The 41,298-nt window shown below is 72.5% G+C and carries 37 protein-coding genes and 1 pseudogene; 20 read left to right on the top strand and 18 right to left on the bottom strand.

Annotated features, from left to right (window positions below):
• Positions 1-700, top strand: a pseudogene (locus tag PV341_RS16120) (transcriptional regulator); the annotation flags it as partial.
• A 29-nt stretch (positions 701-729) separates the two neighbouring features.
• Here PV341_RS16120 and PV341_RS16115 read toward each other — a convergent pair.
• Complete coding sequence (locus PV341_RS16115; protein ID WP_500327015.1) at positions 730-1,842, bottom strand: VanZ family protein; 1,113 nt, start codon at positions 1,840-1,842, stop codon at positions 730-732.
• Between the two features lie 229 nt (positions 1,843-2,071).
• Positions 2,072-2,662, bottom strand: a complete 591-nt coding sequence (locus PV341_RS16110; RefSeq protein WP_500358155.1) for a hypothetical protein — start codon at positions 2,660-2,662, stop codon at positions 2,072-2,074.
• A 150-nt stretch (positions 2,663-2,812) separates the two neighbouring features.
• Between PV341_RS16110 and PV341_RS16105 the strand changes: the two genes are divergently transcribed.
• Together PV341_RS16105 and PV341_RS16100 are read left to right on the top strand one after the other, a co-directional pair.
• Positions 2,813-2,959 carry a hypothetical protein gene (locus PV341_RS16105; protein ID WP_500327012.1) on the top strand — a complete coding sequence of 49 codons (147 nt, stop codon included), beginning with the start codon at positions 2,813-2,815 and terminating at the stop codon, positions 2,957-2,959.
• A 133-nt stretch (positions 2,960-3,092) separates the two neighbouring features.
• Entirely contained in the window at positions 3,093-3,482 is a 390-nt protein-coding gene (locus tag PV341_RS16100; protein WP_500327011.1) for a hypothetical protein, read from the top strand.
• 16 nt (positions 3,483-3,498) lie between these two features.
• Here PV341_RS16100 and PV341_RS16095 read toward each other — a convergent pair whose 3' ends face one another.
• Positions 3,499-3,699: a hypothetical protein gene (locus tag PV341_RS16095; protein ID WP_499510265.1), complete on the bottom strand. Its 201-nt coding sequence runs from the start codon at positions 3,697-3,699 to the stop codon at positions 3,499-3,501.
• 133 nt (positions 3,700-3,832) lie between these two features.
• On the opposite strand from PV341_RS16095, the gene PV341_RS16090 reads away from it, so the two are divergent.
• From PV341_RS16090 to PV341_RS16080, 3 genes are read left to right on the top strand one after another with little or no spacing between them, the layout of a single operon-like run.
• On the top strand, positions 3,833-4,042 hold the full coding sequence (locus PV341_RS16090; RefSeq protein ID WP_500327009.1) for a ferredoxin: 210 nt from the start codon (positions 3,833-3,835) through the stop codon (positions 4,040-4,042).
• Entirely contained in the window at positions 4,032-5,399 is a 1,368-nt protein-coding gene (locus PV341_RS16085) for an NAD(P)/FAD-dependent oxidoreductase (protein ID WP_500327007.1), read from the top strand. The genes PV341_RS16090 and PV341_RS16085 overlap by 11 nt, the downstream gene beginning before the upstream one ends.
• Positions 5,400-5,433: 34 nt before the next feature.
• Positions 5,434-6,639, top strand: coding sequence for a cytochrome P450 (locus PV341_RS16080; RefSeq protein WP_500327005.1), 1,206 nt, complete (start codon positions 5,434-5,436; stop codon positions 6,637-6,639).
• Positions 6,640-6,654: 15 nt separating this feature from the next.
• Here PV341_RS16080 and PV341_RS16075 read toward each other — a convergent pair whose 3' ends face one another.
• Complete coding sequence (locus tag PV341_RS16075) at positions 6,655-7,203, bottom strand: CGNR zinc finger domain-containing protein (RefSeq protein ID WP_500327004.1); 549 nt, start codon at positions 7,201-7,203, stop codon at positions 6,655-6,657.
• A 113-nt stretch (positions 7,204-7,316) separates the two neighbouring features.
• Between PV341_RS16075 and PV341_RS16070 the strand changes: the two genes are divergently transcribed.
• Together PV341_RS16070 and PV341_RS16065 are read left to right on the top strand one after the other, a co-directional pair.
• Complete coding sequence (locus PV341_RS16070; RefSeq protein ID WP_500327002.1) at positions 7,317-7,742, top strand: hypothetical protein; 426 nt, start codon at positions 7,317-7,319, stop codon at positions 7,740-7,742.
• 159 nt (positions 7,743-7,901) lie between these two features.
• Entirely contained in the window at positions 7,902-9,473 is a 1,572-nt protein-coding gene (locus PV341_RS16065; protein WP_500327000.1) for a hypothetical protein, read from the top strand.
• Positions 9,474-9,499: 26 nt separating this feature from the next.
• On the opposite strand, the gene PV341_RS16060 is transcribed toward PV341_RS16065, so the two are convergent.
• Positions 9,500-10,180, bottom strand: a complete 681-nt coding sequence (locus PV341_RS16060; protein ID WP_500326999.1) for a TIGR04222 domain-containing membrane protein — start codon at positions 10,178-10,180, stop codon at positions 9,500-9,502.
• 389 nt (positions 10,181-10,569) lie between these two features.
• On the opposite strand from PV341_RS16060, the gene PV341_RS16055 reads away from it, so the two are divergent.
• The 3 genes from PV341_RS16055 to PV341_RS16045 all read left to right on the top strand — a co-directional run bounded on the left by PV341_RS16055 (position 10,570) and on the right by PV341_RS16045 (position 12,665).
• Positions 10,570-11,226, top strand: coding sequence for an aggregation-promoting factor C-terminal-like domain-containing protein (locus PV341_RS16055; RefSeq protein WP_500326997.1), 657 nt, complete (start codon positions 10,570-10,572; stop codon positions 11,224-11,226).
• Between the two features lie 834 nt (positions 11,227-12,060).
• Positions 12,061-12,318, top strand: coding sequence for a hypothetical protein (locus PV341_RS16050; RefSeq protein WP_500326995.1), 258 nt, complete (start codon positions 12,061-12,063; stop codon positions 12,316-12,318).
• 137 nt (positions 12,319-12,455) lie between these two features.
• The gene (locus tag PV341_RS16045) at positions 12,456-12,665 is read left to right on the top strand and encodes a cupin domain-containing protein (RefSeq protein WP_500358153.1); all 210 of its coding nucleotides are present in this window, start codon (positions 12,456-12,458) and stop codon (positions 12,663-12,665) included.
• 403 nt (positions 12,666-13,068) lie between these two features.
• On the opposite strand, the gene PV341_RS16040 is transcribed toward PV341_RS16045, so the two are convergent.
• Both PV341_RS16040 and PV341_RS16035 read right to left on the bottom strand, forming a co-directional pair.
• Entirely contained in the window at positions 13,069-13,809 is a 741-nt protein-coding gene (locus PV341_RS16040) for a DUF6193 family natural product biosynthesis protein (protein WP_500358151.1), read from the bottom strand.
• Between the two features lie 118 nt (positions 13,810-13,927).
• Positions 13,928-16,138 carry a HelD family protein gene (locus PV341_RS16035; protein WP_500358157.1) on the bottom strand — a complete coding sequence of 737 codons (2,211 nt, stop codon included), beginning with the start codon at positions 16,136-16,138 and terminating at the stop codon, positions 13,928-13,930.
• Positions 16,139-16,649: 511 nt separating this feature from the next.
• On the opposite strand from PV341_RS16035, the gene PV341_RS16030 reads away from it, so the two are divergent.
• Both PV341_RS16030 and PV341_RS16025 read left to right on the top strand, forming a co-directional pair.
• Complete coding sequence (locus tag PV341_RS16030) at positions 16,650-17,753, top strand: hypothetical protein (RefSeq protein ID WP_500326990.1); 1,104 nt, start codon at positions 16,650-16,652, stop codon at positions 17,751-17,753.
• A 4-nt stretch (positions 17,754-17,757) separates the two neighbouring features.
• On the top strand, positions 17,758-19,137 hold the full coding sequence (locus tag PV341_RS16025; RefSeq protein WP_500326988.1) for a hypothetical protein: 1,380 nt from the start codon (positions 17,758-17,760) through the stop codon (positions 19,135-19,137).
• Positions 19,138-19,215: 78 nt separating this feature from the next.
• Here PV341_RS16025 and PV341_RS16020 read toward each other — a convergent pair whose 3' ends face one another.
• The 3 genes from PV341_RS16020 to PV341_RS16010 all read right to left on the bottom strand — a co-directional run bounded on the left by PV341_RS16020 (position 19,216) and on the right by PV341_RS16010 (position 22,993).
• A complete protein-coding gene (locus tag PV341_RS16020; protein WP_500358150.1) occupies positions 19,216-21,282 on the bottom strand; it encodes a DUF1996 domain-containing protein in 2,067 nt (688 codons plus the stop codon).
• 248 nt (positions 21,283-21,530) lie between these two features.
• A complete protein-coding gene (locus PV341_RS16015) occupies positions 21,531-22,091 on the bottom strand; it encodes an AMIN-like domain-containing (lipo)protein (RefSeq protein ID WP_500326985.1) in 561 nt (186 codons plus the stop codon).
• 125 nt (positions 22,092-22,216) lie between these two features.
• Positions 22,217-22,993 carry a hypothetical protein gene (locus PV341_RS16010; RefSeq protein ID WP_500326983.1) on the bottom strand — a complete coding sequence of 259 codons (777 nt, stop codon included), beginning with the start codon at positions 22,991-22,993 and terminating at the stop codon, positions 22,217-22,219.
• A 293-nt stretch (positions 22,994-23,286) separates the two neighbouring features.
• Here PV341_RS16010 and PV341_RS16005 point away from each other — a divergent pair, with 293 nt between their 5' ends.
• The 6 genes from PV341_RS16005 to PV341_RS15980 all read left to right on the top strand — a co-directional run bounded on the left by PV341_RS16005 (position 23,287) and on the right by PV341_RS15980 (position 28,658).
• The gene (locus tag PV341_RS16005) at positions 23,287-24,240 is read left to right on the top strand and encodes a hypothetical protein (protein WP_500326981.1); all 954 of its coding nucleotides are present in this window, start codon (positions 23,287-23,289) and stop codon (positions 24,238-24,240) included.
• Positions 24,237-25,721: a peptidoglycan-binding protein gene (locus PV341_RS16000; protein ID WP_500326979.1), complete on the top strand. Its 1,485-nt coding sequence runs from the start codon at positions 24,237-24,239 to the stop codon at positions 25,719-25,721. Before PV341_RS16005 ends, PV341_RS16000 begins: the two co-directional genes overlap by 4 nt.
• Complete coding sequence (locus PV341_RS15995; RefSeq protein WP_500326977.1) at positions 25,718-26,458, top strand: ABC transporter ATP-binding protein; 741 nt, start codon at positions 25,718-25,720, stop codon at positions 26,456-26,458. Before PV341_RS16000 ends, PV341_RS15995 begins: the two co-directional genes overlap by 4 nt.
• Complete coding sequence (locus PV341_RS15990) at positions 26,455-27,714, top strand: ABC transporter permease (protein WP_500326975.1); 1,260 nt, start codon at positions 26,455-26,457, stop codon at positions 27,712-27,714. Before PV341_RS15995 ends, PV341_RS15990 begins: the two co-directional genes overlap by 4 nt.
• An 83-nt stretch (positions 27,715-27,797) precedes the next feature.
• Positions 27,798-28,172 (top strand): iron chaperone, encoded by a 375-nt coding sequence (locus PV341_RS15985; RefSeq protein WP_500326973.1) that lies wholly within the window; start codon positions 27,798-27,800, stop codon positions 28,170-28,172.
• Positions 28,173-28,322: 150 nt separating this feature from the next.
• Positions 28,323-28,658 carry a hypothetical protein gene (locus tag PV341_RS15980; RefSeq protein WP_500326971.1) on the top strand — a complete coding sequence of 112 codons (336 nt, stop codon included), beginning with the start codon at positions 28,323-28,325 and terminating at the stop codon, positions 28,656-28,658.
• A gap of 381 nt (positions 28,659-29,039) precedes the next feature.
• On the opposite strand, the gene PV341_RS15975 is transcribed toward PV341_RS15980, so the two are convergent.
• The 7 genes from PV341_RS15975 to PV341_RS15945 form a co-directional block, all read right to left on the bottom strand.
• On the bottom strand, positions 29,040-29,219 hold the full coding sequence (locus PV341_RS15975; protein WP_500326969.1) for a hypothetical protein: 180 nt from the start codon (positions 29,217-29,219) through the stop codon (positions 29,040-29,042).
• 366 nt (positions 29,220-29,585) lie between these two features.
• Positions 29,586-31,334 (bottom strand): glycoside hydrolase family 35 protein, encoded by a 1,749-nt coding sequence (locus tag PV341_RS15970; RefSeq protein ID WP_500326967.1) that lies wholly within the window; start codon positions 31,332-31,334, stop codon positions 29,586-29,588.
• A gap of 168 nt (positions 31,335-31,502) precedes the next feature.
• A complete protein-coding gene (locus PV341_RS15965; RefSeq protein ID WP_500326966.1) occupies positions 31,503-32,555 on the bottom strand; it encodes a LacI family DNA-binding transcriptional regulator in 1,053 nt (350 codons plus the stop codon).
• 153 nt (positions 32,556-32,708) lie between these two features.
• The gene (locus PV341_RS15960) at positions 32,709-34,052 is read right to left on the bottom strand and encodes an ABC transporter substrate-binding protein (protein ID WP_500326964.1); all 1,344 of its coding nucleotides are present in this window, start codon (positions 34,050-34,052) and stop codon (positions 32,709-32,711) included.
• A 112-nt stretch (positions 34,053-34,164) separates the two neighbouring features.
• The gene (locus PV341_RS15955; protein ID WP_500326963.1) at positions 34,165-35,109 is read right to left on the bottom strand and encodes a carbohydrate ABC transporter permease; all 945 of its coding nucleotides are present in this window, start codon (positions 35,107-35,109) and stop codon (positions 34,165-34,167) included.
• 2 nt (positions 35,110-35,111) lie between these two features.
• On the bottom strand, positions 35,112-36,032 hold the full coding sequence (locus PV341_RS15950) for a carbohydrate ABC transporter permease (RefSeq protein WP_500326961.1): 921 nt from the start codon (positions 36,030-36,032) through the stop codon (positions 35,112-35,114).
• 268 nt (positions 36,033-36,300) lie between these two features.
• Positions 36,301-38,718: an ABC transporter permease gene (locus PV341_RS15945; protein ID WP_500358156.1), complete on the bottom strand. Its 2,418-nt coding sequence runs from the start codon at positions 38,716-38,718 to the stop codon at positions 36,301-36,303.
• Between the two features lie 588 nt (positions 38,719-39,306).
• Between PV341_RS15945 and PV341_RS15940 the strand changes: the two genes are divergently transcribed.
• Positions 39,307-40,047: a DUF4328 domain-containing protein gene (locus PV341_RS15940; protein WP_500326959.1), complete on the top strand. Its 741-nt coding sequence runs from the start codon at positions 39,307-39,309 to the stop codon at positions 40,045-40,047.
• A 483-nt stretch (positions 40,048-40,530) separates the two neighbouring features.
• On the opposite strand, the gene PV341_RS15935 is transcribed toward PV341_RS15940, so the two are convergent.
• Positions 40,531-41,298: glucose-6-phosphate dehydrogenase assembly protein OpcA (locus tag PV341_RS15935; RefSeq protein ID WP_500358147.1), on the bottom strand; the 768-nt coding region annotated here is incomplete at its 5' end.

Here is a 41,298-nt window from a genome sequence, read left to right as displayed (position 1 = left end):
CTCCCCTTCCCGGAGCTCCTCCCCGCCCGCCACCGGCAGCGGTCCCACCGCGGCCGCGAAGCAGACCACCGGCCTGCCCCTCGCGTGGAGCGCCGACTCCCTGGTCTGGGACAAGGGCTGCGGCCACGACTACGTCATCGCCAAGCCGCCCGCACAGGTACCTGCACCGCCGGTGGAGCAGGATGCCCGGGCGTGGGCGGCGACGCAGGGCGCGGTGCACGGGCGGCAGACGAGGGTGCAGATCTCGGTGCAGGGGCGGTCGTCGGCGGCCGTGGTCCTCGAGGCGCTCCACGTCCGGATCGTCAGCCGCGGCAACCCGGCCGCCGGGAGTGCGTACGCCATGGGCCAGGGCTGCGGGAGCGACCTCACGCCCCGCCGCTTCACCGTGAACCTCGACGTCGACCGCCCCATCACCCGCCCGGAGGACGGCGCCGACAGCGAACACGTCATCCCGGCCGCGCATTTCCCGTACCGCGTCTCCGCCGAGGACCCGGAGGTGCTGCTGGTCGACGCGATGACACGGACCCACGACGCCCGCTGGTACCTCGAACTCGACTGGTCCTCCCAGGGCCGCACCGGCACGATCCGCATCGACGACCACGGCCGCCCGTTCCGCACCAGCGGCATCACGGCACTGCCGCACTACTGGTACGGCACGAACGACGCAGGCCGGCGTGCCTGGGTCCCCTACGACAGCTAGCGCTGTGACCGCATGGGTCCGCCGGGTCGTCAGCCGCAGTAGTCGCCGGACTTGGTGTCCGGGCCGGTGCCGGCGGTCGCGGCGAGGCGGACGCCGAGGAGACGCCCGGCGGAGTTCACCGTCACCTGAAGCGACGTCACGGAACGCATGCTGGCGTCACGGTAGGGGTACGTCACGGTCCACATCCCGCCCGCGCCGTCGTCGACGCGGTCCACCGCGGGCCGCTTCGTGTCGGCAGTGGGGTAGTGCAGGGCCACGTACCGGTCCGCGGACCGCTCGGCGGCCGCCGCGTCGTGCACCGACCAGGAAGAGCCCGGGATGGGCTTCCCGACCGCCGCGGCCCCGGTCCGGGGGCCCGTCGACACGTCGACGCGGAACCCGTCCGGGTCGGGCCAACTCATGAAGGCGACCCCGCTCGGGTCCAGCTCCGCCCACACCTCCTCGTTCACGCCGTCGATCCCGCACGGCGTGTTGTCCTGGACCCGGACGATCCTGACGTCGTCGCCCAGCGCCTTGCGCACCGCCTGCCCGATCACCGCCTGCTGCTCCGCGGACGCCTGCCTGCTCGGCTCGGCGTGGTCGACGACCCGCACGTCGACGACGGTCGTCAGCACGAGGGCCACGGCCAGGAACCCCGCACCGGTCGCGGCCTGGAGCCCGCGGTGGCGCGTAGGCCAGGGCGGGACCCTCGTACCGGCGAGGCGCAGTGACAGGACCCCGATGCCCGCGCCCACGACGGCGCCCGCCACGTTGGTGGTGAAGTCACTGGTGTCGCAGTAACGGCCGATGACCGGAAGGCAGGCCTGGACGGTCTCGATCCCGCACGCCAGGAGGACCGACAGCAGCACAGGAGGCACCGGACGCCGGGCCGCCCGCACACCGAAGAAGCCGATCGGCACGAACAGGGCGACGTTCATCCAGCCCTGGGTCGTCCCGAACGCCTCCCACACGTCCTTGCTCACCGTGCACTTCACCGCGCCTGTACCGACGGGTCTGAGCCAAAGCGTCAGGAACAAGGCGGCCGTCGTCGTGGCCGCCCACGCCCCGTAGGTCCAGGGCCGGTCGGAACGGCCACGCAGGGCGACCGAGACGACCCCCAGCACGGCCGCGGAGACGAGGGCGACGAGGAGGAGGTACAACATGTGCCCTCCGAAGACGAGAGCGAACAATGCCGTACCTTTCGAGCGCGAGGAGATCAGCCGACGGCGCGCGAATCGCGGCGCGTCGGCGATCACCCTGGCGCCCACACGTCATGGGCCCTGGTTCAACTCATGACCAAGCTGTAACAGCCCACCCCTGCCGGTTCGGAAGATCACCAGTACAGGCTCCGGATCGGCGCTCGGCCCTCCGGTTGAACGCCGTTTCCTGCGGCTACGGCGTGGGCTCGGTCCCCTCCGGAAAACCCAACGCATCCAGCAGTACGGCGAAGAGGTCCTCCACGAAGGTCTCCTCCGAACGCAGTATCTCCTCGATCCGGGACTGCGGTTCCACGGCCGGGATGCCTGCCGCTGCGGCCCAGGCGAGAGCGCCTTCGGCGTCGGAAGGAATCTCCGCGTCGAGTTCCGCGCGTGTGCGGCTCACAGCCTCGTCGAACTCGGGGGTGTCCACCCACAGGAGCTGATCTTCCAGGTCCTCCGGTTCCTCGGTGACGAGTGCCGCGGCAATGTGCAGGTTGAGCCACGCCTGCCAACGTCGCCCGTCGGTTCCCAGCCCCGTCACCAGGGCGACACTGCTGTCGGATACGGACCCGACGCAGGCCGGTGCGCCGGTCCACTCGACGAGGGCGGGCAGATCGTCGTCCTCCCAGATCTCATTGTCGAACTGGAGGGTCTGCCAACCACCCGCTCGCGGCCACCACTCGTGCACCCCGTCCTTCAGCTCCTGGTCGATGCCGTCGAACACGGGCGCTTCCAGCAGCGGATGCTTGCTGCGGGCAAAGAGCAGGTGCCCGGAAAACCCCACGGGAACTCCTTCTTGGAGACGTTGCCCGCACCTTATGGGCCGCCACCGACACGGCAGGCTCGGGCCGGCTCGCGCCCCGTCCACCGCCGCTGCGACCCTTTGTGTGCGCAAGCCTCACCCGAACCGTCCGCGGCGTGGAACCCTGCGGTCGTGAACGACGACGAACCCCCGGTCGAAACGCTGGACGCCGACATGCGCCCCTGCGTCTTCTGCGGGCATCCGGTTCCTGGAAAATCGCTTGACGAGTACGACTGCCCCGTGTGCGGCGACCCGGAAGGGCGCGACGTACTGCTGTGAGTGAGTCACCTGACCGCGCTCACCGTTGGCGCGGCCTCGCTCTTCCGATGCGACGACAACGCGCGCATCGAGGTGCGCGCCTCGTCACATGCCGGAAACATACGCGGCGACGATCCGCCAGTAGGGTCCCGGCATGCTCCTTTTCCACTTCACGCGGCCGGGGCTGTGGCCGCTGATTTTGGCAGACGCGGAGATCAGGGCGACCTGGCCGGAGGAGCTGGAGGACGTACCGGAACTGGCGCGGTCCGTGCACCTGACCGCCGATCCGAGTCCGGGGTCGCTGCCGGGGGCCTTCCGGGACCGCACCGTGCGGTTCACGGTGGAGGTTCCCGCGCCGGAGGCGCAGCGGTGGCACGCGTGGGCGGGTACGAGGCTGCCCGCGGGGTCCGCGGAGGCGCTCGCGGCGTCCCGGTTCGACGGTCGTCCGGACGAGTGGTTCGTGCTCGAGCGGGCCATCCCGTCGGCGGAGTGGGTGTCGGTGATCGACCTCGGTGTGATGGCGCCGCTCTGGCCGCGTCCGTAGCCGCGTCGGCGGGCCGTCACCAGGTCGTGGGGCCGGCGCCGCGCCACTCGACGAGGTCGCTGTCGTACAGGTCGCCCAGGCGCATGCGGAGCCCGGCGCGGCGGGCCAGCGCGAGGACGTCCCGGGGTCCGTAGGCGAGGCCGAGGATCCTGCCGTCGCACCGCACGCGGCGGCCGCCGGTGCCCGAGGGCGGGTACACGATCACTCGGCATCGCACCGGCTCAGCGTGGACCCGCAGGGGCGGGAACGCATCCTGGCGGAATGTCCGGTCGGAGTATCCGGGCGAGCGCCGCGGCCCCGCAGGGCTTACGAATGGAGGGACATCAAAGCGCCGGAGAGAGTGGCTGGGCATGCGCGTTGTCGTGGACCTCACCCGTTGCCAAGGCTATGCGCAGTGCGTGTTCCTTGCGCCGGACGTGTTCGAACTGCACGGCGAGGAGGCACTGCTGTACGACCCGGCGGTCCCGGGCGACCAGTACGAACGCGTGCGCCAGGCCGCCGCGGCGTGCCCGGTGCAGGCGATCCTGGTGGGCGAGGAGGTGAGCGCCGGTGTCCGCTGACCTCCTGGAGGGCCGGATCGTCATCGTCGGGGCGTCGCTGGCGGGCCTGCGGGCCGCGGAGACGCTGCGCGAGAAGGGCTTCACCGGTTCGCTGACCGTCGTCGGGGACGAACCCCACCCGCCGTACGACCGGCCGCCGCTGTCCAAGGGGGTGCTGCTCGGCAAGGTGTCGGCGGACGCCACCGGGCTGCCGATGCGCCGTGATCCGGAGGCGGAGTGGCGGTTGGGGGTGCGCGCCACCGGGCTGGACCCGGTGGGGAAGCGAGTCCTGCTGGGCGACGGCTCGTCGCTGCCGTTCGACCGGCTGCTGATCACGACCGGGACGCGGGCGCGGCCCTGGCCCGTTCCGGAGGAGGCCGCCCTCGACGGGGTGTTCACCCTGCGCACCAGCGACGACGCCGCGCGCCTGGCCGAGCGGCTGGCCGCCGGGCCGCGCCGGGTGCTGGTGATCGGCGCGGGCTTCACCGGTTCGGAGATCGCGTCGGTCTGCCGCGAGCGCGGTCTGGAGGTCACGGTCACCGAACGCGGCCCGGCGCCGCTGGTGGGGGCGCTCGGCGGGACCTTGTCGAAGCTCGCCGCCGCCATGCAGCGGGCCCACGGTGTGGACCTGCGCTGCGGCGTGACCGTCACCTCGCTGCGCGGCAACGGCAGGTTCACCGGTGCGGACCTGTCGGACGGCACCCGTGTCGACGCGGACGTGTGCGTCGTCGCGATGGGCGCGGTCCGCAACGTCGAGTGGCTGGCGGAGTCCGGGCTGGCCGCGGGCCCGCGCGGGATCGCCTGCGACGCCGGCTGCCGGGCGTTCACCATGTACGGGATCGTCACGGACGACGTCTTCGTGGCCGGTGACGTCTCGCGCTTCCCGCACCCGCTGTACGAGTACCAGCTGCTCTCCCTCGAGCACTGGCGCAACGCGGTGGACCAGGCCGAGGTCGCCGCCCACAACATGGTCAGTCCGGGGCCGCTGCGGCGTCCGCACCTCGCGGTGCCGACGTTCTGGTCGAGCCAGTTCGGCTACAACATCAAGTCGGTGGGCGTCCCCACCTTCTCCGACCACGTGGTCATCGCGCAGGGCTCACTGGAGGAGCGCCGCCTGGTCATGGCGTACGGCTACCGCGGCCGGTTGACCGCCGCGGTCACGGTCAACATGGCCAAGTCGCTGGAGTACTACGAGCGCCTCATCGAGACGGCCGCCCCGTTCCCGCCCCCGCTGGGCGCGTCGGACCGCCGTACGGCGGCCGAGGTCGTGCTCCCTTCCGATGTGCCGGACCCGAGCCGGCTCTCGCACGGTCCCACGGTCGCGCTCACCGGGTACCTGCCGGACCGGCGGCTGGTCCTGGCGAGGCCCGCCGGGTGACCCACCCCCGCCCATCCACGAGGAGCCACCACGCATGACCGCCGAGACCCTGCTGGAACGGATCACCGATTACGCCAGCCGCCCCGACCCGTACCCGCTGTACGCGGAGCTCCGCGAGGCCGGGCCCGTGGTGCGGCAGACGGACGGCAGCTACCTGGTCGGCACGTACCACGAGATCGTCGGCCTGCTCCACGACCCGAGGCTCAGCGCCGACCCCCGCAACCGCACCACACCGGCTGCCCCGGCGGCGGAGGAGACGCAGCACCTGCCGTTCCTGCGGCTGGACGACCCCGAGCACCACCGGTTGCGCACGCTGGCCATGCGGCCGTTCGGCCCGCCCCACAACCCCGGCCGGGTCGACGCGATGCGCGGGCAGATCACCCGGATCACCGGGGAACTGGTCGAGGGGCTCCGGGGCCGCGACCACATCGACATCGTCGACGACCTCGCCTACCCCCTGCCGGTCACGGTCATCTGCCGGGTGCTCGGTGTGCCGCGCGAGGACGAGCCGCGGTTCCGGGAGTGGACCGACCTGCTCGTCGCCTCCGCCGACATCGGCCCCGGCGAGGACACCGCCGCGCGGGCCGAGGCGGGCCGCAAGGCCCAGATGGAGATGGGCGCGTACCTGCTCGGCCTCGCGGAGCAGCGCCGCGGCCGGCCCACCGGCGACCTGCTCTCGGACTTCGTCAACGAACCGGATCCGGAGCTGCGGCTCACCGACGAGGAACTGGCGCAGACCGCGATCCTGCTCCTCATCGCGGGGCACGAGACCACGGTCAACCTGATCACCAACGGTGTGCTCACGCTGTTGCGCCACCCCGACCAGCTGGAGCGGCTGCGCCGGGAGCCGGAACTGCTGCCGGAGACGGTGGAGGAACTGCTGCGGTACGAGCCGCCGGTGCACCTGCGCGAGCGCATCCCCCTCGCCGACGTGGACATCGCGGGCACCGTCGTGCCGAAGGGCACGTCCGTGATCCTCGCGCTCGCCTCGGGCAACCGTGACCCCCTGCGGTTCCAGGACCCCGAACGGTTCGACCCCGCCCGCAAGGACAACGAGCACTTCGGCTTCGGCAGCGGCGTCCACCTCTGCTTCGGCGCACCGCTCGCGCGCATCGAGGCCCAGGCGGCGCTCGGCGCGCTGCTGCCCGGTCTGGGTACGGCGACCCTGCTGCATGACCCGCCTCCCTACCGGCGCAACGCCATGCTGCGCGGGCCCCGTCACCTCACCGTCAGGTTCTGATGCCCCTCGCTCGCCTCAGGCTTCGGTGGTGCGGTGCCGGGCCCGGAAGGCCGCTGCCTTGACGCGGTTCCCGCAGGTCCTCATCGCGCACCATTCACGCCGGCGGCCCCGGGAGCGGTCGAGGTAGACCTGGGTGCACTCCGGGCGGGCGCACTCGCGCAGCAGCGCCCCCTCCTCGCCGCCGATGATCTCGACGGCCTCGCGGGCGACGGCGGCGAGGCCTTGTGACGCCGAACCGGAACGGCTCGTACCGTCGGGGCCGAGCTGCGTCACCACGGGTGCCTGGGCCGCGTGGCGGTTCACCGCGGCGACCGCTCCGGCGGGCAGCGGTTCGCCGTCGAGCCGCGCCACGACCAGGGCGTAGATCGACTCCCGCAGGTCCACGGCCGCCGCGAGGTCCGACGCGTCGGAGCCGGGCTCGCGGTCGAGCATCCGGGACTCGACGAACCAGGAGTCGAGGAGCTCGGGCGAGGCGAGCTTCTCCGTGGGCACCGCATTGCGTCGTGCGCGCAGCGTGCCCAGGAAGTCGAGGGCGAGCGTCCCACAGGGGAAGGCATGGTTCACATCACCATCCTAACCGGTGACCCGCGATTCGTCACTGGCTTGACAGGTGACTTCGCCCCGTGACACGGTCGTCACCGTTCAGAACGGTTACTCATGATGTGGGGGACGCCACAATGGCTGTCGTACGTTTCCACCTGCTCTCCTCGCTCAGCCCGTCCGAGGCACTGGCGGTGCTCACCGACTTCGGTCCCGCACGGGCCCGGACCTGGCCCACCATCGACGCCGAACACCTCACGGTGCACGCGATCGGCGACACCTGGGCCGAGGTGACCGAGGGCACCGCGTCCGCCTGGGAGCGGGCGCGCTACGACTGGGACGCCGGGACGGGAAGGGTCGCCATCACCACGCACGACTCGAAGGTGTTCGGCCCCGGCGGCGGATGGATCTTCCAGCTGACCCCCGAGGGGAACGGCACACGGGTCGACGTCGAGCTCACCCGCACCCCCGGCACGCTCAAGGGCAAGGTGCTCGCCACCCTGCTCCCCGTCGCCGCCGCATCCCTGCGCAAGTCCTACCGGGAGCCCTTCAAGGCGGTGTGATCACGCCGGCTCCGGCGCGGCGGCGGCTCCGGCCCGGACCGACCCCATTGCGGGCGGTTGGCCCGATTCCACCCCTCGAACTCACTGTCGAGATCCGGCTACCGTCCGTACACTGACAAGTTGCAGGCATGCGGGCAGTGCTGACCGGGGGGAGCCGCCATGTCCGAGCAACCGCACGGCACCGCGCACGGATACGGATACGGATTCGTCATCCCGCCCATGCCGTCCACCCCGCCGCCCGCGCCGCCGGACGGGCTGCGCGCGGCGGCGGTGGGGCTGCTCAACCTCAGTGGTCTCGGCCTCGGTTACGCCCTTACCCGGCGCTGGGTGCTCATGGCCGTGTGCTGGTTCGCGACCGGCATCCTGCTGCTGGTGGCGCTGCCCGCGGACCCCGACGGCGTGCCCGTGGGCCTGGTGGCCGTCTACCTGGTCCTCCTCCTGGCCGCGGCCGTCCACGGCGCCGTGGTCGGCCTGCGCACCCGGCTGGTGCGGCCCGCGGGCGCTCCCCTGGCGATCGCCCTCGGACTGGTGCTGCTGGCCGTACCGGCCGGCGGCGTCGTGCTGTACGACATGGCCCGCGACGAGGCCAACGAGCAGGCGCTCCTGGACCGGCTCGACCAGGCCGACCGGCTCGTGCGGGCCGGGGGGAGCAGACCCTTCGACGCGGCCCGGTCCGACTACCGCAAGGCCCTGGGCGAGTACCGGGACATCAGATCCGGCCACCCCGGCTCGCGGGCCGCGGCCCGGGTACCCGACCGCCTGAAGACCTACTACACGACCGTCGGCGCCGCCTACGAGCAGCAGGACTACTGCGCGGCGATACCGGCACTGACGTACCTGCGCACGGTCCCGGACACCATGGGCAAGCAGACGCTCGGCGCGCTCGCCCAGTGGCCCGACGACCGCCTGGCCGCCTCCCTCTACGAGTGCGGGGCGCAGCGACTGGGCAACGAGGACGCCGGCTGGACGGATAACTTCGGCGACCTCCTGGGCACCTTCCCCGACTCCGAGCAGGCCGCGAAGGTCGCACCCGCCGTCGACTCGGCCGTGGACAAGGCCGCGAAGGACGTGAGCGGCTCCGACCCCTGCCCCGCCGTCGACCGGCTGCGCACCCTCGGCACCCAGGCCGGGGGGCTGAACGCCGGCGCCGGGGACGTCGGCGACGCCGTCGCCGCCTCCGCCGCCCGGGCCGGGAGGAGCGCCGACTCGGGGGTGTACGCCTGTGGGGTCGACCAGTACAAGGACGGCGACTTCGGTGAGGCGCGGGAGACGATGAACACGTTCGTCGCCGACAACAAGAGCGCGAAGAACCGGGCGCTGGCCAAGAAGTTCGCCATCGCGGCGGAGGTCGCGGACGAGATCCCCGCGGCGGGCAAGCGCCTGCCCACGCTGGCCTCCGGCGGCAGCATCTCGGTCACGATCAAGAACGACAGCCCCAACCCGATCACGGTGCTCTACACCGGGCCGGTGACCGGCAGCCTCACGCTCAAGGCCTGCCGCAGCTGCACCTCGTACTCACTCCTGACGCCCTCCCTCGCGGGGTTCAAGCCCTGCCAGGACAGCGGCACGAACTACCCCCAGCGCACCATCCGCCTGCCCGTCGGCACCACGTACTTCCTGCACAAGTCGACGTCGTCCGACGGATCGAGCCCGGCGTCCGACAAGGCCACGCTCAAGCCCGGCTACATCTACACCGAGTGCGCCTACACGACGAAGTCCTTCGGCTTCTGACCGTCCGGCCACCCTCGTCCGCCTCGTCAGTCCGAACCGCCGCCTCCGCCGCCGCAACCGAAGCCGCCGGAGTGGTCGGTGTAGCCGGAATGGCCGGCACCGCCGTCGGCGCCGTGGCCCGTGTCGCCGTCGGGGTAGTCGGCGCGCCAGCGCAGGAACTCGTGCCTGCCGAACGGGAACAGGCCCTCGTCCGCGACCGCTCCGCGGCCGATCAGCCCCGCCTCACCGGTGAAGGCCGGGACGAGCGCGGTCAGCGCCGGGTCGCCGTAGAGGGCGACCGCGAGCAGGATGTCCTCCTCCGCGAGCCCTGCGGGACCCTGCGGCATCGGCGTACCCCGCCGCAGGTCCGCCAGGTACCGGCGGGCGGCCCGGGTCGGGCTGACCCGCACCAGGCGCAGCAGCCCCGCCCCGGCAAGTTCCGCCCGCATCCGGGACAGCGCCGTGCGCACGACCGCGCGCCCGAGCAGTTCCCTGATCCCCGCGGGGCGGTACAGCCCGACCCGTATCGCCTTCTCCAGCGGGTGGCGGTGCGGCGGCGGGTCCGCCTGTTCCGGGGAGACCTCCCGGCGCAGGGTGCCCGGCCGGCCGGACTCCACGGCGCCGCGCAGGTGCAGCGCCACCACGGCGACCGTCACGGCGGCCCTCGGGCCCCCGCGCAGCAGCGCGATCTCGTGCGGTTCCAGCCGGACCGCCGTTCCCTCGTCCATGGCACCACCCCCCGTGCGTGTGCCCGGTACGTGCCCATCGGCGGGGGTGGTCGAAGCCTGCCGGGGCGGGGTTCAGAGGGCGATTTGAGGGTGCCGTAGCGGACGTACGGCCGGTGGTGTAGGTGCGGCCGGCGGTCCTTCACCGGTACGGGGCGGGACTGCCGGGGCTGATGATGCGTGTGTAAGGAAATGTGCCGGGGGAATTGCCTTGGGGTGCTCCCCTACGGCAGGCTGTCGCTCCAGTCAGGCCCTGTCATCCGCACACCCGTACGTACACGCGTACGGGGCAACGGAGTTGGCCGGTGGTCGCCGGGGGCGGTCCGAGCCGGTGGGAGGGGCACGATCGCGTCCGGGAGATCACCGAACGGGCCGCGCTGGAAGGAAACCGTGTGAGCCGGATCTCGGTCCGGGGGATCGCGGTGGCTTCGGCCACGGCGGTCACCTCCGTGGGCGCCGTCGTCGGTGTCGCCTCGAGCAGCCAGGCGAGTGAGCAGCCCTTCGCCGCCTCCGAAGTCGACACCGTCCTGTCGGACATACCCGCCGGCCAGCGGGTCCAGCAGGCGTCGCTGACGCAGCAGGTGCAGGCGCAGTCCGACGCCGCCGACGTCGGCACCAGGAAGACCGCGGAACAGGCCGCCCGCAAGCAGGCCGCCAAGGACGCCACCGCCCGCAAGGCGGCGGAGGAGAAGGCGGAGGCCGACCGCAAGGCCAAGGCCGCCGCCCGCGCGGCGCTGGTCGTGAAGGCCTCGTACACCGTCGCCGAGGTCAAGGCCATGGCCCAGGCGATCATCGGTGACGCCTCGCAGTACCAGTGCTTCTCCAACATCGTCACCCACGAGAGCGGCTGGAACTACACCGCGACCAACTCCTCCTCCGGCGCCTACGGCCTCGTCCAGGCCCTGCCCGGCTCCAAGATGGCCTCCGCGGGCGCCGACTGGCGCACCAACCCGGGCACCCAGATCAAATGGGGCCTCAAATACATGGACAGCCGTTACGGCAGCCCCTGCGGCGCCTGGTCGTTCTGGCAGGCCAACAACTGGTACTAGCGTCCGTCGAGGTCGGCGGCGGCCGCCGAAGTGGCGAGCGCAGCGGAAGGTTGACGGTATCTGTCTGCGCGGGCTTGCGAACGTCGCCCGGCACCGCTCCTCCGCGGCCGACCCCCACACCATCAACGCGGTGACGCCGTTGACGGACCTCACCACCGTGCAGTCCCCCACCAGGGTCTCGGTGAACACCCATGCGTTGAACCTCGCGCCGGGCGCCACCGGCACCGTCACCGGCCTCGCGGAGATCCAGACGCCCGCCGGCTGGCGGCCGCTGCCCGGCGCGTGGCTCTCGTACACGAACGCCCAGGGCGGGAACAAAGTCGGCGGCGCGCTCACCGACAGCCAGGGCCGGTACACCCTGAAGGTGCCCCCGAGCAGCCCTGTCGCCGCCGGCGAGGTCGTCCTCGGGGGTGTCGACGACCCGTTCGCGGCGGAGTCGGCGCAGCCCCTGACCGTCCACGTGGCGTTCGCGACCGTGCTCAACGTCAAGACCAGCCTCGACGACCGGTCCCGGCTGCGCGTGGACGGCTCGGTGAAGTTCCAGGACAGCCGTGGGCACTGGCCCGCCAAGCCGGCCGTCACGCTCGAGTACTCCAAGGACGGCAAGACCGGCTGGAAGGCCGTGGCCACCCTCCCGGTGACGGTCCGCCACAACGAGCCCGGCGTCGCCGAGACCTTCAGCCACACCTGTATGGCTACTGGCGTACCCGTTTCCAGGGCAACCCCGATCTCGCCACCGCGGTCACCAAGAGCGTCCACCTCTCCCGGCGGGCCACCCGGATCACGGGGTTCAACGCCTCTCCCGAGCCTGTGCGGAAGGGTGCCCTCACGAAGGTGGGGGGCACCGTCCAGTACCGGAGCGGCACCACCTGGAAGGCCCTTCGCGACACCCGGGTGTCCTTGTACTTCCGGCCCCGCGGCGCCAAGAGCTACCGGTACGTGCACGCCTTGGGCGTCGACGGCAAGGGCCGTTTCTTCAATCTGGAGCGGGCGACCCAGGACGGCACCTGGGCGGTGACCTTCGACGACGCGACCGGGACCGGCTACTTCGTCCGCAAGAGGGCCTCGGACTACGTCGACGTCAGCCCGTAGCCACGGGGTCCGGTTCCCGCGGGTTGCTGCCGGGTTCCGGCCGGGCCTGGTGGTGCGGGGGTGATGGCCTCCTCGATGCCGCTTGAGCGCCAACAGGCCCCTCGGAGGCGGTCTCCAGGGGCCTGTTCGATGCCCGCGTGCCGTATCCGGCGGCTTCCCTGGCCTTCCAGCGGGAGGCCGTCTGGGTGCTCGACGGCAGGCTCACCTTCCACGAGGGCGATGTGGTGCACGAACTCGGCCCGGGCGACTCGATCGAAGTCGACGCACCCGTCCCGTGCGTGTTCGCCAACACCAGCAATGCCGAGTGCCGCTACGCGATCGTCCTCACCCGGGTCGAAAGGCCGTGAACCTTTCCCCGTGCCGCGGACCAGCAGCGGCCCGTGATCAGGAAGAACGTCTCGGCCGTGGCCATCCAACCGAGGTTGCGGTCGCGTGGCAGGCCCGTGAGGACGGCGCCGGGGCCGTCCGGTACCGCTCGTGCGGCGGCGGCAGTGACGCCACGTACCGGCGCAGGACGGGAGGGCGACGGCGTGCCGGACGAGATCCGGTACGCGACGTCCGGGCTTCGGGTCGGCGGGAGCGAGATCGCCGGGTACGTCGACGCCTACGATGACGAAGAGGTCCGGCGTGTGCAGCCCGAGCGTGGGCGCGAGCCGCCGGAGCGTGGACGCGGTGGGCGGTCCGGACTCGCCGACGGCGCCCGCCGGCTACCGGTGCACCGTCAGCCGTTCCAGCAGCACCTCGAAGGGCTCACCTGCCGTCATCGGGTGCGGAGGTGCCGGCGACGGCCGGTCCGAGCCCGGCGGGGAGGTGGGCGACCGCCAGCGCGACCGCCTCTTCCGCGGTGGCCGCCTCGCCGATCACACCGTCCCCGAGGTGGAGGTGGTCCTTCACGCGATACGGATGGCCGTCGTGCGCGGGGACGATGGCCACCTCCAACCGGGACGGGTGCCCGGTGCGGGCGCTGAAGCCCAGTACCCAGTGGCTGGAGAACGCGAAGAGCTGCCGCAGCCGCGGCTCGGCATGGGCCGCCTGCACGAGGAGCCGGAAGCCGTCGAAGTCAGGCGCCTCCGCCGCCTGTTCGTGCAGCCTTCGCCACTGCAGCTCGACCTCGGCGGCCGGTCCGCGTTCATGGGCTTCGGCGCGCTCGCTGGGGTGGAGGAACGAGAACCGTTGGTGCAGGTCGCGGAATCCGGTGCCGTCCCCCCAGGCCGCCCCCACCCGCACCACGTCCCCGAGGTCGGCCGTGCTCCCCGAGATCAGCTCGACCCCCCGGCTCCATCCGGAGAACGTGAAACCGCGCTCCTTGGCGTACGTGTGGACGACCAGCGGATCACGGTCGGGCACGGCGGTGGCGACACGCGCCTGGAGGACTGCGTCACCGCCGTCACGCACGATCACGAGATCGGCGCCGAGGCCGGCCGCTGCCTGCTCCAGGGCGGCGGACAGGCCAGCTGCGGCGATCAGGTCGGGATAGAGGTCGGGGTCCACGCGCCCAGTGTGGCGTCACCGCGCCGCGCGGGGAACACCGGCACGGCCCGTACGGCTCCGGACGACCCCGGCCGGTGAGCGCCGGGCCGGGGTCGTGAGGTGGCGGTGGGGGTGGCGGTCAGCGCAGCGACGCGGGCAGGTCCTCGCGGTGGACGATGCCCATGCGCTGAGTGGCGCGGGTCAGGGCCACGTACAGGTCGCTGGTGCCGAACCGTGCCGGTTCCACGACCAGGACGTGGTCGAACTCCAGCCCCTTGGCCTCCCGGGGGCCGAGCAGCACCACGGGCAGGGTGAGGTCGGGCTCGGCGCCGGCCGTGACCCCGTCGAGCGGGGCGGCGATCTCCGCGTGCAGCGCGCGCGGCGCGATCACCGCGAGGCGCCCCTCGTGGGGGGTCAGTTCCGCGACGGCCCGCGCCACCGCGCCGGCCAGGTCCGCGCCGGCGTGCCGCGTCCACGGCTTCTCGCCGGTGGAACGGACCGACCGGGGCGGCTCGAAGGCGGGGTCCTCGATGCGTACGACCTGCGCGGCCAGGTCCATGATCTCCGCGGGCGTACGGTAGTTGACGCCCAGCCGCACGTGCTCGAAGCGGTCGCCGACGTACGGCTCGAGGATCTTCTCCCAGGAGCCGACGCCCGCCTCCTCCGAGGTCTGCGCCGGATCGCCGACCAGGGTCAGCGAGCGGGTCGGGGACCGTCGCATCAGCAGGCGCCACGCCATCGGCGACAGCTCCTGCGCCTCGTCGACGATGATGTGCCCGAACGCCCACGTACGGTCGGCGGCGGCCCGCTCGGCGGCGCTGCGGTGGTCGGCCTCCTCCTGCCGGTCGGCCATCCGCTCGGCGTCGATGATGTCGTGGGCGGCCAGGACCTCGGACTCCGCGTCCTCGAACTCGAACGACTCCGAACCGCGCGACACCTCCAGGACGCCCTGGGCGTAGGCGATCTGCTCCTGGCGTTCGGCCTCGGCGGCGGCCCGCGCGGCGCTGTCGTCGACGCCGAGCAGTTCGGCCGCCTCGTCCAGGAGCGGCACGTCGGCCGGGGTCCACTCGCCGTCGTCCGGGGCGCGGCGGATCGCCCGGGCGTCCTCGTCCGGCAGGTACGCCGGCTCGGCGAGGTAGCCGGCGAGGAACTCCTGCGGGGTGAGCAGCGGCCACAGCTCCGCCACGGCGGCCCGCACCCCCGCGCTGGCGGCGACGCCCTTGCCGAGCTGTGCGAGGTCGTCCGGGCCGAGGAAGTTGGGGCCGCCGTACGGGTCCGCGCCGATGCGGTCGGCGAGCTGCGCGGTGAGGGCGTCGATGACGTGGAACGCGAAGTACGGCCGGGCGAGGTTGTGCGGCTGGCGCGTCTCGCGGGCGGCGTCCCGGGCCTGGTAGGCCATCTCCCAGTCCAGGACGAGTTCGCCGTCGTCGTGCGGGATGACGATCGGCGCACCGGGCTCGGGCAGTACCTGGCGGTCGCGCAGGGCGAGAGCGAGCGCCTCGGCCATCTCCGCGCTGCCCTTGACGGCCGCCGCGCGCGGGGTGTCGGTGCCGCGGGCGTGGACGCCGGGGAAGAGTTCGGCCTGCGTGGCGAGCATGACGCCGGTCTCGCCGAGGGCGGGCAGCACCTCGCCGATGTAGCGGAGGAAGGCCGGGTTGGGACCCACGATCAGGACCGCGCGCTTGGCCAGCAGCTCACGGTGCTCGTACAGCAGGAAGGCCGCCCGGTGCAGCGCGACCGCGGTCTTGCCGGTGCCGGGGCCGCCCTCGACGACGAGGACGCCGCGGTGCGGAGCGCGGATGATGCGGTCCTGGTCGGCCTGGATGGTCCGCACGATGTCGGCCATGCGGCCGGTGCGGGCCGAGTTGAGGGCGGCGAGCAGCACCGCGTCGCCGGTGCGGTCCTCGAAGCCGCTGCGGTCGTCGTCCTCGAGGTCGAGGATCTCGTCGTGCAGCTCGGTGACCCGGCGGCCGTCGGTGGTGATGTGCCGGCGCCGGCGCAGTCCCATGGGCGTGTGCCCGGTGGCGACGTAGAACGGCCGGGCGACCGGTGCGCGCCAGTCGATCAGGAGCGGGGTGTGGTCGGTGTCGTCCTCACGGATCCCGATGCGGCCGATGTGGTGCGCGGCACCGTCCTGGAGGTCGATCCGGCCGAAGCACAGCGAGCCGTCGACCGCGTTGAGGGCCGCCAGCAGACCGGAACGCTCGGCGACGAGGACGTCGCGTTCGAGACGGGCCTGCATGCCGTTGCCCACCGGGGTCAGCGCGTCCTCGACGCGCCGGGTGGCGACCCCGCGCAGCGTGTCGACCCGCTCGTAGAGCCGGTCGATGAATTCCTGCTCCTTCTGCAGTTCGACTCTTTCGCGAGTTGACACATTCGCTCCCTGTCCGATATGGTGATTCCAGTGGCCCCCGGTGAGGGGCCGTTTCTGTGCGCGCACAGAAACACTCAATATACGTGAGGAAATCCCCGTACCGCAATTGCGGTACGGGGATTTCCTGCGTTCGGGGGCGGGGCCTGGGCCTCGGTGCTGCGAAGGTGCCGGGACGGTACCGGGACGCCCCTCCGGCGGGCTCCGGCGCGCGCAAAAAAGAAAGGGAAAGGAGCTCGTCCGCTCCAATCCGTTCCCAACGTACAGCGCACCGGGGGGCTTGCGGCAAGCCCCTGGGGGTGCCGCAGAATCGCCCGCCGTAACCGGAATTCGGGGCGTGGGAAGGCATGAAGTGCATGCGCTGTCGTCGGCGTACGGGGCACATCGAACCGCCGGTGGCGGCCGGCACCCGGGAGCTGCGGGATCCGGAGGGGCCGGGTGCCCCTATGATCAACGCCCGCTGGACGAACGATCGAAGCGGGGGCGGACGATGACCTACCGGCGTGCGGCGATACCGGTCCTGACCGGGGGATTGCTGCTCACGGCGCTGTTGTGGTGGGCGGGGTCGAGCGCGCACGCGCTGAACCTGCCGGGCACCGTCGACGTGATCGGCGGCCGGGCGGCCACGGAACTCGGCACGTGGCTGACCCCCTGGTCGTACGACCCGCCGGGCTGGGGGCAGCCCTTCGGCGCGCCGACCGGCGGCACCGACTACCTCACGCTGTACAGGACCGGGCTGCAGATCCGGTTCGCCGCGGTCTTCGCGTCCTTCGTGCCCGGGGCGCTGCTCCTGCTGCGCAGGCTGCCCCCGGTGCACGGCCGGTGGCCCGCCACGCTGCTCGCGGTGTGGGCGTGGGGCCTGGTGGCCGGAACGCTGGCGGTCACCGTCTCCGCGCCGTGGCTGATCGCCTCGCACGGGCACGGCAGCTACCGCTTCCTGCCCCAGCTGGCCGCGGTGATCACCACCGGGCGGGAGGCCGTCGCGGTGGCCGCGCTGCTCGCGGCGGCGGTGACGGTGCTCACGGCGCGCATCACGGCCAAGGGCGCGGACCCGCTCCCCCAGGCGGTCGTCCCGGCGCGTGCGGGCCGGCTGGCCGCGACCGTCGGGACGGCGGTGGTCGCGGTGTCCCTCGTGGTGCTCTCGTACCAGTCGGTCGCCGCCGCCCTCCAGACCTACTCCCCCGGCATCGGCCTGCTCTCCGAACCGGGCGACCTGCTGCGCCAGTGGCTGCTCCTCGGTGCCTGGACGACCCCGTCAGGCGGCCCGCTGACCGACTGGCTCCTGGCCCGCGCCGCCGACCTGCTGCTGCTCGCCGTGGTGTGGTGGATGCTGCGGCGGCTGCCCGTACTGCTGACACGGGCCACGTTCCCCGCGATGGCGGTCGGCGCGGTCTGCGCGACCGTCCTCGGGCTGATCGCCTCGCAGTTGCTGCGGGTCACCGTGGACGGTGCCGGTCTGCACTGGGGGCTGCTGTCCCTCTCCGCCAGTCTGGGCATCGGGGTCCCGGCCGCGCTGACCTTCGGCCTTGCGGCGGGCGTGGCGGCCGCCACCACGCTCCGGGTCGCCGAGCGCCGCGCGGTGGGGGGTTCCTGACACCATGGCCGACCACCACGTCGCCGCCCTGGCGTATCTGTCCTGGAATCCCTCCGCGCCCGCGGACGTCCTGCTGCGACTGCTCAGGCACGACGACCGGGTCATCAGACGGAACGTCGCCCAGCGAAGAGGTCTGCCATTGGAAGTGGTCGACGCGATCCTGACGGACCCGGACCCGGCGCTACGGGCATGCTTCGCCGAGAGCGAGAACGCGGACCCGGCCCAGCGGGCCCGCCTCCTTGACGATCCGTCGCCGCGGGTCATCCTGGGCCTGGCCATCGGCCCGACGCCGTACAGGACACGCGTGGACCCGCTGCCCGACTGGGCGTACGAACGTCTCCTCGCCCACCCGGACGGGCGGATCCGCTGCGAGACCGTCATCTCGCGCCTCGTGCCCGGCCACCTCCTGGCGCGACTTGCGGACCATGCGGACGGCCCCCTGCGCCAGGCGGCCTGCCGCGCGTGGGACTCCCTCACCGACGACGCCAAGGAAGCGCTGCTCCACGACGACGACCTCGATGTGCGACGCGCCGCCGCAATGCGCGTCTGCCATCAGGACGCAGAACGCACGGCCTGGCTCGTGGAGAGCCTCACGAACCCCTGGGACCTGGCCAGGGTGCTCCGCGGCGGGCTGCTCAGCCGCGAGCTCGCCGAACGCCTGGTCACCGGCGACCGCCCGGGGGCCGTCGCCGCCAACCCCTCCCTCCCACCGGACCTCGTCGCGCGGTTGGCCACCCACCCGGATCCGCACGTGCGGCTGGTCGTCTCCGCCAGGCCGGAGCTGACGGAGCGGGAACGCGCGGCCGTCGACTACACCGTGGGCCCCGAGGACCGCCTGGACGCGCTGGACTGGGTTCGGGAGGCCCAGGACGACCCGGAGGTCCTGCGGCGATGTGCGACCTCCGCGCACACGTGGCTGCGCCGCAGCGCCGCCGTGTGCCCCGGCCTGGAGCCCGAGTACGTCGAACTGCTGTCCCGCGACGAGGACTTCGCCGTGCGGCTCCTGCTGTGCGAGTTCCACCCGGAACCGCCGCCGGAAACGCTGCTGGACCTCTACCTCAACGGCACCCACCGCGCGGTCGAGTGGTTCGCCAACCACCCGCGGTTCCCCGCCGCGGGCCTCGCGGAGCGCTTCGCGGACTCGGCGGACCCCGAGGCAGGTCGTCTCGCGTTGACCGACCCGGACCTGCCCGTGCGGACCCTGGAGGAGTTCGCCCGCGACCCCGACCGGCGCTGGGCTGCGGCCCGTCACCCGCGGCTGCCCGTACCGCTGATCCGCGAACTGCTCGACGACCCCGGCACGACCCATCACGCCGCCGGCAACCCCGGTCTGCCCGCCGAGGACATGCACCGGCTCCTGGACGGCGCCGGGGTCCCCGACTAGGTGGACGACGCCCTTGGCGACCGGGCGGTACGCCCGGTCGCCAAGGGGGACTCCGCTGCGGCCGCAGGGGAAGCGGAGCTAGAGCGCGCCGCGCTTCACCCGGCGGAGCAGGAGGAATCCCGCGATCGCCAGGACCGCTCCGAGGCCGGCCGGCCACAGGTTGGTCCCGGTGTCGGCCAGACCGCCGTTGATCGCCTGCTGGTTGGCCTGTCCCGCGGGGCTCGGGGCGAACCCGCCGGGGGCGGGGGACTGCCCGGGCGCCGTCGTCTGCTGGCCGCCCTGCTCCTCGCCCTGCTGCCCGCCCTGCTCCTCGCCGTGGTGCTGGTGGCCGCCGGCGGGGGGGTTGGCGGTGTCGTCCTGGCCCGCCGTAGGCGTGGTGTCGGCCTTGGGCGTCACCGTGACAGGAGCGTCGGGGGTGTCGTCGCCTCCGTTCTGGTCGTCGTCCGGGTTGTCCGCCGGGGGCTCCTCGGCGCCGGGGTCGTCGTTCCCGCCGTTGCCCGGTTCTTCGGCGCCGGGGTCGTCGTTGCCCCCGTTGCCGGGCTCCTCCGTACCGGGGTCGTCGTTGCCCCCGTTGCCGGGCTCCTCCGTACCGGGGTCGTCGTTCCCGCCGTTGCCGGGCTCCTCCGTACCGGGGTCGTCGTTCCCGCCGTTGCCGGGCTCCTCCGTACCCGGGTCGCCGTTCCCGCCGTTGCCGGGCTCCTCTGCACCGTCGTCGCCGGCGCCGCAGGTGCGGCCCTGGTTGATGCAGTCGGCCACCTCCTGCATCAGGCCCTCGTCGAAGATGTTGATGAAGTCGCCGTGGTCGGTGATCGGCTTGTGCAGGTTCTCGGGGAAGGAGTCCACCGCGAACAACGGCACCGTCTTGCCGCCGTCCTGGACGCTCGGCGTCCGGACGTCGTACACGATGCGCTGGACGAGCTGCGGGATGGCCTTGAAGCCCTGCGGGCAGTTGCCGCCCGCGTCGGCGAAGGCCACGTGGGTGCGGTGGTTGGCGCTGTCGACGTTCTGGCCGTCCCAGCAGCTCTGGAACCGGAAGGTGCGGACCACGTCGCTGCCGTCGGGGCAGAGCGGGTACTTGTCCTTCAGCTGCCGGTCCTCCAGACCCGTGCAGCTCCAGGAGGCGTTGGCGTTGGCCGGCCCGTTGACGAAGGCCTTCGCGTCGCCCGTGATGATGCGCAGCAGGCGCGGCATGGGCGTGACCTTGCTGACGGGGTTGCCGACGAACGTGAGCGTGACCTCCTTGGGGGTCACGATCTTCCCGGCGTTGCCTTCGGTGCCGCCGCCGGGCGCCCCGGCGTCCCGCTCCACGGTGCCGTCCTGCACGCGCAGCACGGGCCAGTAGTACGACGACTTGTCGCCCTGGTCCTTGCAGCTCGTCTCCGCCTCGGCGAGGTCGTCGATGGTGGCGAGTCCGTTGTTGGACTGGTTGCCGATGTAGTCGTGGAAGTGGTGGGCGCCGTTGGTCACTCCGGGGGCGACGATGATGTTGTCGGAGTTGAACAGGCCGCCTGCGTTGACACCGCATTCGGACGAGAACGTGCCGGAAGAGGCGTCCGACGGCTGCGGGCCGCGCGGCGCGTTCGGGTTCACGCTCATGATGTCGGCGAAGTCCGCCACGACAGGGCCGTTGCCGCCCTGTCCGGCCGGGGCGCCCTGGCCGTTCTGGCCGCCGTCACCCGTGGACGGCTGCGCGCTGCCCTCCTGACCCTGCTGGCCCTCCTGTCCCTGCTGGCCTTCCTGGGCATCGGTGGAGCGGACCGTGCACCCCGCGAGGCCCTCGACGCCCTGCGGGGGGTCCCCCACGCGGTCGATGGCCTGCAGGATGCGCGCGATCGTCGCGGCGCGCTTGTCCTTCAGCGGGCCCAGGACCGCGTTGTCCACGAAACCGGGGTCCTGCTGCTGGGCCGCCGACGTCTCCTTCAGCCTCTGGTAGGCCTCGGCTATCTGCTGGTCCAGGAGGGCGAGTTCCTTGTCGACGTCCTCCTTCGCCTGCTCGGGCACGGAGGTGAGCTCCGTGCCGACGTCCGGACAGTCGACCGTGATCGCCTGGCCCGCGGAGGTCGTCTGGGCCGTCTGACCCGACGAGTCCCCCTCGGTCGCCGAGGCGAACACGTTCGCCGTCACCAGGACACCGCCTCCCAGCATCAGGGCGACGGCTACAAAGGTGCCACTACGTGTGCCGGTAGCACGTCTGCGCGAATTGCGTACCAAGGAAACCCTCCTGCGCGCCTGATGATTGGCGGCCTGAACACGACAAGCCGTCCACACATACGGACACCACCCCCGGAGTGTTCAACCGCCCCAGGAATTCACAGGAGTTACTGGTCAAGGCCGTGGCCGCCCAGACCGGGCCCGGTGGCGCCACGCCACCGGGCCCGGCCGGCGGGAGCACCTCACCAGGTGTGGGCCACGTCGATCACCAGACGGTCGGAGAGCTGGAACACCCGGAACGGCAGCCGGGCCCGCACACCGAGGCCCACCTGCGTGTCACCCTCGAAGCTCGACGCGAACCTCGCGTCCCGGAAGGTCCGGTAGCCGGTCAGGTCGACGCCCGGCAGCGTCCGCCCCGCGCGGCCCGGGTACGTCGCGGCGCCGGTCTGCGGGTCGTACGAGGGGGCGGCCACCCGGATCTCGATGATCGCCCCACCGGAGACCGGTATGACCCGCCCCGAGCCGTCCTGGTGGACGGCGTCGACGTACTGCACGGTGTAGCCGATCGCGTCCGTGCCTGCGGTGGGCACGTCGAACACCACACGGTCGTAGCACTCGTGGCTGCCGGTCCTGATGTCGGTCAGTGACCCGAGGTCGGCGTCGGTGCCGGACTTCGGGAGGCTGCCCCAGCCCGTCGGGCACGCCGCCGCGGGCGCCGCGGCCACCGCGGGCGCTGCCACGGCCACCCCCGCACCCGCCATCACCAGGGCGGCCAGGACCGCCCCGTATCGTTTCGCACGCATGGTTCCCCCTTGCATTGCGGCTCTTGCCTGCTTTCGATGTACGACATGCCGGGCAAGGGTTTGGTTGTGCCGGGACGCCCTGGAACGCGCCGTCGCCGGTCGGTCCACGGGCCCGCCGTCTCCCGTCAGCCGCCGGCGCTGGAGAACGCCGACTTCAGGGCCTCCGTGACCGTGGTGAGGGTGGCGTCCGACGGTGCGCGCAGGCACACGTCGATGCGCACCTCGAAGGGCTTGCCGTACGCCGCCGAGCGGCCGTAACCCCAGGCGAGGATCTCCGTGTCGCCCCGCAGTACCTGGCACCCCTTTCCCGCGGCCACCGGATCGCCCAGGGTGAGGGGCGTCGCCGGGCCGGCCTTGCCCGTCACGGCGGTCCGGAACGTCATCAGCACCCCGTCCTCGCCGAGTTCCTCCAGCGGCTCGCAGGCGGGCAGCGCTTCCTCCGCCAGGTCGGGGCAGGAGTCGCGTGACGGGAGGCTCAGGAGCTGCGAGGCGACGAAGCCCGTCGCCGTGCCGCGGTCGTCGACGGACAGGCTGTGCCAGGTCCGCGGTACCCGCAGCGTCAGTCCGGTGCCGCTCAGGAGGCGTACCGTCGTGCGGTCCCCCGTGGCTCCCGGCGAGGGCGTCGCTGCGGGGAGGGCGTGCCGCTGTCCCGCCGCGTCGGCCGGCGTCCGTGCCCCGCCCGGTGGCCACAGCCCCGGTGCGAGGGTCACGCAGGCCACGACGGCGGCCACCGCCGTGGCCGCGCCGGCGGCTGCCGCGCGGCGCCGCCGGCGCCGCTGCACACGCCGCCTGATCCGCGTCATGCGGTCGGCGGGGCCGGCGGTCTGCGGCACCACGTCGCGCAGGAGGCGGCGCAGCGCCTGTTCCGTCTCGTGCCACTGCTCGTCAGGTGCGGCGCGCATGGTCCTCACTCCCCTCCACGGGACGGCAGCCCGGCCCCGACTCCCGCACCGTGCAGGCCCCCTGCCATCGCGCTCCCTTCCCGGTTGAACTCCTCACTCCTGTTCCAACCAGGTGGGGCGCCGTTCGGTTGCCCGGGGAACACCCGCCGCCGACCAGGCCTCCCGCCCCGAACCGTGATGTGCGTCACATCGCCGGAAACGGCTCGTCCCTGAGCGGTGGTCCACCGGGTTGAGGACGTCAACGGGGCGCATCGCCCCGCCGTGACACCTTTCGAACGAAGTGATGGAACGACATGGCTCCCACACCCACCACGCGTGCACTGCGGCCGGCCGCGGCCGCCGGTGTCCTCGCGCTCACCCTGGCGCTCGCCGGATGCACCCAGGGCGACGGCGGTTCCGCCGCACCCGCCGGCTCCTCCTCCGACGGCCACACGTCGCCCTCGCGGGCCGCCGTCAACGGTGAACTGACCGTTCCCGAGGGAGCCGACGAGGGGACCAGACAGCAATACGTGTCGCAGAACACCATTGCCGCCTGCATGCGGAAGAAGGGCTTCACCTACACGCCGCACGTGTCGGGCGTGGAAACCGCCGCCATCCCGGTCGACGGTCAGGATTACGAACTGGCCAAGAAGTACCGCGACAAGTACGGCTTCGGCTTCTTCGCGGGCGCCGTCTACCCGGACGACCCCGACGTCCCCGGCAGCAAGGCCCACGAGGCCCGGGAGATGACCAACCCGGACGAGGCCTACCTCAACGCACTGTCCCCGGCCCAGCGGAAGGCCTACGACAAGGCGATGGGCACCGCGAAGCAACTCGCGAGCGGGAAGAAGGTGATGCTCCCGGGATGTGTGAAGGAGGGGATCGAGAAGGCCTACGGGCCGGAGAAGTCCCAGGCCGAACTCGACCGTGAGCACGCCGCGAACGAGGAGCGGGACCGCGCCGCGAAGCAGGCCCTCAACGGGGATCCCCGGTTGATCTCCCTGGCGCAGCGGTTCGCGTCCTGCCTGCGTGACGAGGGCATCGCGGTGACGACGACGCAGCCGACCGCCATCGGGGACATGGTGAAGTTCGCGACGGCCCAGCAGACTCCGCAGGACGGCGTCCAGAAGATGGACCAGGACACGGCGCGGGCCAAGCTCGCCCAGGAGATCACCATCGCCCGCAAGGACCTGGAGTGCGGCAAGGAGTTCCGGGCCGCCTACTTCCCCAAGCTCGCCAAGCACCCCCTCTACGGGATCACCGGATGAGCCGGCGTCTGCCGAGCGGCCCGAACGGGCGCGGCAAGCAGGTCGGGATGATCGTGGGCGTCGTCGCGCTCGTCGGCGCGGGCGGCTGGTTCGCCGGTACCCAGATGCAGTCGCCCGCCGACGCCGCCGCCTCGCGCCGGCCGCCGGAGGCGGGTCCGGTCACCGTCGCCGTGGAACGCCGGAAACTGACCGCGAACGTCATCGCTCAGGGCGGCGTGGAGTTCGGGGCACCGCACGGGGTGTCGCTGTCCGGGTCCGTCGGGTCCGCGGGCGGTTCCGGGGACGGTGAGGCGACCCAGCGGGTCACCAGGCTCCCGCAGGCCGGTGCCACACTGCGCGAGGGCAGCGTCCTGATGCAGGTGAACGGCCGTCCGGTGTTCGTGCTGCGCGGCTCGGTCCCGATGTACCGGGCCCTCGGCCCCAGCAGTTCGGGCGACGACGTCAGGCAGTTGCAGAGCGCGCTGCGCAGGATCGGGCACGATCCGGGAGCCGTCACCGGGAACTACCGGCAGGGCACCGCGTCGGCGGTGACCCGCTGGTACCAGGGCAAGGGGTTCACGCCGCAGCAGCCGGGCGTCGCCGACCAGCAGCAGCTGGGCGACCTGGAGGCCGCCGTCACCGACGCGCAGCTCGCGGTCCTCGCGGCGCAGGGCGGCGGAGCCGACAGCGGGGGCGAAGGCGGAGGCGACAGCGGGGCTGACAGCGGCAAGGCCGGTTCCGGCACGGCGGGCCCGCCGGCCTCCGGCGAGGCGTCGGCCCTCGAACTGCGCTCCGCGCGGCAGCGGCTGGACCGGGCCAACGCGGCGCTCAGCGCGTTCACCGCCACGTACGGCACCAAGGTCCCGGCGGGCGAAGTCGTCTTCCTGCCCGATCTGCCGGTCCGGGTCGACAAGGTCAAGGTGCGCCTGGGTGACACCCCGGCCGGCGAGGTCGCCACCGTGACGAGCTCCGACGTGGTGGTGCGGGCGGTCGTGCCCGGAGCCGACGGCTCCGCGTTGCGCGAGGGCATGACCGCACGGATCGAGACGGCGGACGGCACCCGTGTACGCGGCGTCGTCGCGCAGGTGGGCGGCGCCGGGAACCAGGCGGACACCGGAAAGGACGGCGACGGCACCGGCGCGGACGCGAAGGACGAGGGCGGGACCGAACCCGGTGCCGACGCCGGCGCGGAGCCGGGCGCCGACCCGTCCGCTCCGGTCCAGCTGGTGATCTCCGTACCCGAACCCGGCCCGTTGAAGGACCAGGCGGGCGGCACCGCCAAGGTGACCATCGAGGTGGGCGCCTCGAAGGGCGCCGTCCTGGTAGTGCCCGTAGCCGCGGTCCACACCAGCGCCGACGGCAAGGCCCGGGTGCGGGTGGACCGCGACGGCGAGGTGGTGAACGTGCCCGTCACCGTGGGCCTCTCGGCCGCCGGGCAGGTCGAGGTGAGGGCGGACGGCGGCTCGCTGGACGAGGGCGACCAGGTGGTGGTCGGACGGTGAGGCGCAGACCCGTACCGCCCCGCCCGGCCCCTGAGCAGGCGCCGGACCCGGACACCGTGATCCGGCTCAGCGGCCTGAGCCGGGTGTTCGACACCGACCCTCCCGTGCACGCCCTGCGCGACGTGCACCTGGAGGTCAGGAGAGGGGAACACCTGTCGATCGTCGGCCCCTCCGGCTCGGGGAAGTCCACGCTGCTCAACACCCTGGGCCTGCTGGACCGGCCCACGTCGGGCAGCTACTGGCTCGACGGGGTCCTCACCAACACCCTGAGCGATCCCGAGCGTACGGCGCTGCGCGGTGCCCGCATCGGCTTCGTGTTCCAGTCCTTCCACCTGCTGCCGTACCGGACCGTTGACGAGAACGTCATGCTCGCCGAGACCTACCGGACCCCTCGCCCGGGCCGTGCGCGCCGCACCCGTGCCGAGCGCGCCCGGGCCGCACTGACGCGGGTCGGACTCGGGCACCGCTTCGGCTTCCTGCCGGGCCGCCTGTCCGGCGGCGAACGGCAACGGGTGGCCATCGCCCGGGCCCTGATGGGCGAGCCCGCCCTGCTGCTGTGCGACGAGCCGACGGGCAACCTCGACAGCGAGAACACCGAGTCGGTGCTCGCGCTCTTCGACGAACTGCAGGCCCAGGGCATGACGTTGCTCGTGATCACCCACGACGACGCCGTGAGCGGGCGGGCCGGCCGGCGGGTGCGGATCCGCGACGGCATGCTGCGGCAGGAGGGCGCATGAGGCCCGGCATCCGTGGCGTGCGGCGCCGCGCCCCCGCCCACGAGCGCCCCTTCATGGACCCGCGGGACCTGTGGTCGGAGTCCCTGGCCGGGGTGCTCGCCCGCCCGGTCCGTTCCGCCCTGACGACCTTGGGTACGGTGCTGGGCATCGGCACGCTGGTCATCACGATCGGCGTGGCCTCGACGGCGGCGAACCAGATCGTCGGCCGCTTCGACGCCCTCACCGCCACCTCGGTGACCGTCGTGGTGCCGGCCCCGCAGCCGGGGTCCGCCGACCCGCCGCTGGTGGACTGGCCGGGTGTCGAGGCGGTCGAGCGCCTCGCCGGTGTGCAGTCGGCCGCCGCGCTCTCCGATTCCGAGGACAGCGCGAACGTCCAGGTCCGGGCGAACGACGTGGTCGCCCCCGGCGCGCTGACCGAGCAGACCCTGGCGGTCGTCGCCGCCACCCCGGCGCTGCCGGAGGCGGTCCGCGGCACGATGGCCACCGGCCGGTTCTTCGACACCGGTGACATCGCACGTCACGACCGGGTCGCCGTCCTCGGCGACCAGGCGGCCCGGCTGCTGGGCATCGACGACGTACGCGACGCCCCAGCCGTCTTCTTCAAGGGGCAGTCGTACACGGTGATCGGCGTGCTCGGCGGGTTCCAGCGCGAGCAGCGCCTGTCCGCCTCGGTGATCCTGCCCCCGACCACGGCGGCGGACCGGATGGGCATGGACAACGTGACCCGGGTCCTGGTCAACACCTCCCTCGGCGCGGCCCGGCAGGTCGCCCGGCAGGCGCCGATCGCCCTGTCCCCCGGACACGAGGAGGCGCTCACCGTGACCGCCCCACCGGACCTGTCCAAGGCCAGGAAGGGTGTCCAGGGCGACGTCAACGGCCTGTTCCTGGTCCTCGGGCTGGTCTCGCTGGTCGTGGGCGCCATCGGCATCGCCAACGTCACCCTCGTCACCGTGATGGAACGCGTCGGCGAGATCGGGCTGCGCCGGGCCCTGGGCGCATCCCGGCGCCAGGTGGCCGGGCAGTTCCTGGCGGAGTCCACCACCATCGGACTCCTCGGCGGCGTCGTGGGCGCGGCCCTCGGCGTGGTGGTCGTCGTCAGCGTGGCCGCCGTGAAGGACTGGACGCCCGTCCTGGACCTCCGCCTCGCCCTGGGCGCCCCGGTCGCCGGCGCCCTGGTCGGCCTCCTCGCCGGCCTCTACCCCGCCCTGCGCGCCGCCCGGATGGAACCCGTGGATGCCCTCCGCGCCCCGTCCTGACCCCGCGCCGCCGCGGGCCCCGGGCGGACGGCGCGTCCGCCCGGGGCCCGCGGTGCCCGTCAGCCGCCGCGTAGCCTGGCCCCATGGTGCAGAGCAGGGCGGCGGACGTCGACGGCTACCTCTCCGAGGTCCCGGAGGAACGCAGGGAGGCGCTGGTCAGGCTGCGTGAGCTGTGCCGGGCCGAACTGAAGGGGTTCGACGAGGTGATGGCGTACGGCATGCCCGTCTACGAGCGCGGGGGCACGGCCGAGATCGCCTTCGCCGCCCAGAAGCAGTACATCTCCTTCTACCTCATGCGCGCCGACGTCCGCGCGGCCTTCGAGGACCGCCTCGCCGGGCAGGACATGGGCAAGGGCTGCCTGCGGTTCCGCACGCCCGAGCGCATGGACTTCGACCTCCTGCGCGACCTTCTGCGGGCCACCGCGGCCGAGCCCGGGGCGAGCGGGACCGGTGGGTGAGGACGACCGCCGGTGGGCCTGGGGCTGGCACGGGCCGTTGAACATCGCGGCGATGCATCTGAGCGGAGTGCTCCTGCCGGCGGGCTTCATCATGCTGACCCTTGCCGGTGCCGACGCCATCTCCTACGGGCAGACCTTCGTGCTGATGCTGTGGATCGCGATGGTCCACGTCCTCGTGCAGATCCCCGTCGGGGCCCTGGCTCCCGCTGGGCGGCCCGGGGTCTCGCGCGCCGGGCCGTCGCCGTCGCCGTCGTCACCGCCGGAGCGCTCACCTGGATCCTCGGCCTGCTCGCCGACTCCGGCGCCGGCAGCGTGCCGCCGTTGTGGTGGTGGCGGACCTGGGCCTGTCTCTGCGTCTCCCTGAGCGCCTACGTCTGGCTCTGCACCCTGCGGCGTTCCACCGTCCGCCGCCTCGCCGGCCGCGTCAGATCGTGGGCCGAGACCGCCGACCTGTGGCTGATGCTGCGCCTCCGCCGCCGCAGATGAACCCCAGTCACGTTGAGGGCGTCGGCGCCGAGCCGCAGTGCCTGGAGGATGTCGGTGGGGGTCATCACCCCGGCGAGGACCGGGAGTCCGAGCTCCCGGCCGGTAGCGATGCCCTCGCTGACCGCAGGGGTGACGAGGAAGGCGGCGCCGGCCTTGTGGGCGTCCCGTGCGTCCGGCGCTGAGCACGGTTCCGGCCCCGAGGGTCGCATCCGGGCCGAGCGCTGCGCGCGCCCGGGCAGGGACGGAGGCCGCGATCCGCTCCGGGACGGAGAACTCGGCGGCGCAGGCCGGGCACGTGGTGCGGCCGGACAGGTAGGTCAGATGCTCGGCGGCCGCGTGCTGCCCGGCCTCGGTGGCCAGGCGGTGGAGCCGGGACGCCGGCTACGCGAGCGCGGCGGCCGGGGTAGGGCGGACGCCGGTCTGCACCTCGCGCCTCCACGTCCGGTCCGGATCGTGGAGGCGGCTGCCCCTGCGCGTGTCGTCCAGGTCGATCTCCAGGGGCGCCGCGCACGAAGGGCACACCACCTCGTGGGTGTCGGGGACCACGCCCTGGTGCCACACCGGTACCCCCCTCGAAGGCCAGGAGGGCCTGCAGGGCGTAGAGGTACTCGCCCTCCTCGCCGTCGAAGGGCTGCGCCACCAGGTGCCGCCGGGTCACCCGGCGCATGTCGTCGAGCTCTGCCGCGCAGTGCGCGCGGACGTGTCCCGGCTCGTGGAGTTGCCCCTCCTCGCCCACGATCCGGCCGGCCGGTGCGAGCGCCGGCCGGGACTTCCCCGGCCGGCGGCCGGTGGCGATGTCCGCGAGAACGGGCAGCAGGGCCGCGAAGCCCGCCGGGTACACCGTCCCCTGATGGCAGAGCCGCCCCGCCGTCCGGGGTGCCGGACGGCGGGGCGGTGCGGCGCGCTCAATCCCGGCTCGTGCCCCGCTCATTCCTCCGTCGGTCCGAGGTCGGGGGTGTCCCGCAGGTCGACCGTCGCGCGGGCGCTGGCGTGCAGTTCGAGGACGACGAGTTCGTTCGTGCCGGGCCGCAGGACCGGGCCGGGGACGTAGAGGCGCCGCTGGGGGCCGCGGGACCAGTGGCGGCCCAGGGCGAAGCCGTTGATCCAGGCGTTGCCCTTGGTCCAGCCGGTGAGGTCCAGGTAGGTGTCGGCGGGCTGCTCCACCTCGAACACCCCGCGATGGAACGCCGGCCCCACCGGCTGCGGGCCGCCGGTGGTGAAGGTCAGGCCCGACAGGTCGTCCAGGGGCAGGGGCCTGCTGCTCCAGCCGGACAGTTCGGCGCCGTTGGCGGTGACCGTGCCGGTGAGGCCCTTGCGGTCGTGGATGCCCTCCCCGTAGTTGACGCGCCCCTGGTTCTCGACGAGGACCGTCAGGGTCGCTCCGCCGGCCGGCACCGTGACGGCCAGGGCGCCTTCGTGCAGTTCACGTTCGAGGACGCCGACGGCGGCGCCGTCGAGGAAGACCTGTGCCCGGTCCGCGATCGCGGCGAAGTGCAGCAGGGTGGGGCCCGGGTCGCGCAGCGCGGTCTCGTACAGGACGAAGCCGAAGTCCTGGCCGAGTTCCTCCATGGTCAGCGGGCGCGGCCCGGTCACCGCCTGGCCGAGGTGGCCGGCGGAGCCGAGCAGCGGGGCGTTCGCGGTGAGCCGGACGCCGAGGAGGTTGAGCTTCTTGGACGGCTCGGGCAGCGGCTCGTCGGGGACGCTGGTGTGCCGGGCGAGGACGTCGCGGAAGGCGAGGTACTTGGGGGTGATGTCGCCGGCCTCGTCCAAGGGCGCGTCGTAGTCGTAGGAGGTGATGGTGGGGCGGTAGGTGTGCTTGTCGTTGGCGCCGCTGGTGAAGCCGAAGTTGGTGCCGCCGTGGAACATGTACAGGTTGACGCTCGCACCGGCCGACAGCATCTCGTCGAGGTCGGCGGCGGCCGACGCGGCGTCACGGATGACGTGCACACCGCCCCAGCGGTCGAACCAGCCGTTCCAGAACTCGGTGCACATCAGCGGCCCGTCGCCCTGGTGCTCGCGCAGCGCGGCCAGGCCCTGTGCGGGGCGGCTGCCGAAGTTGACGGTGCCCAGGACGCCCGGGATGCTGCCGCGGGCGAGGTCGGCGGGCTGGTCGCAGGTGAACAGGGGGACGTCCACACCGCCTTGGCGCAGCTTGTCCTGAAGGTGCGTCAGGTAGGCGGGGTCCTCGCCGTAGGCACCGTACTCGTTCTCGACCTGCACCGCCAGGACGGGCCCTCCGTTGGTGGCGAGGTAGGGGACGACCAGCGGCAGCAGCCGGTCCAGGTAGTCGTCCACGGCGGTCAGGTAGCGCGGGTCGGCGGTGCGCAGGCGGATGCCGGGCGCGGCGAGCAGCCAGGACGGCAGTCCGCCGCCCTCCCACTCGGCGCAGATGTACGGGCCGGGGCGCAGCAGCACGTGCAGGCCTTCGTCCTGTGCGAGTTCCAGGAAGGCCGGCAGGTCCAGGCCGTCCTCGGTGCGGAAGGTGTGCGGCCGCGGCTGGTGGAGGTTCCACGGCACGTAGGTGTCGACGGTGTTGAGTCCGAGCAGCCGTGCCTTGCGCAGCCGGTCACGCCACTGGCCGGGGTGGACGCGGAAGTAGTGCAGGCCACCGGAGATGATGCGGAACGGCTCGCCGCCGAGGCGGAATTCGTTCCCTTCGATCCGCAGTACGGGCATGGGCCGTGCTCCTCCAGTGGAGTCGAGTTCTGGTGCGTGTGGTGCGTGCAGTGCGTGTGGTGCGGTCGCGGGGAGCTCGCCGGTGCCGGCGGGGACGCCCGTGACGGGATGTTTGCGTTGCCATCGCGACGATGCGGTGACCACGGGGGAACCGTCGGGGGGTTGGGCTCAGCGACCGCGCGGCGGCGGCGCGGTGCTGCTGCGCACGACCAGGCTGGTGGGCACCAGCGTGGTGCCCCGCTCCGCCTCGTCCTTGCGGATCTGCCGCAGCACCCCGTCGACGCAGCGCCGGCCGACCTCGGCGAAGTCCTGGTGGATCGTCGTCAGCGGCGGCATGTACGAGGCGGCCTCGGGGATGTCGTCGAAGCCCACCACGCTGACGTCCTCCGGCACCCGACGGCCCTGCTCGCGCAGCGCACGCAACAGGCCGAGCGCCATCTGGTCGTTGGCCACGAACACCGCCGAACAGCCCGGGTCCCGCGCGATGCGCAGCCCGGCCCGGTAACCCGACTCCGCGGACCAGTCCCCGCGCAGCAGCGGCGGCACCTCGCGCCCCGCCGACTCCAGGGCCGCCCGCCAGGCACCCACCCGGCGCTCCGCGGCGAACGACTCCTTCGGGCCGGCGACGTGCCACACCGTGCCGTGACCGAGACCCAGCAGGTGTTCCACGGCCGCCCGGGCACCGCTGGCCTGGTCGGTGTCGACCACGCAGTACCGGTCCCCGGCGTCGGAGTCCACCACCACCACCGGCGCGGTCGGCGGCAGGGCCACCGTCATCGCGTCCAGCAGATGGACCTCCATGATCATGACGACCCCGTCCACCGCCAGCTCCCCGAGCCGGGTGAACGCGCCCTGGACCCCGTCCTGCGTGGGCACGGTGACCGGCAGCAGCGTCGTGGCGTAGCCCTCCCGGGCCGCGGACGAGGCCACGGCCTCCAGCGTGCGCATGTTGCCGGTGCTGGAGAGGTTGAACAAGATGACGCCGATGGTGCGGAACTCGCCCCGCTTGAGGGCCCGGGCCGCGCTGTTGGGCCGGTAGCCGAGCTCCTTCATCGCGGCCAGCACCTGCTGCCGGGTCTCCTCCAGCACCCCGGGGAAACCGTTGGAGACCCGGGAGACGGTCTGCGCCGAGACACCCGCCAGCTTGGCCACGTCGGCCATCGACGCACCGCGCCGCCGCCGCTGCGCACCCGCCGCCGAGCTCTGTCCGGTCCCGTCCACGTGCGTCGTACACCTCATACGTTTCACTGCCGTTGGTGGTCAGAAGTCTAGGGGGCCGAGCTGCGCGGACCGGCGGTCCGCGGGCCCCCCTGGCCGGCGCCGGCGCTCCCTCGAAGAGGGCCGCCGGGGCCGGCCGCGGATCGTGAGGGGGCGTCAGCCGCCGATGCTGAAGCCCTGGTCCTTGCCGTACTTCACCGAGGCGTCCTGCCAGGTGCCCAGCGCGTCGGACAGCGGCGTGGAGGACACGTAGGCCTTGCCGACGGTGTCGTTGAAGATCGAGTTGGCGTACACCTGGTACGGCAGGTACGACCAGCCCTTGACGACGTCCGCCGCCGACTTCGCGAAGATCTCGTTGGCCTTCTGGCCGCCGAAGTAGGGGAACGAAGTGTCCAGGAACGCCCGGGAGTTCAGGTCCGCCGTCGTGGCCGGGAAGGCACCGCCCTTGATGCGGGCCTGGACGCCGGCGTCCTTGTTCGCGTACTTGATGAAGGCGTAGGCCAGGGGCTTGTCCTTGGCCGCCTCCATCACCGCCAGCGAGCTGCCGCCGTTCTCCGCGCTGGCGCTCTGGCCCGCCTGCCACTGCGGCAGCGCCGCCGCACGCCAGTCACCGGACGCCGAGGGGACGCCGGAGACGAAGTTGGCGGGCATCCAGGCACCGGTCGACAGCGTGGCGATCGTCCCGTCGGCCAGGCCCTTGTACCACTGGTCGCTCCAGGACGCGATCGGCGCGAGGAGCTTCTCGGAGATCAGCTTCTGCCAGACCTCCGTGAACTGCTTGGTGCCCGCGTCACCGAAGTCCACGTCCACCTTCGTGCCGTCCACCGCGTACGGGTGACCGCCGGCCTGCCAGATCAAGCTGGTGACGAAGCCGGCGTCACCGGTGTCGTTGGTGATGTACGCCTTCGGGTCCGCCTTGTGCAGCGCGCGGGCCGCGGTCAGGTACTCGTCCCAGGTCGTGGGCACCGCGATCTTGTACTTGTCGAGGACCTTCTTGTTGTAGAACATCGCCATCGGCCCGGAGTCCATGGGCAGCGCGTACACCCCGCCGTTGACGGCCACGGAGTTCCACGGGCCGGGCGAGTACGCCTTGGACAGGTCCTTGGCGCCGTACGGGCTGAGGTCGGTGACCGACTTGCCGAGCGCGAACTGGCTCAGCGCGTAGTACTCGATCTGTGCCACGTCCGGCGCCCCGGAGCCGGCCTGCACCGCGTTCTGCAGCGCGGTGTACTGGTCGTTGCCCGTGCCCGCGTTGACCAGCTTCACCTTGACCTTCGGGTACGTGGCCTGGAAGTCGGTGACCACCTGCTTCAGCGTCGGCTCCCACGCCCACACCGTCAGGCTGCCGCCCTTGTCCAGCGCCGCCTCGACGCTGCCCGCGTCCGCGGCCTTGGCACCCGAGCCGGACTCGTCGGAGGAACCGCAGGCGGTCAGGGACAGCGCCGCCGCGCAGAGCACCGCGATCGCCTGCGCCGAACGGCGCAGTGGCTTGTTCGTCATCGCATCTCACTTCGTTGTGGTGATGGTCTGCGGCACCGCCCGTCGCCACGGCACGGGTGTGCCGGGCGCAGGACCGCAGGGGGAGGTGGGTATGGCGCCGCCGCGCCGGTGATCACTCCTTGACGCTGCCGGCGGCGAGCCCGGACTGCCAGAAGCGCTGCAGGAGGAGGAAGGCCGCGACCAGCGGCACGATGGTCAGCAGCGAGCCGGTGACCACCAGGTTGAACACCGGCTGCCCGCCCGCGGTGGCGGCTTGGGCGTTCCAGGCGTTGAGCCCCAGGGTGAGGGGGTACCAGTCCGGGTCCTTGATCATGATCAGCGGCAGGAAGTAGTTGTTCCACGTCGCGACCACGGTGAAGAGCAGCACGGTGACGATGCCGGGTCCCAGCAGCGGCAGGCTGATCCTGAAGAAGGTGCGGATCTCCCCCGAACCGTCGACCCGGGCGGCCTCCAGCAGCTCGTCGGGGATCGCCTCGGAGGCGAAGACCCACATCAGGTAGAGGCCGAACGGCGAGACGAGCGAGGGCACGATCACCGCCCACGGGGTGTTGGTCAGGCCCATCTTGCTGAACATCAGGAACGTGGGCACGGCCAGCGCGGCACTCGGCACGGCGACCGCGCCGATCACCACCGCGAAGACCGCGCGCTTGCCGGGGAAGTCGAACTTCGCCAGGCCGTAACCGCCCAGCACGGCCAGGAACGTCGCGCCCCCGGCGCCGACCGCCACGTACAGCAGGGTGTTGAGCAGCCACCGGACGAAGATGTGGTCGTCGTAGGTGAGGGTCTGCCGGATGTTGTCCCACAGGGCGAAGTCACCGCTGAACCACAACCCGAAGGAGTCCAGCAGGCTCTTCTGGGTCTTGGTCGCGCTGAACAGCAGCCAGGCCAGCGGAACCAGGGTGTAGACCGCCACCAGCGCGGTCAGGACGGTGAGCAGGACGCTGCGCCGGGGCCGGTCGGAGGAGTGCCGCCGGCCGGCCGGGCGCTCGGACGGTGCGGCGCCGCGGCGCTCGCGCTGCGGGGCCGTGGCGGCCGCCTGGGTGCTCGCCTGGGCCATCGTCAGGCCTCCTTGCGCATGCCGCGCAGCTGCACGACGTAGGCGATGATCATCGTGACGACCCCCATGACGATCGCGACGGTCGCCGCGTAGTTGTGCTGCTGCCCGGAGAAGGACAGCGAGAAGGTGTAGAGGTTCGGCGTGAAGTACGTCGTGATGGCGTTGGGCGCCAGCGGCTTGAGGATGCTGGGCTCGTTGAACAGCTGGAAGCTGCCGATGATCGAGAAGATCGTCGCGATGACCAGGGCCCCGCGGATCGCCGGGATCTTGATGGAGGTGACGATCCGCAGCTGGCTCGCGCCGTCGATCTCGGCCGCCTCGTACAGGGACCGCGGCACGACGTGCAGCGCCGAGTAGAAGATCAGCATGTTGTAGCCGACGAACTCCCAGGTCACGATGTTGCCGATGCTCGCCAGCACCAGTCCGGGCGACAGGGGGTTCGGCAGCGAGGCACCGAAGGCGTCGTTGATGTCGGCGACCAGGCCGAAGCGGTCCCCGTACATGAAGCCCCACATCAGCGTCGCCACGACCGCCGGGACCGCGTAGGGCAGGAAGATCGTGATCCGGAAGAACTTCCGGCCGTGCAGCCGCCCGCTGTCCAGCGCGAGGGCGACCAGCAGCGCGATGCCCAGCATGACCGGCACCTGGACGCCGAGGAACAGCGCGACGTGGCCGAGGCCGGACCAGAACTGGCCGTCCTGGAAGGCCTGGACGTAGTTGTCCAGACCGACGAAGGAGGTCCCGCCGATGAGGCGGTCGCGGAACAGGCTCAGGTAGATCGAGTAGCCGATCGGCGCCAGGAAGACCAGTGTGAAGACGATCATGAACGGTGCCACGAAGCCCCATCCCAGCCAGCGCCGGCCCCGGCGTCCTCGGGGAGGAGCGGCCCGGCCGGTGCCCGGTGGCGGCGGTATGGCAGCCATGATCCCATCCTTCACATCGTCGTGCGGGGTCCCGCCACATCGGGCGGGTCCGGGATGGTTGCGCAAACATCAGCGACCGCAGCCGGCGCACGTTTACGCAAACATTTGATGGACGCGATGTTGGCACCGGCCATCAGGACACGTCAAGGGCCCTCACGCGGTTCCTCCCCGGCACCACCCCGCCAGGCCGTCCCCGCACGTCAACAGCCCTTTAGCCGGACCCACTTGACCACCGCCGGCCCGCACAGCGGACCGGCGGCACACACCCTCACTCCGTACGCAGCCCGTCCGCCCGCATCATCCGCCACAACGGCGGAAGGCTCAGCACCGCCACCACCAGGACCGCCACCGCACCGATCCCGGCATACGGCAGGAACACCCACCAGTCCCGCACCGGCTTCACCACGACGCCCAGCATCGCCCGCCCCAGGACCAGCCCCCCAACGATCGCGACGACCGTACCCGCCAGCACCGGCACCGCCGTCTGCCACAGCACCGACCACGCCAACGTCCTGCGCCGCGTACCGAACGCCACCAGCACCGACAGCAGACGCCGACGCTCCCTCAACTGCTCCACCTGCGCCACCAGCATCCCCGCCGCGATCAGCACGACCGTCAAGGTCCCCCCGACCCGCAGACCCGTCTGCACACTGGAGTACTGCCGGTCACGCTGCACGTTCACCAACCCGCCCACCCGCAGCATCGGATCCACCCGCGCCGCGGCATTGCGCAGGTACTCCGCCGCATCGGGAACCCGGCGGTCGATCGCGACGGACGCGAACGTCGACGCCTGCGGCAACCGGTGCCCGGCCAGCGCCCCCGGAGTGGCCAGGATGCCGTCATGGACCTCGCCCACCGGATCCCGGACCGCCACCACCGCCCGAGCCGTCACCGGCAACGTCCACGACTCGCCCTCCGAAACGCCCTCCGAAACGGCGTCGAGATCGATCCGCCCACCCGGCCGGGCAGCCTCATCGGTGAGGAGGTTCGCCTCCCGGGCCCGCCGCGACGCACCCGGCCGGTGCGCCACGAAGGCATCACCGTCACGGCACGAAGACAACGAGGCCAACGACCGCAACGTCGCACAACTGCCCACCGTCAACGTGGTGACGGACCCCGGCCCACCACCCGCATCCGGACGACTCACATACGCCTCGACCGTGGCGACCACCCGCCGCACACCCTTGACCTGCCGGAACTCCTCGGCCATCCGCTCCGCCAGGACCGGATCGCCCACGCTCTCCGAAGCCGCGGCAACCCGGAAATCCGCACGCACGACATCGGCAGGAGCGGAAGACCCACGCCCCGCCTTCGGAGCGGACGGCGAGGCGAAGTCCTCCTGCATGCCGCCGAACACCAACTGCAGCGCGATCGCACCGGCCACCGCCACGGTGATGCCGCTCACCGCCCGCGACGCCGTCCCACTGCTCAACTGCAACCGGCGCACCGCGAGCTGCCACGCGACCGGCCCCCCGCGCAGCCGCCTCACCACGGCCTCCACCAGCCACGGCAACAGCCCGGTCAACCCCACCAGGACCAGCACCGCACCCAGCGCGACCGGATACACACCACCCGACCCCAACTCCCCGTCCGCCGACCCCGTCAGCATCAGCACACCGACACCGACCACAGGACTCACCAGCCGCCACCACAACCGACGCGGCCGCAACGTGGCATGCCGCACGACCCCCAACGGCTCGATCGCCACCGAACGCAGCGCCGACAGGGTGACCACAACCGCCCCCACCAGGATCGCCACCACGATCAGTCCCGCCAGCAGCAGGTCAGGGGCGACATCGGCAGGAAAAGCACTCACGCCCCACAGCCGCACCGACCCCGCCAGCCGGCGCGCCCCCAGGAACACCCCGGTACCGACCAGCAGACCCAGCACGGCGCCGAACAGCGCCTCACCCGCCGCGATCCGCCGGGTCATCCCGACATCCGCACCGACCAGCCGCAACGCGGCCAGCCTGCGGTCCCTGCGGTCCCCACCGAACCGGACGGCCGTACCGATGAAGACGCCCACAGGAACCAGCAGGACGACGCAGATCAAAGCGACCAGGACCACCAACTGCGGATCGAACCGCCCGGAGCCGGGGTCATGGCCGTACCCTGCGGACCTGATCGCACCCCCGCTCCTGGTGAGCGTGGCACTCCCCGCGTAGAAGCGCAGCTCCCCCGGTTCGAGCAGACCCCGGTCCGCGATGGTCCCGGTGATCCGGTAACCGAGCCGCTCCTTGAGCAGCGCGCCGGACGACGAGCCCAGCAGCTCGCGCAGAGCGGGCGAGACCGCCATCTCCCCCGGCCCGGGAATCCGTGCCACACCCGGCGGCGGCGGAGCACCGGGACCGTCCGGGCGCAGCAACTGCCCGCCGACGGCCTCGCCACGGTACTCGGTGCTCGCGTCGTACCAGAGGAACGTCGTGTCCGCGCGCCGCACCGACACCTCGCTCTCGAAGTTCGGCGTCTCACGCGCGTGCCCGCGCTCCGCGCGGGCGCCCAGGACGTTCGGCACCGCGGCGGCGAGGAACAGCAGAGCCACCCCGAGCCCGACGCCCACCGCGGTCAGCGCCGTACGGATCCACCCCTCGCGGCCCCCGGAGCCCGCCAGCCGCGCGCCGAGCCACAGATCTCCCAGCGCCGAACGGAACCGCCCCGGCGCGGCCCCGGCACCGTCACGGTTCATGCGGGGCCCCCTGGGCACGGAATGCCGTCGCGCGTGACGGCTCGGCGGTTGCGGGACGCGGCCTGGGGCGGGGGCGGCGCGAACGGGAGTCTGAGCGGGTCGAAGAACATGCAGTGAATATACACGCTGTCTATACACTCGATGTCTACCCACAAGGTGTCATTACAGTGTGCCCGCCCCTCCCCTTTATCGTCTTCACCGGTATCACATCTTGCCTGGTCAGAGCGCCCGTCGGGTCCGCCGGCCGATCCCGCGCACAGTGGCAGGAGTGTCGACACTGGTGCCGCGTCGAACGTGCGTCGCCGGGCTCGCAGGTGAACCCCAGGGCCGGCTCCGGGAGCCGCGGGACCTGGGGACGAGAATCTCTCGACCCCCGCATTACTTACGCTGGACAGGCTCCCCTGCGACCCCGTTTCCCTTGCGGAAACCCGCAGGTGGCGCGCCGTTCCCCCACACCGCCGACGTGACCGGGCCGAAGGCGCGCGGGCGCGGCTCAATCATGTGGACTGGTCAAGATCTCCTGCCGTAATGTCCTCCTGCCCGCCGCTCGACGGGCACGTCTCCATGTTGTGTCCCTGGGGGGATTCCATGTCGCTCAACCCTGTCGGGCCGCCGCCCGGGGCTCCGTACCCCGTACCCGCCGGGCCTCCGGCGACCTCCGCCGTGCTCCGTTCCCCGCTGGGTCTGGCGGCCGCGGTGACGGTGCTGCTGTCGCTGGTGATCGCGGTCGATGTGCTCGCCATCGCCGCGGAGGCCGCCCGCTACGCCCTCATGGGCACGGCGGTCGCCGACGAACTCGCCACCGTCGACCCGTCCGCGCTGAACCGCTCGGACCTGTGGACGGGCTCCGCCGCGGTCCTGCAGGTCATCGCCCTGGTGGCGACGACCGTCGTCTTCGTCGTCTGGTTCCACCGGGTCCGCTCCAACGGCGAGGTGTTCGCCCCCAACGGGTTCGAGAAGGGCCGCGGGTGGGCGATCGGCGGCTGGTTCATCCCCATCGGCAACCTGTGGATCCCCTTCAGGGTCGCCCGCGAGACCTGGGTCGCGAGCTCCCAGACGACGCAGGACGGCCGCCTTCGGCCCGCCGACTCGGGCCCGGTCTCCTACTGGTGGGCGGCGTGGATAGCCTCCTCCGTGCTGGGCCGGCTCTCGGGGGGCATGTTCGACGAGAGCTCGGGCTACGCGGACGACCTCCGCGACGCCGCCGGCTTCGCCATCGCCGTGGACGGCGTGGACATCCTCGCCGCGGTCCTCGCCATCCTGTTCGTCCGCAAACTGACGGCCATGCAGCACCGCAAGGCCACGGAAGGCCCGTTCGCCCTGTCCTGACCCGGGCCGCGACCTCGTCGGGCGGGGGCGTCGGGCCCGTGGGGGTGGCGTGTCAGCGTGCGGTCAGCGCCCTGTCAGCGGGGGCGGGCAGTGTGCGGGCATGGACACCGTCACCGCGGAGCGATCCGCCCCTCCCGCCGCCGCCCGTCGCCTCCGCACCGCGGGCCCCGTGCCTTCCGCTCCGGCCGCGTTCGTGCGCTTCGCCGTGTGCGGCGGCGGTGTGGGGCTGGCGTCCTCCGGAGTGCTGATGGCGCTGTCGGGACCGGTGCCGTTCGCCCTGGCGAACGCGGTGGTGACCGTGGCCTCGACGGTGCTGGCCACCGAGTTGCACGCGCGCTTCACCTTCGGCGGGGGCCGCGCCGGGTGGCGGGCGCACCTGGAGTCGGCGCTGACGGTCGTGGTCTGCTACCTGTTCACCACGGCCGCGATGCTGCTCCTGCAGGCGGTGTGCGCCGCCCCCGGCGTACTGCTGCGGCAGTCGGTCTACTTGGCGGCCTCCGCGCTGGCCGGGGTGGGCCGCTTCTTGCTGCTCCGCGCGGTGGTCTTCGCCGGGCGGGGCGCCTCCGCCGCGTCGGTGTGGCGCAGCGACGCGGCGTACATCTCGTCGGGGTCGAGCCGGCGCAGCTCCTCGGCGATGAGCTCGGCGGTCGACCGCACCTTCAGCGCGAGGTGCCGGCTGGGCTGCCCGGGGATGGTGAGGTTGGCCAGCGGGCCCTCGGGGCGGTCGATGTGGATGTCGCCGTCCGCGGTGCTCAGCCGGACCGCGGTGACGACCGGGCCGTCGGTGACGACGCGCTCGACGGGCACGCGCAGCCGGTTGCCGAGCCAGCGGGCCAGGAGTTCGGCGCTGGGGTTGTCGGCCTCGCTCTCGACGGCGGCCGAGATGACCCTGGCCCGGGCCTGGTCGAGCGCGGCGGCGAGCATGGACCGCCAGGGCGTGAGCCGGGTCCAGGACAGGTCGGTGTCGCCGGGGGTGTAGCCGGCGGCACGGGTCTTCAGCTCCTCCAGCGGATGCTCGACGGCGTACGCGTCGGTGATCCGGCGCTGCGCCAGCGCGCCGAGGGGGTCGGCGGCGGGGTTGGCGGGTGCGTCGACCGGCCACCACACCACCACGGGGGCGTCGGGCAGCAGCAGCGGCAGGACCACGCTGTGGGCGTGGTCGGCGAGTTCGCCGTGGAGGCGGAGCAGGACGGTCTCGCCGGTGCCGGACTCGCCGCCGACGCGCACCTCGGCGTCGAGGCGGGCGCTGCG

This window comes from Streptomyces sp. PA03-1a (assembly GCF_033792805.1).
In the GTDB taxonomy this organism is placed as follows: domain Bacteria; phylum Actinomycetota; class Actinomycetes; order Streptomycetales; family Streptomycetaceae; genus Actinacidiphila.
This window is presented reverse-complemented; position numbering and strand designations above follow the sequence as displayed.

What these genes read in the sequence shown, in the direction of transcription:
- PV341_RS16115 (WP_500327015.1), bottom strand. Translation starts at nt 1,842, where the DNA reads ATGTTGTACCTCCTCCTCGTCGCCCTCGTCTCCGCGGCCGTGCTGGGG.
- PV341_RS16100 (WP_500327011.1), top strand. Translation starts at nt 3,093, where the DNA reads ATGCTCCTTTTCCACTTCACGCGGCCGGGGCTGTGGCCGCTGATTTTG.
- PV341_RS16090 (WP_500327009.1), top strand. Translation starts at nt 3,833, where the DNA reads ATGCGCGTTGTCGTGGACCTCACCCGTTGCCAAGGCTATGCGCAGTGC.
- PV341_RS16080 (WP_500327005.1), top strand. Translation starts at nt 5,434, where the DNA reads ATGACCGCCGAGACCCTGCTGGAACGGATCACCGATTACGCCAGCCGC.
- PV341_RS16070 (WP_500327002.1), top strand. Translation starts at nt 7,317, where the DNA reads ATGGCTGTCGTACGTTTCCACCTGCTCTCCTCGCTCAGCCCGTCCGAG.
- PV341_RS16065 (WP_500327000.1), top strand. Translation starts at nt 7,902, where the DNA reads ATGTCCGAGCAACCGCACGGCACCGCGCACGGATACGGATACGGATTC.
- PV341_RS16060 (WP_500326999.1), bottom strand. Translation starts at nt 10,180, where the DNA reads ATGGACGAGGGAACGGCGGTCCGGCTGGAACCGCACGAGATCGCGCTG.
- PV341_RS16030 (WP_500326990.1), top strand. Translation starts at nt 16,650, where the DNA reads ATGACCTACCGGCGTGCGGCGATACCGGTCCTGACCGGGGGATTGCTG.
- PV341_RS16025 (WP_500326988.1), top strand. Translation starts at nt 17,758, where the DNA reads ATGGCCGACCACCACGTCGCCGCCCTGGCGTATCTGTCCTGGAATCCC.
- PV341_RS16020 (WP_500358150.1), bottom strand. Translation starts at nt 21,282, where the DNA reads ATGCTGGGAGGCGGTGTCCTGGTGACGGCGAACGTGTTCGCCTCGGCG.
- PV341_RS16015 (WP_500326985.1), bottom strand. Translation starts at nt 22,091, where the DNA reads ATGCGTGCGAAACGATACGGGGCGGTCCTGGCCGCCCTGGTGATGGCG.
- PV341_RS16010 (WP_500326983.1), bottom strand. Translation starts at nt 22,993, where the DNA reads ATGCGCGCCGCACCTGACGAGCAGTGGCACGAGACGGAACAGGCGCTG.
- PV341_RS16005 (WP_500326981.1), top strand. Translation starts at nt 23,287, where the DNA reads ATGGCTCCCACACCCACCACGCGTGCACTGCGGCCGGCCGCGGCCGCC.
- PV341_RS16000 (WP_500326979.1), top strand. Translation starts at nt 24,237, where the DNA reads ATGAGCCGGCGTCTGCCGAGCGGCCCGAACGGGCGCGGCAAGCAGGTC.
- PV341_RS15990 (WP_500326975.1), top strand. Translation starts at nt 26,455, where the DNA reads ATGAGGCCCGGCATCCGTGGCGTGCGGCGCCGCGCCCCCGCCCACGAG.
- PV341_RS15985 (WP_500326973.1), top strand. Translation starts at nt 27,798, where the DNA reads ATGGTGCAGAGCAGGGCGGCGGACGTCGACGGCTACCTCTCCGAGGTC.
- PV341_RS15970 (WP_500326967.1), bottom strand. Translation starts at nt 31,334, where the DNA reads ATGCCCGTACTGCGGATCGAAGGGAACGAATTCCGCCTCGGCGGCGAG.
- PV341_RS15960 (WP_500326964.1), bottom strand. Translation starts at nt 34,052, where the DNA reads ATGACGAACAAGCCACTGCGCCGTTCGGCGCAGGCGATCGCGGTGCTC.
- PV341_RS15955 (WP_500326963.1), bottom strand. Translation starts at nt 35,109, where the DNA reads ATGGCCCAGGCGAGCACCCAGGCGGCCGCCACGGCCCCGCAGCGCGAG.
- PV341_RS15950 (WP_500326961.1), bottom strand. Translation starts at nt 36,032, where the DNA reads ATGGCTGCCATACCGCCGCCACCGGGCACCGGCCGGGCCGCTCCTCCC.
- PV341_RS15945 (WP_500358156.1), bottom strand. Translation starts at nt 38,718, where the DNA reads ATGAACCGTGACGGTGCCGGGGCCGCGCCGGGGCGGTTCCGTTCGGCG.
- PV341_RS15940 (WP_500326959.1), top strand. Translation starts at nt 39,307, where the DNA reads ATGTCGCTCAACCCTGTCGGGCCGCCGCCCGGGGCTCCGTACCCCGTA.